Below are 57,671 nucleotides of genomic sequence, written 5' to 3' on the forward strand. Positions count from 1 at the left end.
GTCATTGGGCATCCGTATCCTGATCATTATGCCTTTAGCTTAGCTGAGCTGGCTGAATACAGTGATTATCCGATTGTTGTAACCACGAAAGATGCAGTAAAAATAAGAGCACTATTATTAGAATATACGGCACAGCAAGCGTTAACGGGCGACTATGAAAAGCTTGCAAATAATTTATGGGTATTACCAGTCACTGCTGTATTGTCCAACAACTGTTACTCGCATCTGAATCAACAGTTGAGTCAATTAGGTATCACTACGCAAAACGATCAAGCCAACAGCCATATGAACGAATAAAATAGTACAAAAAACAATGGCTGATATTTCAAACCATACAAACTCTATAGGAATAAACCATGTCATTCGCTGCTGCGCCTGCCAAAACTCACATTGTCATTCCTGCTCGTTTTAAAAGTACAAGGTTGCCTGGTAAGCCACTATTAACCATTCACGGTAAGCCAATGATTCTTTGGGTCGCCGAAAAGGCAAAAGCGGCAGATTTTGCAGATGATATGTGTGTTGCGACTGATGATGAGCGTATCGCTCAGGTGTGTATAGAAGCGGGCTTTGATGTGGTCATGACCAGTAGCGAGCATGTGTCGGGCACAGATCGCCTAGCAGAAGTGGCAGCTATTAAAGGCTGGGCAGATCATGACATTGTGGTCAACATGCAAGGTGATGAGCCTCTTGTGCCGCCGTTGTTGCTGGAGCAAGTAAAGGCACTTTTGGTCGCCGACAACGATAGCGTGATGGCAACCCTATGTGAACCTATAGAGGATTATGAGACTTTTCATCGCCCATCTGTGGTAAAAGTGGTCAGTCAGCAGTCCAATAACAGTCAGCGTGCGCTGTACTTTAGCCGAGCACCGATTCCTTGTGACCGTGATGTGGTTTTGTCTAACACAACCGATCATAAAGCCCCAAAAAACGCCTATCGTCATTTAGGTCTATACGCTTATCGCGTCAGTCTATTGCAGCAGTTTGTACATTGGCCACAAACACCACTTGAGAGCCTTGAAAGCTTAGAGCAGTTACGTATTTTAGAAAACGGTGGGCACATTGCTATTGCATCAGCAGCATGTCAGCTGCCAGCTGGTGTTGATACGCAAGAAGACTTGGCGCGCTTAAATGCGATGAGCTTAGCCGATTTTCAAAACCCTATTGCAAAATAATCATGAATAACCTGATGAAAAACACAGGCATCGTCGATGCCACAGAGAATATTTATTTTGCGCCGTTGTTGCCGTGGCAAGAGGCTTTGTGGTCGCAGTTGACAACGCGAGTGCAATCACAACAGCCTTTGCCTCATGCGCTACTTGCCGCAGGAATGCAAGGCATGGGTAAACGTGCTTTTGTATGGCGACTGATTGCTTGGTTATTGTGCCGCGAACGCGCAACGCACCCAGCAGGAGCCTGTGCAAAATGTGAGAGCTGTCAATGGCTCAGATCAGGCACGCATCCAAGCTTGCAAGTATTACCTATTGTTCGTATGCCAAGTAGTACAGAGTCTACGGATAATACAGAAAAGTCGAATAGCAAAACAAAAGACAAAAAAGCATCCCAATCCAACAGCGCGCTTAAAATTAAAATAGATGACATTCGTGCCTTACAGCCTTTTATTTATCAAGGGGGTCAAGGCATACGTATCTGTGTGTTAGATCAAGCTGAGCAAATGACCATTGCGGCTGCTAACGCATTACTTAAGACGCTGGAGGAACCACAGTCGCAGGTTCATTTGTTTTTGATCAGCGATACGCCCGCGCAGTTACTGCCCACTATCAAAAGCCGTGTCCAGCAGTTACCGTTACAAACAATTGATACTACAGTTGCTGTCGATTACGTTACCCATGCATTGGGTCATACTATCAATCGTGAGGCTGTGAGTACTGCTGCGATTGAACAACTTATCCAACTGGCAAATGGCGCGCCACTCGCAGCAATAGCCATGGCGCAAGCGCCATGGTACAGTAAACGAAGCTTATGGCTAACGACGTGGCAAGCATTGCGTAGCGGTAAGCGCAGTAGTGTGGCGGCGAGTGATTACTGGCAAAATCAGTTAAGTATTGTAGAATTTATGCAATTGTCTGAGATGATGTTACTTGATATACGCCGTGTCCGTCTCGGTCTTCAAGAGCTACAAAAAGACGTCAATCTATCAAACGTTTTAGAGTCGTATCAACCAACGGATAGTGGCTTAGAGGCATTTGCCAGTAGTCTACAACAGACCAAAATTGCACTACAACAAAATGTGCAAGAAAAATTTGCCTATGATAAGCTGATGCAAGAATTGGCGTATTTATAAAATTGCATGGTAGCCACTAGAGACAGTTTGGGCATTTGTTACTATTATGCTGTATGTATCACTAAGTAATATGTCGCTAAGTAGTCATATAAAAAATCTAACTTATAAAGGAAGCTGACGATGGCAATGCCAGGACGCGGCGGGATTTTAACCTGCCATATTGAAAATATTGAAACGTTATATGCCAGCTACTTATCCTTTGTGAGTAACGGGGCATTATTTGTGCCTTCTAATCAACCGCAAAAACTGGGTAATGAAGTATTCATTGCCATCACCCTACCAAACTCAAGTGAGCGATTGCCTATGAATGGCAAAGTGGTTTGGGTAAATGCTAAAACACAAGGTGGGCGTCCAGCAGGTTTTGCCGTACAAATTGGGACAGACATCGCAGGTCAACGAATCAAAAATGAAGTTGAGCGCCTCCTTGCTGGTAAAATAGAAGGCTTGCAATCTACTTATACGATGTAATGTTGAAAGATAACAGAGCGCTGTTTGTTAAATACAGTATTTGTGAAATATATTAAATTTTGAATACGCGTAAAAAAAACAGCCTTACCATTTTATAAGGCTGTTTTTTTATGCATCATAAGATGTTAGTAGCGAGGCGGCACATACATATCATCTGGAATCGGTTCACGATAGTACTCATCATCACGCTTGCGATCAGGTAGCTCAATCTCTTCACGCGGCACTTCCTTATAGGGGATTTGCTCAAGTAAGTGTGCAATACAGTTTAGCCGAGCGCGCTTCTTGTTATTGCCTTCAACCACCCACCATGGTGCCTCAGGGATATGAGTACGCTCAAACATGGTTTCTTTTGCTTTGGTATAATCTTCCCAACGTCGCCGTGATTGCAAGTCCATTGGTGAGAGTTTCCACTGTTTAAGAGGATCATGAATACGGCTCATAAAGCGTGAGTGTTGCTCATCGTCAGTGATTGAAAACCAATACTTGACCAAGCGAATGCCTGATCGTACTAGCATACGTTCAAATTCGGGTACGGACTGAAAAAATTCTTCGTATTGAGCATCGCTACAAAACCCCATGACCCTTTCAACACCGCCGCGGTTGTACCAACTGCGATCAAATAAAACAATCTCACCTGCTGCTGGCAAGTGTGCCACATAACGCTGAAAATACCATTGGGTTTGCTCACGTTCAGTAGGGGCAGGTAGGGCAGCTACTCGGCACACACGAGGGTTTAGGCGCTGGGTAATACGCTTAATCGCGCCACCTTTGCCAGCAGAGTCTCGACCTTCAAATATCACTACGATACGCTCACCGCGATCGACGACCCAATCTTGTAACTTGATAAGTTCTCGCTGTAGCCGTACCAATTCTTGAAAATACGTGCGACGGTTTAGCTTTTCTTTTTCACTCATTTCAATACCATCAAAACGAAAGTCACGTATATAATCATCTATCTCGTTTTCAAGCTCTTCGTCATAATTGTCGATCAAATCTTCATGCATCTTACGACGCAATTCATCGTTAAAGACTTCTTTATCCATGCGCTCAACAAAATTTTCTTGCTCACGCACGCTAAGCTCATTACGTTCTTGCGGTGTTAAAAATTTTGGGTCAATGGCTGAAGGTATATTACCCATCAAAAGCTCCTGATAAATATTGTTATAGTTTTTATTAATTGCGCGTCTTACTTTAGCATATTTAACAATAAAGATTATGACTTGACCCTGCTTTCTCATTGTATTTTCACGGATTTTGTTACTGAGTGTATGACGCTTCTAAAGTAGCATAGATGCAAGGATAATCACCTATAGTTGTACCCGTAGATTTTATGGTAAGGACACTTTTCATTCAAAAGGCAAAAATAATGACAAAAACTGTCTGTCTAAATAGGAACTTTTTATCGCATCCTGAGTCTGGATTGATACATCTAGGCACAAAAAAACATCCTCTAATCAGCAGATTAAAGGATGTCTTAATATTTTGAAAAGCGTGATCGATTAATTAGTAAATGACAGATTTACTTTTCTAAGATGCAAGTCACACCTTGACCGCCAGCTGCACAAATAGAGATAAGCGCGCGGCCAGATCCTTTTTGATCCAGCAATTTTGCCGCAGTGGCTAAAATACGAGCGCCAGTGGCAGCAAATGGATGACCTGCTGCTAATGATGACCCATTTACATTGAGTTTGTTGCGATCGATAGCGCCAAGTGGCGCGTCAAGACCTAAGCGCTCTTCACAGAATTTCTGGTCTTCCCAAGCCGCAAGTGTCGACAATACTTGTGAAGCAAATGCTTCGTGAATCTCATAAAAATCAAAATCTTGCAGTGTCAAGCCAGCGCGCTCAAGCATACGCGGTACTGCATACGCTGGTGCCATGAGTAAGCCTTCAGTAGTACCAGACTTACCAATGAAATCAACGGCGGCTGTTTCTTGGTGTACGATATAAGCGAGTGGTTTTAGATTGTGCTCTTTCGCCCACTCATCAGTACCCAATAAGACACAAGACGCACCATCAGTTAATGGCGTAGAGTTGGCTGCTGTCATTGTCGGGTTGGCATTCTTTTTACCAAATACAGGTTTTAGTTTGCCCAGTTTTTCTAAAGTTGTGTCTGGACGCAAGTTGTTATCACGCGTCAAACCCTTATATGGCGTGATTAAGTCATCAAAAAAGCCTTCATCATAAGCGCGGGCAAGGTTTTTGTGACTGTTAAAAGCGAGCTCATCTTGTGCTTCGCGGCTGATATTCCATTCAAGTGTGGTGATGGCTTGATGCTCACCCATTGACAGTCCTGTGCGCGGCTCACCATTTTGTGGCGAATCAATCAAGTCTTTTGGGTTTAAACCCATCAAGGCTTTTAGACGTTGTTTATTGTCTTTTGCCGCTCCTAACTTAATGAGGACTTTACGTAAACCATCGCCAATGGCAATAGGTGCGTCGGAGGTCGTATCAACGCCGCCTGTGATGGCTGAGTCAATCAGACCCAAGGCAATCTTATTGGCAGACGCGAAAGTCGCTTGTAAGCCCGTACCGCAAGCTTGTGAAATGTCGTAAGTTGGGGTATGCGGACTGAGCGCTGTATTCAATGTGGCTTCACGAGTAAGATTGATATCGCGGCTCAACTTCATGACAGCGCCAGACACCACTTCACCCAATACTTCATCTTGTAGATTATAGCGCTCGATCAAACCGTCTAAAGCAGCCGTTAGCATGTCTGTATTGCTCACATCAGCGTATGAACCGTTTGAGCGTGCAAATGGGATACGATTACCACCTAAAATAGCCACTCGATTCTGACCTGAGGCCATTCCAGATTTGCGGCTTTTGGTCGCTACTGGCTTTGATTTTTTGTCATCACTTGCTTTTACAACAGTGCTTTCTACCACAGGACTATCAGGGTGATTGTTTTTATTACTCATTGCATTATCCTTAAAAGAGAAAATTTATTTAAAATAAAATACGGTTTAATCAGCAAAATAACAATAAGCAACTATTATTATTTATTACATGATACAGCTGTTTATGATAAGGCGTTTTTATCGCCTTACTGTATATCTTTGGCAAACAAAACTAAGCGGTGGCAAATTTGGTTGGTGCTTAAGACAAACATCTCTTAGACTGATGAGTATATATCGCCAGCATTGCATCACAGCGTCTTTGATAATATATTGTTATTTGTTTTTTAATTATACATAACTTATAGACCTGATTTTAGCATGATGTCATATCTTTGATGCTAGGAAAAGTAGCGTACTTGTATACTAGCTTGTTTACAGATTGTTGTAGACAGTCGCGATTTTTGGACTTGTCTATGATGAGAGTGTATAGTTAAGACGATTTAAGAGCCATTTATTCAATATCGATAATTATAAAAGCAGAGCGCCTACAGCATTAGGTAATTTGTATTTTTCATTCATTATTCTTTAACCACTACTTATAGGATTATATTATGTCAGACCGTTACGGTGATTTTGTTCAGTCTTCTATTGGCAAAAAAGTTGCAAAGAACTTGGGCTTGCCTTTACCAGTCACACTTGACCGTTTTGAGAGTGGTGAGCGTTTGGTTCGCGGTAGTGTTCTGGTGGGCCGCGCCAATGGTGACGACAAAAGTGTCAGTGAATCCGTTGCACGCATCTTGTCGGATGTGCATGCTGAAGTGTTCGTCAATAGTCATGACGATATCAAAGACGCGTTGGCAGATGCGAGCATAGAGGCGAAAGCCAATACAGGCGGTGAAGATAAATTTAAAGTATTGTTGTTTGATGCCAGTAATATTCGCAATTCTGACGACCTCAAGCAAGTGTATGAGTTCTTTCATACCGTTGCACGCCGCGTAGAGACGTCAGGCCGAGTAATTGTGATCGGTCGTCCACCTGAGCAAATTACAGATATTGACGCGGCTTTGGCTCAGCGTGCGCTAGAAGGTTTTGTCAAATCGGTTGGTAAAGAGTTCAAACGTGGCGTAACCGCACAGCTTATTTATGTAGAAGAAGGCGCTGAAAAGAATCTGGATTCAACGCTACGCTTCTTTACTTCAGCACGCTCATCTTATGTGTCAGGTCAAGTAGTGCGTGTTGGCAAGGGTGATTCGGTTGAGGTTGATTGGACCCAGCCACTGGGCGGAAAAACCATGTTAGTGACTGGTGCCAGTCGCGGTATTGGTGAAGCGATTGCTCGTGTGTTGGCACGTGAAGGCGCTCATGTTATTTGCCTAGATGTACCGCAGCAACAAGGTGACTTGCAAAAAGTGGCAAGTGAAATCAGTGGTTCTATTCTAACCGTTGATATCACCAGTGAAGATGCAGGCGCACAAATCGCAGACGCCGCACAGAAACGTGGGGGCTTGGATTCAATCATTCATAATGCTGGTGTGACTCGTGATAAGACGCTTGCAAAAATGGATGAGAAAAAATGGGATATGGTCATCGATATCAATTTAGGTAGTGTGGCCAAGCTCAATCGTTACCTATTAGACAACGATGTCTTAAAAGAAAACGCACGTATTGTTTGCGTGTCATCAATCTCAGGTATTGCTGGCAATATGGGTCAGACCAACTATGCGACTTCTAAAGCGGGTGTTATTGGTTTGGTTGATGCGACTGCCAAGCAGTTGGAAAACAATGCAAAAGGCATGACCATCAATGCAGTGGCGCCAGGATTTATCGAAACACAAATGACAGAAGCCATTCCATTTGCCATTCGAGAAGCAGGTCGCCGCATGAACTCAATGAGTCAAGGTGGTCTACCAGTAGATGTTGCTGAGACCATTGCATGGTTGGCATCACCTGCTTCTGGTGGCCTAAATGGCAACACGGTACGCGTCTGTGGGCAGAGTCTACTTGGGGCATAGCGCCAGTTTTTATGCAAAGGTAAATGTTATAAATAGATAGGTAAATATCTGATATCACCTATTATTTTTCATTTACCTCACATATGCTTACGAAAAATTGCTAATAAAGCTGCCCAAGGGTGGCTTTTTTATGATAAAAACACAGGAACCATACGCCAGATCGTTTTTTGCTGCAATAGTCGCTTGTACGTTTGACTAAACATAGGACTCTCTACCTGATTATTGATAAGTTTTAGTCAACGTATTCATAGTATCTTTACATGCACACAGAAAATTTGTTCAAGCCCCACTTAGGATTTATTTATGTCAGACAAACATTATGATGCGTTGCCAAAAGCGCATACTACCTACGCCAATATTGTAAAAAGTTTACTGCCTATGGGTAATAGCGGCAAAATTAGTAAAGACCAGCTGCCGCAAGCGACCTATCATGTCGATGATCTGCATATTGATCAAGAAAACTTAAACGATTATCGAAAGATTTGCGGTTTTGCTAACAACGGCAAAGTACCTATTACGTATTTTTCTGTACTGTCTCAAGCATTACAGATGAATATGATGGTCAAAGAACCGTTTCCGTTTGCTATGTTAGGCTTAGTACACGTTGACAATAGCGTCACCCAGTACCGTCCTATCGGCGAGCGCGAAACCGTTGCGCTGTCAGTGGCTTTTGATAACTTACGCGACCATGCTCAAGGTCAACAATTTGACTTTGTGACCACAGTCAAATCAGAAGACGAGGTGATTTGGGAAGGAACGTCGACTTATCTATCACGTAGCAAAAAACCCAGCAGTAGTAAAGATAGAAAGAGTGCACCACGTTCAGCAACGGTTAAGCCAGTAGTTAAAGAGCAGGGCGTACATAGTATCTTCGAAGTACCAGAAGATATTGGTCGTCGCTATGCATTTGTTTCAGGTGACTTTAACCTTATCCATTTACATCCACTGTCAGCTCGTGCTTTTGGTTTTCCAAAAGCGATTGCGCATGGTATGTGGTCAAAGGCCAAATGTCTTGCTATGATGGATGAGTTGCCTGATGCTTGTACCGTTGATGTGTCATTTAAACTGCCGATTTTTTTGCCAGCTGAAGTTGAGCTGATTGCTGATCCCGTCTCACAACTTGAGAATGCAGAAGACACTTGCCAGTTTGGATTGTACAGCTCAAAGAATGACAAGCCGCATTTGGCGGGCATTGTTACTTTAAAAAGTGGTAGCAAATAGCGTACGAAAGCGCTTATCTCATATAGCCATATTTAACGAACCAATTTATAACTATGACTTCACAAAACCCCAGTTCACAAGACTTAAGCTCACAAGGCAGCAGTTTACAAGGCAATGCGACAAGTAAAGAGCAGACAGACGGCTTAGTAGCGGTTGATACAGCGGTTAACCACAACGAGGCTGATGACAGATCTTTGAGTGACCATTCGGGTAGCGACAGTTTGATTAATGACGATTCTGTTCATGACGCGCCTGACAATGGTGTCAATCTTGCTGCTGTTATTGAACCGTATTTCCGTCCTGATGCAAACACTATCGTATGCGGCGCGCTTGATGAAGAAAAAGTAGCAACGCTAGCGAAAGCAGGTATTGATGTGGTGATTAACTTGCAACCGGATGCAGAGCTGAGCTTCGATGAAGCTGCCGCAGTTGAGCGCGCAGGCATGGGTTACGAGCATTTACCCATAAGTGGTGCTGCCGATTTAAAACAGCTCAAAATACTGGCGTTTGATAATATTTTGCGACAACACCATGGCAAAAAAATAGCCGTACACTGCGGGTCTGGCAATCGAGTAGGGGCAGCGATTGCTTTGCGTGCAGGCTGGTTACGTGGTCGTAAGATGGATACAGCGATGGAACGTGGTCGTAGTCATGGTTTGACAAAACTTGAAGATGAGGTGTTTAAGCGCTTGCTCGTACCACGCTAAGCCAATACTTTGTTCAGGCATCATCGTTTAATAACAAAAGGCGACCACTAGGTGGCCTTTTTTATGGGTAAATGTTTGATTTGCGTTTATCATAGAGTTCCTCAATCTCCGATAATCAGATATTGTGTTTTATTTCTTTATTTTATAAAAATGGAGCAAAGCCACCATGACGGGCTATCTCAAAGAGAACAATCAAAACGTGGATCGACAGATTAATACAGAATTTCAGCAGCGCTTGCAGCAATTATTGACTGATTTGCAGTTAGAGGACGGGCCAGCAGGCGGCGCTTTGGTGGTGTATCAGGCAGGAAAGTGTGTTGCCAAAGCAAGCACGGGAATGGCGCGCTCAGATATGCTATGGCAGCCTGATACGTTGGCGATCAACTTTTCTACTGGTAAAGGGGTGCTGGCAACGCTGGTACATGTGTTGGTTTCAAAACAATTATTGAACTATGATGCACCCATTGCTAGCTACTGGCCAGCATTTGCCGCTAATGGTAAAAAAAGCATTACTTTGCGTAGCGTACTGTCTCATCAAGCAAATCTGTTTTCTATTCAAAGCATTGATGCCGATAGTGAAACAATGCTTGATTGGGCGGTCATGTTAGAAAAAGTGGCAGCCATGCCAGTCACATCACCGACGAATGCAGACGCCTACGATAGCGCTTATAGTGCCTTAATCTACGGCTGGGTATTGGGCGGTATGATAGAGGCTGTGACCAATATGTCGTTAGCCAAAGCGTTGAGGCATTATTTAACAGAGCCTTTGGGTATTGCAGACAGCTGCTATTTTGGTGTGCCTGATGATAAAGTAGAGCAGGTAGCAACGTTGGTTCAAGATTTTGACGCGTCAGAGGATGAGGACGCATTATTACGGCATAAACGCCACAATCGTAAGCCTGTGCTAAAACCTGACTCTCAAAGTACCTTACAAACTTATCAAAATCTACCCAGCTATTTGTGTTGGCAGCAGCAGACTGTAAACAATAAAAAGGCCGTAGATAATCAAAACGTTGTAAGCTCTGATAAGCATAATGAGTTGCCAAAACTAGACACAGCGCGTATCACCCGTTTGTACTTTGATACCAGTCATCTCAATTTAAGAAACTACAAGGCAGCACTCATACCTGCCAGCAAACAACCGATTGACTATCATAAGCGTGAGACAATACAAGCAGTTATTCCAGCCGCCAATGGTGTGGCCTCAGCAGATGCACTAGCAACTATTTATACCATGTTAGCAAATGGCGGTGAGTGGCAAGGAAAAACGCTTATTGATCATAATACTTTTCAGCAGCTCTCTACACCGCAAGTGACAGGCTTAGATGCTGTTATGCCAGCTCCAATGCAATGGCGCTTGGGCTATCATAGAGTGTTTAGCTTATGCGCCCGTGAGCAAAGCGTTAATGAGGTAATCGAACCTCAGTTAGCAGGATTTGGCCATATGGGTTACAACGGCTCAGTTGCTTGGTGCGACCCTTCACGTCAATTGTCGTTTGCTTTTATTCATAACTTCGATACCACTATGTTGAATGATATTCGTCAGTTCGCATTAACAGAAGCAGTATTGCTCTTGATTGATGAGGCGCACCCAGCAAGCTAACATAAGCTGTTAACATCTATTCATCGGGCTTTATTTGGTACCATTTTGAGCAGTCTATTGGCACTAAGACCATGCATGAATATCGAAATCAAAATAACGATTGAACAGACAACCCACAGTTTAAGCGCATCTTCCTCACCGAAAAAGCCTTGATTGAGTGCATAAGCCAAATAGTATAGGGTACCAATACCGCGGATACCCAATGCTGAGATTGCATATTTTTCGGTACGAGGAAGATTCAACCCCGAAAGAGCAATAAAACCGCCAATCGGGCGTATGAATAATAAGAAAGCAAAGCTGACAATATATACGCGCCACGTTAGCTCAACCCCAGATTGCAATCCTTGACCCAAAAATATCCCGAAGGTGACCAATACTAATGTCATCAGCAAACCTTCTGATTGCTCTGCAAAGTCGTGTAGCTTTTCATGATATTCGTGTTTGTGTTCTGAACGTCGGAAAGCAAACGCGGCGATAAACACGGCAATAAAACCATAACTATGCACGAATTCTGCTAATCCGTAAGCGACTAAAGTGAGCGCAATGACGACATAACCTTGTGAGATGGTTGTGTCTTTGGTATGTTTTGAGAACACCATTTTGGCCATGACCTTACCAACGATGATACCCGTCACCAAGCCTGCACCAATTTTCCATAGCACGTCGTGAGTGAACCATTCCCAAAGCAGTTCACTGGTAATACCATGGCCCTCGCTAAATGCTTCTGCTATTTTTATTGCCAAATACACAAAAGGAAAGGCCAAGCCATCATTCAACCCCGCTTCTGAGGTTAGCGCGAAGCGCGGTGTGTCTTCACCACCTGTATTGGGTGGACCCACTTGGATACTAGAAGCCAAAACGGGATCAGTAGGTGCCAATACTGCGCCGAGTAAGAGGGCAGCTCCTAAAGTAAGACCAAAGGCATAATAGCCCAATACTGCCATCGAAAAGATACCAATCGGCATGGTGATGAGCAGAAGGCGTGTCGTGGGACGCCACAATCGCCAGCTTAAAGGGGTGTCAATTTTAATACCAGCGCTGACTAACGAAACGATGACCACAAACTCAGTGAGCTTTTCGATAATCACGCCATTATCAATCGGATCTAAAAACGTAAGTGTGATCCAAAAATAGCCTACTATCACGCCTAATGTGACTTGTAGCATGGGCAATGAAATAGGGGTCTTTTTAAAAATAACAGGAAACAGGGCGCCGAATAAAAAGGCGACACCGCAGATTAATAAGAATAAGTTATAGTTTTCTATCATAAGGGTTTTATGCACCGATATAGGGTTTTTAAGACTTGCAAACGTACAAAATGAGCAACTGATATTGATTGGTTGTTAGACGTAACGTGGATACATTTAGATAATGGAGGTATCTGCCATAAGAATATAGAAGACCTGCTTATCATGACGATAAACTGACTTCAATGTCGCAAAAAATCGTTATCAAAACGACGGCTGTGTTGTTTTTTGGTGAAAAAAAAGCCTGCATGGCGCAGGCTTCATATGTTTCTATAAGCGTTTTCTAATAATTCATAAGACAGATTGTAAGACAGAATTGATAAATAGCTGCTGGGCTTAACGCTCTACTTGGCTAACATCACGTATGGCACCAGTATCAGCACTGGTCGTCATGGCAGCATAAGCGCGAAGAGCAGGCGTCACATAACGCTCACGACTGACAGGCTTCCATGCATCGCGACCACGAGCTTCCATCACGTCACGACGAGCTGCTATCTCGGCATCACTTACTTGCATATTGATGGTGCGATTTGGGATATCGATATGAATGGTATCGCCTTCTTCAACCAGACCGATAGCACCGCCTTCAGCGGCTTCAGGGCTGGCATGGCCAATCGATAGGCCTGAGGTACCACCAGAGAAACGACCATCTGTCAGTAGCGCACACTGCTTTCCTAACCCTTTTGATTTGAGGTAAGTTGTTGGATAGAGCATCTCTTGCATACCAGGACCGCCTTTTGGCCCCTCAAAGCGAATAATGACCACATCACCGGCAACGATTTTGTCGTCTAAAACGGCAGCGACTGCATCGTCTTGAGATTCAAAAATACGCGCACGACCGGTGAAGGTTAAGATACTCTCGTCGACGCCAGCAGTTTTGACCACGCAGCCACGCTCAGCAATGTTGCCATACAGTACCGCAAGACCACCGTCTTTTGAATAAGCATGTGCTGCGCTACGGATACAGCCAGACTCACGATTCACATCCAGATTTGACCACTCTTTTGATTGTGAAAAGGCTTCAGTGGTTCGTACACCGCCTGGTGCTGCCAGAAAACGTGCGCGCGCCTCGGTATTATCAGGGTTCATGATGTCCCATTTATCAATCGCTTCTTTCATAGTATTGCTATGGATGGTTGGCACATCAGTCTTCAGTAATCCAGCACGATTAAGCTCGGCCAGTAGTGCAAAGACGCCGCCTGCACGGTGCACATCTTCCATATGATATTTTTGTGAAGCAGGGGCAACTTTTGCTAGGCAAGGCACACCGCGGCTTAAACGGTCGATATCAGCCATTTTAAAATCGATTTCAGCTTCATTGGCAGCCGCAAGTAGATGCAATATCGTATTGGTTGAACCACCCATGGCAATGTCCAAACTCATGGCATTTTCAAAAGCCGCTTTGGTTGCAATCGAGCGTGGCAATACAGAGTCATCATCTTGCTCATAGCGACGCTTGGCCAGTGAGACAATGGTACGACCGGCTTCTAAAAACAGCTCACGGCGCAGTGAATGGGTAGCAAGTAGCGAGCCGTTACCTGGTAAGGCCAGTCCTAACGCTTCCGTCAAGCAGTTCATTGAGTTGGCTGTAAACATACCAGAGCATGAACCACAAGTTGGGCAGGCTGAAGCTTCGATAGCCGCCACATCTTCATCACTGATGCTATCATCAGCCGCATCCATCATGGCATCGACAAGGTCAAGCTTACGGATGGCGCTACTGTCGTTGCTATCGGTATTGTGACTCTTACCAACAGTACTGGCCAAAATTTTGCCTGCCTCCATTGGGCCACCTGAGATAAATACCACTGGAATATTAAGGCGCATCGCAGCCATCAGCATACCAGGCGTGATTTTATCGCAGTTCGAGATACAAACCAGCGCATCAGCACAGTGAGCATTGACCATATACTCTACTGAATCAGCAATCAAGTCACGACTTGGCAATGAATACAACATGCCACTATGACCCATGGCAATACCATCATCGACAGCAATGGTATTGAACTCTTTTGCCACACCGCCTGCCTTTTCAATCTCGCGCGCGACCATTTGACCAAGATCTTTTAAATGTACATGACCTGGTACAAACTGGGTGAATGAGTTAGCAATGGCAATAATTGGTTTGCCAAAGTCGCCATCAGTCATACCAGTCGCACGCCATAGTGCACGAGCACCAGCCATATTACGACCACCAGTAGAGGTTTTTGAGCGATAATCCATGTGATATTCCTTACAAATAGGCGAGGTTTGTTAAAAATGCTTCCTCAAACGTGATGAGGATAGTTTGCTTTTTATAGAGAGTGAGGACTAGTGAATAATACTAAGTCAATACCATACCATTAGCTATGAATAATTCAAAATAGCTCAGTAATGGTAATGATTTAGAGATAATCAAAAATATGTTCAATCCGCTATTCAAGGCGCGCTAAAATAGCCTTGTCAAACCAAGGTAATTCAGCCTTGTCTGCTTCTAGCTTTACGATAGCCGCAAGCGCATGAGTAGCTGGTAACTGTTGATAGTCGCTACTTGGATCAATCGTCAATAGTGATTCGGCAGGTAATGCTTGAGTACTGAGGTTTTGCTCATCAATACTGATTAACGTCTGCTTACTATTTTTATAAAGGACGTCTATACGACCAAAGAACTGCCAGTCTTCAAAGGCGGCAAGAATAGCGTCGGCGGCATCCTTAGTGTATATCTGCTGGGTCTCTTTGCCTGTATTGGTCCAATGCAGACGAACGGCTAACTGCAATGCTTCACTAAACACAACCAATGAGCCAATCACTTTTACATGCCAAGGAGTGGTCAATAATGCTTCATCAATACCAATCAATTTAGCTGCTTCACGAGCTGACATAGTCGTATTGAATTGGGTAAGTAGCTGAGGTGTAAGGGGATGCGTCTGCTTGATAGTATCGTCTAGGCTATCGTAGTGATATAGAAAAGGCAGTGGCAAGTCTTGCGTGACAGTCTTTTTGATAATTTTACAATTGTGTATCTGCCAGCTGATGACTTTGTCGCTCAAAGCTTCTGCTAAGATGATAGCATTGGGGTCAATAGTTTGAGTACTATCTTCATTGTCAGGACTATGATGTTCACTATCGTGTACAGAATCGATATGTGCAGAATGTGTCGGTATAGAGGTTTCTGACAAAGTTTTGGGTGCCGAATTCTCAGCGTTTGTAGATGTCTCAGTTATATTTGACTGAACGGGCACAGTAGACGAATCCATAAGCATTATGTTTTTAAAGTAGGGTAGTAATATAACATTTAAAGCACTTAGCTCGCCAATAAATTAGCGAACAACGATGAGAATAGACTTTATCGCTTCTTTAAAGCACATTATCATACCTTGTACGGGCATAACGTTTAGTCCACTATATTCAAGACTGCCTAATAATTCGAAAAATCTACTGAATCATTCAACCTCAAACCAATAAAGGAATACATATGAGCCAAAATAATAAGCAAGTGACTTATGATGACAATAATATTTTTGCCAAAATGCTTAGTGGTGATATTCCCTATCACAAAGTCTATGAAGATGACAAAACGCTTGCCTTTATGGATATCATGCCACAAGCAGAAGGTCATGTACTGGTAATACCTAAGCAAAAAGCCGTTGATTTGGCAGATCTTGAGCCAGAATATGCCGCCGCTGTCTTAATGACTTGCAAAAAAGTGATGCAAGCACAGCGCCAGGTATTTGAGCGTGAAGGCATCATTCAGATGCAATTAAATGGCGCACAAGCAGGGCAGACCGTTTTTCACTATCATGTACATCTCATACCATCCAGTATTCATGAATTAGGTCGTCATGCTGTGACACAAGTAGAGAATAATCAACTGGCTGACATGGCCAAAAAGCTTACTTCGGCTATCGAAAGTTAGTTTTATTCAGGCATATTATTAGCCTGACAATCAGTACTTCTTATAATGAATCGAAAGGCAGCTGAATAGCTGTCTTTTTTATTATTTGGTAATCATGATGTAATATTCCTTAAAATATTGTTACAAAAGCAGTGATAATCTGGGGTTTTGGGACATACTGTGATAAAAACTGTGCCAACTATATAAACTTTGCTCCATATTTAACATGACTTATTAGTGCTCACTTGAAGAAGGAGTTGCTACTTTTATTATTCATTTTCTGAGGGAATCATTTTTTCATGAATAAATTACCTCGCTCCACCATTTTGCTGCCGGTCTTTGTACCCGCAGCTGCCATTATGCTTTTGCTAGTGATTGGCACCGCTATTAATCCAGAAGCTGCTGGCGAGTTATTTAGTACAGTACTGGCGTTTACCACCGATACTTTCGGTTGGTTTTATATGCTGGCAGTTGCTATCTTTTTATTATTTATTATCGCCTTAGCGTTTTCGCCTTATGGCAGTATTAAGCTTGGCCCTGACCATGCTGAAGCCGAATACAAGTTTCTTGAATGGTTTGCTATGTTGTTTTCTGCAGGATACGGCATCGCCTTACTATTTTACGGGGTGGCAGAGCCTGTATTACATTTTGCCAATCCACCAATGTCTACACCGCAGACCATTGAAGCTGCAAAAGAAGCCATGCAAATTGCCTATTTTCACTGGGGCTTTCATATTTGGGCTATTTATGGCGTCGTAGGTTTGTCGCTGGCATATTTCTCTTTTCGTCATGGACTACCGCTGTCCGTACGTTCAACCCTATATCCGCTCATTGGTGATAAAATTCATGGCCCTATCGGTCACACGGTAGATGTGTTTGCGATTTTGGGTACGATGTTCGGTATCGCTACCAGTCTAGGGCTGTCAGTTGCACAAATTAATGCGGGTCTGAATTACTTATTGCCAAATTTGGTGCCAGTGAGTACGACGGTGCAGGTTATCATTATTGCAGGTGTGACAGCAGCAGCTTTAGTATCTGTGTTAGCAGGTATGGATAAGGGCGTAAAACGCTTGTCTATCTTAAACATGCTTTTAGCGACAGCATTGATGATCTTCGTATTTATCGTTGGCCCATCGATATTTATTTTAAACGCGTTCATGGAAAATACGGGCAGCTATTTGGGCAATATTGTTGAGCGTACTTTTAGCTTACAAGCCTATCAATCAAGCGATTGGATCGGTAGTTGGACATTGTTTATCTTTGCATGGACCATTGCATGGGCACCCTTTGTCGGTCTATTTATTGCCAAAATCAGCCGTGGCCGTACTATTCGTGAGTTTGTACTTGGTGTGATGCTGGTACCAACGTTCTTCACGTTCTTCTGGTTTGCCGTCTTTGGTGATACTGCTCTACATATGATCATGGTCGATGGCTATACATCATTAATTGATGAAGTGCAAAATAACCAAGCCATCGCTCTGTTCAAATTATTAGAGAACTTGCCATTCACGCAGATCGTTTCTTCGTTAACCGTTCTTTTGATTATTACCTTTTTTGTCACATCGTCAGATTCAGGCTCATTGGTCATTGATTCGCTGGCAGCAGGTGGACGTAGTGATACACCATGGTGGCAGCGTTCGTTTTGGGTGTTAACTGAAGGTGCAGTTGCTGCGGTTTTACTGATAGCAGGTGGTTTAAGCGCTCTACAGACAGCAGCGATTGTCAGCGCATTACCATTTGCCGTTATCATATTGATCTCAACATTTGGTATGTGGCGCGCGCTACGGATTGAAGGACATCGCAATCAAAGTTTGGCCAATGACAATCATCTGCCGCCTCATCTACTCAAACTCGACGCATGGCGTGATCGTATCGATTACATGACCAATCAACCAACGCGCGAGAAGGTGCTAAATTATATCAAAGGCACAGTTTTGACATCGATGAATGAAGTGGCAGAGAAGTTTGCAGAAACAGGCTGGCTACCTGATGTCAATTATGATGAAATTAATAATCGTGCTGTACTAGAATTGAGACGCGGCGATAATGTTGAATTCTGGTATGAGGTTCGTTTGTCTGAGTATGATGTGCCCAATTACTATATAGATGATAAGGCAGGTGGTGTGCCACAAGAGCATCATTATCGTGCTGAGGTTTATCTACGCCGAGGCGGTCAAACTTATGATTTGTATGGTTATCAACCAGAGTCTATTATCAACGACATCATTGATCAGTTCGAAAAATATCTTCACTTCTTAAACATGGCACCTGACAGTCTGCCGTGGCGTATGCAGGAGCATGATGAAGATATCACGTTAGAGCAGGGTAGTGTGTTTGATAAGTAAAGATTTATTATTAAAAGTTAGTGTCCATCAATGCAAGTTATTCACGTGAATAGCTTGCATTCTATGTATGATTGCTTAGAATAACGGCTTGTCCCTCTCGTGATACAAGCCGTTTTTTATGTCTAATAACTCTTCTGTTGTATCTCCGTCTTTATCTGCTACTGACCATCCATTATTACAGCCATTAAATATCGGTGGTTTGACGATTGAAAATCGTCTGATGGTTGCGCCCATGGCAGGTGTCACCGACAACCCTTTTCGCCGATTGTGTAAATCATTTGGCGCAGGTCATGCGGTCAGCGAAATGATTATCGCTGATACAGCGCTTTATGCACGCAAAAAATCTTTATATCGCGCCAATTTTGACAATGAGATAGCACCCATTTCTGCACAGATAGCAGGCGCCGAGCCAGATAAACTGGCTGAGGCTGCCCGTTATCAGATTGATAATGGCGCACAAATTATTGATATTAATATGGGCTGTCCTGCCAAAAAAGTCTGCCGTAGACTGGCAGGCTCAGCGCTCCTACAAGATGAAGATTTGGTTGCCCGTTTGTTAGATGCGGCAGTGAATGCAGTTGATGCTCCCGTGACATTAAAAACCCGATTGGGTTTTGAGAATGGACGTGAAAATATTTTACGAGTGGCTAAGCGCGCAGAGCAGGCAGGAATTGCGGCGATTGCGATTCATGGACGTACGCGTGAAGACATGTACACGGGAGAGGCGCGTTATGAGCTGATTCGTGATGTCAAAGAAAGCATTGGCATTCCTGTGATTGCCAATGGAGACATTGATAGCGCACAAAAAGCGCAGCGAGTTTATGAGCTGACAGGCTGTGATGCTGTGATGATTGGACGTGCGGCACAAGGACAGCCATGGTTATTTCGGGATATTGGGCACTTTTTGCAGACAGGTGAAAAGCTGGATGCGCCTAGTGTTAGCGACATCAAAGAAATTGTACTGGCGCATTTACAAGAGCTTTATGATTTTTACGGTGAATATTCCGGTTGCCGGATAGCACGTAAGCATATCGCTTGGTATACAACCGGTATTCCAAATTCTAATGCCTTTAGGCAGGCAATGTATGGCGAAGAAAGTACCGCGGGTCAGTTTCAGGTGGTTGAAGCTTTTTTGCACGCGCACGAGTAATCAAACGTTGGTGGAGAAATTAAGGGCGGTCAGGTTTGATCGCATGATCTGCCTCTGAGTTGCTCTCGGGTACGGTTTTTTCTTTTTGCCACGGAAAACGACCTTCGAGCTCGACTTGTAAAGACAGACTCAAAAACGTTCGAATGAGGACGATAAAACCCAATACAAGAATACTGCGCAAAGTCGGCTCTGTGACAACAGTGGCCATAATATCAGCGGCAATCAGCACCTCTAATCCTAACAGAATTGACTTACCAACCGTTTGCCTAACTTCGATGTAAGTATCATGGTTGAATCCACGAGTTGAAAAAATACCTCGATAAAAAGCCAGAAATAGGCCAAAAAACATAATCAAGACGCCGATAACCTCGACAATTTTGGCCACCAGATCAATATAGTAGGTAAGATATTCAAGCAAAACATACACTCCTCATCAATAGTAAACAAAAACCGAATACGCAAAAAACGCTCATATAGCTTTATGAGCGCCTAAAATAGTCAAATTAACCGTTTGAGCTGGTTGTTTTATTCACTTTATCATATACTTTTTTGCTATGCTGTAACTGAATATACATAGGCACAGGACAACAAAAAGGACTTTTTATGGCTAATCCCTCAAAGAAAAAAATTACCAAAACCGTCAAAGGTAAAAATATAATTATTACAGGTGCCTCAAGTGGTATCGGCGAGCGTACTGCCTTTTTGCTTAGTGAATGCGGTGCTCATGTGATTTTGCTGGCTCGAACTGAAGACAAACTAAAAACGGTCAAAGAAAATATCGAAACACTTGGTGGCAAGGCCAGCTATTATCCATGCGATCTCACTGACATGGACGATATCGAAAGAACCAGTAAAAAGATTCTTGAAGACTTTAAGCATGTTGATGTATTGGTGAACAACGCTGGACGCTCTATTCGTCGCTCAGTTCACGAATCTGTCAATCGCTTTCATGATTTTGAGCGAACCATGGATATTAATTATTTTGGTGCTGTCAAAATTATTCTTGGTTTTTTGCCCACTATGATTGGTCGCCAAACGGGTCAAATTGTCAACATCTCATCCATTGGTGTACTGGCAAACAGTCCTCGTTTTGCAGCATACGTTGCATCGAAGTCAGCACTAGATGCATTTAGTCGCTGTTTGGCCGCCGAAGTCAAAGGCGATAATATCAAAGTGACCAATATCTTTATGCCATTGGTACGTACACCAATGATTGCACCAACCAAATTGTATCGTTATATGCCAGCGTTGATGCCTGATGAAGCGGCAATGATGGTCGCAAAAGCCATTGTGCATAAGCCCAACAGTATTGCTAGTAATATGGGTAAGTTTGCTTCAGCCAGCTACTCTTTGATGCCAGCATTTAACGTCGGTGTGCAGTCAATTGGCTATCGTATCTTTCCAAGCTCGACAGCGGCGCAGACAACTGACAGCAAGCCAAACTTTGCTCAGCGTGCGTTTGCCAGAATCCTTCCTGGTGAGCATCATTAAAATAATATTGTTATTAGCCCTGAAATCAAAAAGGATACGACGGTATCCTTTTTATGTCCCGCCCATTTATAGCAATGTTCGTATAATATAAACGGGTAGGGCATTAACAGCATTACGTAAGGCAAACCAGAATGATCTATTTTCATATGACTTTTTTCTGGTTCTATTAAAGTAAGTTTTATGAGAAGTTAAATATAAAAAAAAGTAAATCTTTCACTATCCTATTTGATACCAGTTGCCACCCACAAATACCCTCCGATATCATAACGCCCGACGCTTTTTGCACACTGAATGGCTGAGGTATTGTCAAAATGAATCGTTCCAAACAACATATCAGTTTTGGGTCTTTCTAATTGTCTACCTTGACCATTAGCCAAGTGATATATCATAGTCTGTTGCATCCATTTCCCCAAACCCTGTCCTCTATATTCAGAAAATATAATATTCTCAATAATATAAAAGCCTGTCATTCCTAAGCTATTATCAGGCTCTACTATGATGACTCCTGCTAATTTATCGTTAACATATAATAGATGAACAAAGCCTTGATCCACCCAAATTCTCATATCCTCTATCGGCTTTAGCTCCATCATCAAAGCATGTTGCGGGAATTCATCGAGCAATTTGTTATATGCCATGACATACTGGTTATAAAATTTAAGAGAGTTTGTAGATAAGAGCTCATATTTTTTATCAGCACAATAGGCCATATCTTGTTCTGCGTTTTCATTTAGCACATCCAAAGAATTTGCTAGTATACGATTGTCCCAGTGGGCTGAAGAAAAGTTTGCAGGCTCTATATCTAAATAGCTTGGCACATAGAATTGTATATATTGAGGCTTGAAGCCCTCAAATGACTTTGAGATATTATCTACCAATACATTCATACTAGTTATACTGAGTGGCTTTAGCGTAGCCGTTACAGTGACAAATGGCTGAGAGATATCCATACCACGAAAGCGAATACCACATAATGCAATATTGCCATTATCGCAGTTAATTAAACGGGTTTTGTATTCTGAGGGGTGCCGACCAGTAATGGACGCGTATTGCGCAAATAATAATGCCAAGCGATCACTTTCCAGTCTTTCTATATCTTCTTGAAGTTCATGAGCACATTGCTTATACAGATCTGTTTTAGTATATATCCTTTTCAATAGTGACGGTGCTTGATCAGCTTTTGCTTGTATTAACGATTCAATTATTTTTGTCATGTTTGGCCTAATTTATAAAAAGTATGTAGCGTATAGATACGATTTTAACAGCACAACTCAAAACCAGTTAGCTACTTTCACTGGTTTTGAGCTATTTAAATAGTTGCAGTGTGCTTCACAATATACTTTCTAGGCAGTTTAAAGTTGCTTGCGTAAGACTGTATCTACAATAAAGTACTTATTATCAAAACTCTCTGAGAAACAGCCTAAATGAATACGGGTAATTTTTATGAATAAACTTAATCAGCCCAAAGAAACTTTTTCTTGTACTGAAAATCTTACTTCAGACATTATTCCAGCATCATTTAATCTTGTATTGCGAAAGTTATTTGAGCCAGCAGGATATGCAGTAGAAAATGTTGAGCCTGAAATAGAAAGTATAGAGTATGGAGCACTTAAATTTACACTGAATGGCCAGAGGATAATTTATCGACAAGCGAAAACTACACCAAAAAAAATTGGTCAATTTGTGACAATATGGAAGCGTGAACATCCTAACAGTGAGATTTCGCCAATTGACCTGAAGGATGGGGTGGACTGGGTAATTATAGCTGCTAATGAGGGTACTAATTTTGGAGTTTTCGTTTTTAGTGCACAACTTCTAGCTAAAAAAGGCGTATTTTCAGAAGAAGCAAAGGCTGGTAAAAGAGCGATGAGAGTATATGCTCCTTGGACAAATCCAACCGCTGCTCAAGCCAAACGAACAAAAAATTGGCAGACGAAGTGCTTTTTTGACTTTGAGAGTAGCGATGCAGATTTAAAGTCTTTTACTAAAAAACTGGGATGATAATAACAAAGTACTCCAATTCCTTGATCTTTCGAAATGTAATCAATTCCCAATACTTGGCTATTGATACTTTTGAGATGTACATCAGCTGAGCTAAAAGCCTAGTCTATGTTTACTTGATAAATCATTACGTGTTTATTATATTTTTCAGGAACTCGCCCTTACTTTCTAATATTTCTTTATACAAGTAATAGGTATTCGTATTTATAAAATCCACGTACCTATAATTATTTTCTGTTATTTGAATAAGGTCAATATCGGGCATCAGCATGATAACTGGAGAATGAGTAGCAATGATAAACTGCGCCCCTTTCTTTGCTAACTGTATAATTCTCTCGACAAAATCAATCTGGCTTGCAATTGATAATGATGCTTCGGGCTCATCGAGTATATAAAGTCCTCCCCCTCTAAAACGATTAAAGAATAATGCTCTCATGGACTCTCCATGTGAGATGGTATGTAGATCCCTACCTCCATAGTAGCTATTTATTTTAGGATCAAAACTTAATTCTGAGTCCAGATTTCTCATTTCAGTGAGAAGGTTATAATAAGTTTCAGATCTATAAAAGAAAATATCTTCTATTTTTTTACCGCTTTTTGAGATTCTCAGATGTTTAGTGTAATCCAGATGCGTATTCTCAGTTTCGTAATGAAAATTTATAGAACCACCTTCGGCAGGGCACCCCAGTTTGACTGCTAAAGCCTCTAGAATAGTTGATTTGCCAGCTCCGTTTTCGCCAGTAATTACAGTGATATTTTTTGTAAAACATAAGGGATATAGATGCATAAACGGAAAATCATGAGGGATAGTGTTTAATAAGTCTATTCTTTTCAACATAGGTGCATTTTCATACATAAAGCTAATCCTTAAGAAAATTAGCGAAAATATTTATTTCTAAAGATAATGGACTAGGCTAGTCTATAAAGAAATAGATTTTAGAAAAACAGAATTAGCAGACGGTGTGCATTATTTTCTATCATAAATACTTGTCCATTCTTTATAAGTATCCTTTGTGAGTTTACCCAAAATCGAATGAAATCCGCCTGCTATGTTTTAGAACATTTAGAATTTCTAGTTCTAACTGCTCATTTGTACTGCTACTAAACTTCAAATAATAGCAAACTGAGTATACTATCCTTGATTCTATTTTTTGGATATGAGCGTATGAACGAGACGATAGCCTGAGTCACCTGCGGTAGAAACATACTCCAATTTTTCTCGTGCAACTAAGTGTATATCGTAGTAATTGGCGTAGTATTGTTCGAGTTGAGTTTGTGTTATTAAAAAAGGTGGTAAATCATTATATTTGTCATCACGTTGCTTTTTTCCATCATAAGCAAACGATAACAGTAGTTGATTTGCTGTATTATTCAACTCCATAACTTTCTGCGTGTAAAGTGTACGTAGATTTTCTGGCTCAGTATCTGGCAAAGCAACTAGGGCGCCGCGATCATAAATAGCATCTATTTGTCCAACGTGAATAGAACTCAAATCAAAAATATTACCTACCCATATTTTGAGACTCTGGCCTTTGTGCTTAGTTTGATAGCAGATCAGGTTGGGTGTAATTGAGTATGGCGGTATTGTCGCCTGCAAGCCATTTTCAGCGAAAAATTGGGTGACTGCTATTTCTGACAACTCAACACCGACAACCTCAAAACCTTCACTTAAAAACCATAGTATATCTATGCTTTTACCACATAGAGGTACAAAAACACGCCCACCTTTAGGTACATTTAAAACTTTAAAGTGCTCTATTAGCATTGGATTGGTTCTTTTTTGGGTAAAGCCAGTCTGGCTATTTTTCCATGCATTTTGCCAAAACTCAGTGTTCATAACATTGATCTTTATTTTTAAAAATTAACTTTAGATAATAGAGGTAGACTTAGATATGATTAGCGGTATATAGGTGTCTAATAGTATCAATTTATTCAAAAAATAATAGTCAGTTTGGTATTCGATATGTTCTCTGATAGAGCTTCTATCAAACTGCGCAGGGTCTTGATAGATTCCAAATTTTCGTATTAATGGAAAAGAGGTAGAAGATATGGACTTTCTTAAAATTCTGCGTTCATTAGATGAATTGCTGTATGAAGTTATCACATGGCTGTTCTTTTATCCACGTACTTTATGGCGTGTGCTGAGACATCCGCTCAAAATGGTGGATTATACCAAGCAGGAGCTGGCTAAACAGGATGCACAGTTTAAGGATGCCATTAGTCCCCCTTTATTTCTTATATTGACACTCATCATCTTATACGGGTTCGCGCTTGCCAACCATAATCAGGCATTCTTAAATAATAATACGCAGACTGGAGATATTGGTCATATTGTCTTTGGGAGTATCCAAAACACGCTCATGTTTCGTTCACTAAACTATAGCGTTTGGTCGCTCATTTTCTCTTTAGGGTTGTTGAATATGCAACGAATCAGCATAGACAGAGAAACTTTGCGTGCACCGTTTTTTATACAATGTTTTTTGATTGCCCCTTACGCATTAGGTGTAACGCTTGGTTTCATCTATACGGCTTCTCATACGCTAGCTTTACAGATATTAGGATTGGGCTTGCTATTCGTCAGCTTACTTTGGTACATAATCGTTCAGGTTAAATACATTGTAATGGTTGTCCACATCAGTTATTTGCGCGCCGTTCTACACACCCTTCTTTATTTTGTATTTGGATGTATGATTTCTTACCTAATCGCTTATATGATGCTCAAACATTTAGCGTAGTATATTTTACCCAAACACCCGCCATAATATCCAAAACATACCTAGCATAATCACTACAATGACCAGTACTCTTTTTAGCCAATAGGGTATGAGTGGCTTTTTGTAGCCCAAATCCTTGAGCCGAGTGTCAACGCCTGTCTGCAATGTTTGAAAATCTTGATGTGACTTGGTGGTTTTGACACGATTCTTTACCAATGGGTCTGCATCCTCATTAGGCTCTTGTTCTCTATCAAAGCTAATAGCATGATTAGAGATGCCTTGTTTATTGGCAATGGTATTGAGTTTTTGCTGCTGCTGTACCTTTAGCTGGGTTTCGTAGGCATCAATTCGTACCTTGGCCTCATCCATACTGATTTTTTCATCGGCTGCCAATGTCTTGATGGCCATGACTAGGTTGTTTTTTTCGATCATCATGATGACCGCTTTTGGCAGTTTTTTACTGGCTGATTTCGAGCTGGGGTCAGGATTGAACATGATTTTCCTTATAGCAGCGTAGGGGTAAAGAGAATGTTTTATTATAACCATTTTATATTAGTCACGTTCAAGCAAAAAAATACCGCAGTCACGATAGTGACGGCGGTATTTGAATCGTATTTATCTGTACGAGCATAAATATCAAGCTTGGGTAGATTATAGATCTTTCCAGCGCTGGATAGATTCTTTAATCACTTCTTTGGCTTCTGCAACATCACCCCAAGATTCAACCACAGTGGTACCTGCTTTTTTCAAATCTTTATAGTGGCTAAAATGGAATTCTAGTTGGTTGATTAGTTGTTTTGGCAGATCAGCTAGGCTGTTGTACGCATTGCCAGTATCACGGTCGTCAGCTGGTACGACAACGATTTTATCATCCACTTCGCCATCATCAACGAACTTCATCACGCCAATGACTTTGGCTTTTAGGAAGATGCCAGTTGGTAGTGGCTGTTCAGTCAAAATCAATGCGTCAAGCTCATCACCATCTTCGTCAAGCGTTTGTGGGATAAAACCATAGTTGCAAGGCTTAGCAAAAATCTGTGGGTCAATACGATCAAGCTCAAATACCGCCAATTCGCGATTCCACTCAATTTTATGGCTGCTACCAGTTGGGATTTCTACTACGACGTTGATGATGCCGCCATCTACATCGCCTGCGTCTAAAATTTTATTAAAATCTGCCATGGAATACTCCAATTTTCTTTTGTTTAGAATGTTTGAATAATAAGTAATGGTTAAAGGGTTCATCTGCGAGCACTATAATACTGTCTATACAATATGGTCGCTGCCCCTTATTTTTGTTCCGGTTGCGATTATAACAAGTTTGGTTCAATTTTTCTCATAATGCTTAAGTCCAAGCGCGCACGATATTATGCAAAAATGGACTCAAAGAGTTACTTTGGTGCGATCGCTCTCAACTCAATCAGCCCAGCATGACGCTTAGCAATATTATCAATGAGCTTTTGTGTGACTTGCTCGTAGCTCAATGAAGCGCGCTTTTGGTCATTAATTTGGCTGTCGCTTCCATGGTCATGAGCATCGCGATGCATCGACACAAAGTCCGACAGACGCAGCATTTGCATACCCGCGTATCCGCAAGGATTGATCGCATTGAATGCTGATAAGTCACAATCTAAATTGATCGCAATCCCATGATAACTAAAGCCATGTTTAATTTTAAAGCCTAATGATGCCATTTTTCCCAGCATAATTTTATCATCGGGAGAGAATGTCGTAGACGCATCACTATCACTAGTCACCTGATTGGCTGTATCAGCATATAAGTAAACACCAGGCGCATCACGGCGAGAATGCGCACTGATGTGAGTACTGTCATCATTGATACTGTTCGAAGATGACGACGCCAAACATTCATTGATGACGTCTTCGATGGCTTGTTCAGCGTGAGAAACCAGATTACGCACACTCCAGTTCAAACTGTCCAAATCAAACAACCAGTAAATAACCAGCTGCCCATGACCATGCCAAGTTACCTGTCCACCGCGATCGGTCTTGATAATTGGCGTATCAGTACGCTGCAAGATATGCTCTTCTTTACCTGCTTGTCCAAGCGTATACACGTCATTATGGTCCACAACCCATAATTCATCAGGCGTACGTGTCCCTTGCTGTTTTTTTAAATCGATACGTGCGAGCGTACGTGCTAGCATGGCATCGAGCGTTGGCACATAGTCAGCTGCTAAGATGGATCTACTGATTAGTGTGTCATTGAGGTGCTGTATTGGGTTTTGCATGAGAATAAAGGTCTTATTATTGTCAGATTTAGAAGTATGATTTACCGATATTTAGTGTAGCAGTTTTAAAGAGCAACGCCCAAATATATCTCTTAGCAGATTATTTTTGATATCGTCAATACGTATAGAGCAATTGCGACAAAAGAGTGTCGTATCATTAGTTTATATGTTGAATGAAGACTTGTTTGTCACAAACGCAGCAGTCAGTTTAATGTGCTGTTCATTGAGTATTCAATACGCTACATTGAAGTATAATGAAGGAAATCTCGGTAATATTGATAGGTTTAGAAGTTATTAGTCATAGGATATTTTAACTGAGAAAGTCCCTAGAGATACGGCATCTTTCACCCAATATAACGTATCAATGCCAATATATAATATAACAAGGAAGATAAATGATTAGTACCGACCACACTATCCATGATCAGACGTCGACCAATACTGATCTGATGCAGTACCAAGTACCTGAAGTGCCGAGTATCGCCAAGACAATTGATGAGATGCACGCGCAATTTTCGTACTTAAAAACGTTGAGTCGTACGCAGCCGATCAACGATTGGGCCACTCGTGAGACCCAACTGGACAATTTAGAAATCATGCTGAGCGACAATCAAACAAGTTTTGCGAAAGCAATCAGCGCTGATTTTGGCTACCGTAGTGAATCAGAGACCCAGTTTGCTGAGTTATTTCCGAGCTTTACTGGAATCAGCCATGCCAAAAAACACGGCAAAAAATGGATGAAAGCGCAACGTGCGCCTATTTCAGCGTTATACAGACCCGCTCATAATGAGATTCAGCCGCAGCCGCTGGGCGTGGTTGGTATCATAGTGCCATGGAACTATCCATTATTTTTGGCAATAGGACCCATGATTGATGCGATCACCGCAGGCAATCGTATCATGATTAAAATGAGTGAGGCAGCGCCGCAATTTGCACAAACATTCGCGAATACGATTTCGCGTTATTTTTCACCAGACATGATCTGTGTGGTACTGGGTGAGGTTAATATCGCTGCGGCGTTTAGTGAGCTGCCTTTTGACCATCTGCTTTATACAGGCTCTACCGCGGTCGGCAAAAAGGTGATGGCGGCAGCAGCGCCCAATCTAACGCCAGTGACCCTTGAGCTTGGTGGTAAATCACCTGTAATCGTCTTTGAGGATGCCAATTTGGAGGCGGTCGTCAATCGCGTCATGATGGGCAAAACCTTGAATGCTGGTCAAACCTGTATTGCACCCGATTATGTGTTGGTTCCGCGTCAGTATCACGAAGCATTTATCGGCTTGGCAAAAGAATGGATGGCAAAACACTATCCTAACATTGAACACAACCCAGATTATTCTCGTATCATCAACGGTGCGCAATTTAAGCGCGTCAAAGGCTATCTCGATGCGTTACCGAGTACTGAAATACATCCGCTGACATCGGTTGAGGCAAACATTGAAACGCGCCTGATGCCGCCCGTCATTGTGAGCGAACCTGCGTCCGATAGTGATGTGATGCAAGAAGAGATTTTTGCACCCATTTTGCCGCTCGTTCATTACGAAACGCTAGATGATGCCATTCAGTTTGTCAATTCACGCCCCCGCCCTTTGGCCCTATATGTTTTTGGTGAGAACCATAACGACATAGAAAAAGTACGTAATAATACGGTGTCTGGTGGTTTATGTATTAATGAGGTGATTATGCATGTGGCGCAGCATGACTTGCCGTTTGGCGGGGTTGGAGATTCTGGTACAGGTTCTTATCATGGAAAAGCTGGGTTTGAGCGTCTAAGCCATATGAAGCCTATCTTTGTACAAACCAAGCTCAATGGTCTGAATCTGCTGTTGCCGCCTTATGGTGGGTTATTCAAAAAAGCCATGGCGCTGTTTTTAAAATAACTATTTTTAAAGTCACTGCTTCTCAAGTAACTATCAAAAGGATGATGGTAAAATAGCCGTATCAAATCCATGGTTCCATAAGCAATAGCATCTACGCAAGTCGATGCTATTTTTTTGCCAAAAATTCTATATTTACGAGCCCCAAGAGGTGGTGATGAATGTTCTATAAGTGTTACAGATTAAAATATGACCTTAACAACCAGTAAATAAGTATTTATTATCAACCTTATAAATCGCTACATTTTATTGATATATTTAAACAGTATAGAAAAACACCTACATAAATAAGCAATAAGGATTATGAGTCATAGTGACAGCAGGTGAAGTACAACCAAAATACTGTGACGTTAATAACTATTTTGCTACTGATATGAATAATAATAAATAGGACAGAGCATGCGTCAATGGATTGCGTTAAATATACTGTGGATGAGCATGCTGTTATTGCCCATATCAGCATCTGCTGCTTGTGACTCGCCAATCAAATTTGGCGCACTTACGTGGGAGAGCGGTCAATTTATCTCTGGTGTACTCAAATATATCGCTGAAGATGGATATGACTGTACGATTGAAGAAGTGCCAGGCGCAGGCCCTGCACTTGAGACGGCATTGTCACAAGATGACATTCAAATTATTGGTGAACAGTGGGTCGGGCGTTCTCCAATCATGGAAAAAGCCATCGAAGAGAACAAAGTTGCGGTCATTGGTGATACGCTCAAAGGCGGTGCCACTCAAGGCTGGTATGTTCCTAAGTATGTCCTAGAAGAAAACCCTGGTTTGCGCACCTATCAAGATCTGCCCAAATATGCTGAGTTGTTTAAAGACCCTGAAAACCCAAATAAATCTCGCTTTATGAATTGTCCTTCTGGTTGGACGTGTGAGATTTTTAATACCCGCCTGCTCAAAAACACGGGCTTAGACAATACATTCAACAACGCCCATCCTGGCACAGGTGCTGCACTCGATGCCGAAATTGCCTCAGCGTTTGAGCAGCATAAACCCTTACTATTCTACTATTGGCAGCCGACGGGGCTGATGGCTAAGTATGATTTTGCGCCATTAGCATTTCCTGCTCACAATGATGCTTGCTGGCAAGATTTATTGCGAGCAGATGGTACCGCTGATTGCGTCTCTGGCTTTCCTGTATCACCTCTCGGCATCGCTGTCTCTACACCATTTCTCGATAGCAATCCTGAATTGGCAGAGGTTTTTAAACAAGTACAGTTTACCTCAGATGAGCTTAATGGCGCTATTTTGGAGATGAGTGAGAATAAGCGTAGTGGCGAAGAGCAAGCGTTAGTGTTTTTACGTGAAAATCCAAACGTTTGGCAACAGTGGGTATCTGAAGAGGCCGCGACCAATCTTGCTGATAAGTTAGGCACTAATTTGACTGGAGCTGCTAGCGTTGACAATACAGCAACCAATAGCAACCTGTTGGGTTTGTCCTCAAGCTTTCCTTCGTGGTCTCTTGAGACACCGCTGAACAATACACTAGCAAATGTCGTCCAAAACTACGGTGATGTGTTTCGTACGATTAGTCACATAGCATTGACATATTTATTGCTACCTATCGAGCGGTTACTTACCGTCATTCCGCCATGGTTAATTATTGGACTGGTGACTGTACTCGCATGGTTTGGCGTCCGTAAAATTTGGTTTGCGCTTGCGTGCGGGGCAGGACTGTTTTTGATTGGTGCATTCGGATTATGGGGCGCATTGATTGATACCTTGGCGCTTCTGATTGTTTCTGTATTGGTCACAGTGGTTATTGGTATTCCTATCGGTATTGCCATGTCGGGCAGTCAGTTACTACGTAGGATTGTAACACCCATACTGGATGTGATGCAGACCATGCCAAGCTTTGTTTATTTGATACCAGTATTGATGTTATTTGGTATTGGTAAAGTGCCTGCGTTGTTTGCCACCATTATCTATGCACTGCCGCCACTCATTCGTTTGACCATGCTCGGTATCACGCAAGTGAACCATGAAATGGTGGAAGCGGGGCGCTCATTTGGCAGTACGCATTTACAATTACTCATTTGGATCAAATTGCCACAAGCGTTACCGAGTATTATGGCGGGCATTAACCAAGCTGTCATGATGTCTCTTGCTATGGTTGTATTGGCTTCTATGATTGGAGCACCAGGTCTTGGCGAAGATGTCTTGCAATCAATACAAACGCTCAATATTGGTCAAGGTTTACAAGCAGGTACTGCCATTGTCATCGTAGCAATTATCATTGACCGTATCACTCAGGCATTTGGTCAAGGCAAACGTGCGCGCCAAAAGACCATCGAAGCTGGCAGACGGCCAGTGGGTTAGGTATTTGATCAGTGATAAAGACATTTTAGGTTAATAATTTAAGTCACATTTACAAAAACAACGCTCATAAAATAATACCAATAGTGAGAACCACAATGAACCATATCCAGCTCGAAAATATCAGTAAGATATATAACGCTACTAGCTCACAAGCACAGTCTGCATTGGCGTTACTGGCAGAGGGTATGGACAGCATCAAGGTAAAAGAGCAAACAGGCTACTCAGTGGGACTTTATGATATCAATCTTGCGGTCAAAGCAGGCGAGCTACATTGCATCATGGGGCTATCCGGTTCGGGTAAATCGACCTTGATACGCCATATCAATCGCTTGATTGATCCAACCAGTGGCAAGATATGGGTAGATACTTCTATTAATGCTCATCATTTTGATAAAGAGCTTGTTTCTACTGCGCCAAACGTAGCAGAAACTGAACATGCAACCTCTGCTGTCAACGTACTAGAGTTTAATGACAAGGAGTTGCAACATTATCGCCAGCAAACCACCAGCATGGTTTTTCAGCATTTTGGCTTGGTACCGCATATGACGGTTATCCAAAACGTTGCTTACGGCTTACGAGTGCGCAAAATGAGTATTAAAGATCGTCATGACGTGGCTCGGCACTGGCTTAATGAGGTTGGGCTGTCTAACTTAGAGCGCAGCTATCCTGATGAGCTATCGGGAGGTATGCAGCAGCGTGTTGGTCTAGCCCGTGCTCTAGCAACGGACAATCCGATTTTGCTGATGGACGAAGCGTTCTCAGCGCTTGATCCGCTCATTCGTGCTCAGCTACAAGACCAGCTTTTGGAGCTGCAAGATCGCTTAAATAAGACGATTGTGTTTATCACTCATGATATTGATGAAGCAATCAAAGTCGGTCAACGTATCAGCATTTTAAATGGTGGTCGCTTGATACAGACGGGTACGCCACAAGAGCTGCGTCTCAATCCAGCCGATGACTATGTTGCACAGTTCATGCACGCCAAAAACTAACCGCCCTCATTTCATCTTTATCATTTGATACTATTAAAATATTTGCGTCAAATTTGAATGATACTTATGGTTATCGAGCATCGATTATAAAAAACCTTGTCTTTTCCTCAATTTATCTCCATATAGACATATACAAACAACAAGTATGCTTGCTATAGAGCAGTAAGATTTCTATATCGCCACTATTACTAGGTTGTTAAAAAAGTGTAGTGGGCCATAAATTATTATTAAAGTAAATTCCATTGCCGATGTATACTGTTAAGGTAAGCTAATGCGAACCAGCAGGCAGCTCTTGTCCAGTAATGGTATATGAGCTTTCTACCAAGTGAGCGTGTTACTCTCATATTTTCATTCGTAGATGGCTTATATTTATATATATGGCATCCATTCTTTGTAAAAGATTGACTCTGGTTTTTTGCGAACCTTATAAAAACACCATGAGTTATCATTCATTTCAGCCTATGGACGTCAGACTTCGTAGAAGGGACATATTATGCCAAATAAACATATTCCAAATAATGACCATGAGAATGCCGATAAATTGGCTTCTGGCTCACCGCGCACTTCGTCCCGTTGGTTTAAAAATGCTAGTACGTTTGGCATAACGACCGTATTGAGTGCAGGAATATTGGTTGCTTGTGGTCAAATGAGCAATGCGGACAATAAGACGAGCAGCACTGCTGGCAAGCAAACCAGTGAGGCTAAAACCTCTCGTGATATGTTGCCCTCTGACATGCTTAAACAAATACAAGCCTTGCCGCAGCTGACCAAAGGTCTGGGTGATACAGGCGCTGATGTGATAGATCCTAACAAACCGACCTTAGTGAAGTTTTGGGCAAGTTGGTGTCCACTTTGTTTAGGGACGTTGGCAGAAACGGAAGAGTGGCGTACGGATCCTAAGTTCGCTGATCTAAATGTGATTACTGTAGCAAGTCCGGGTCATCTGAATGAAAAAGAGGACACTGACTTTAGTACTTGGTATGCAGGCGTTCAAGCGGATTATCCAAAACTGCCTGTATTGTCTGACCCTTCAGGAGATTTGATTGGCAAACTTGGCGTGCAGGTATATCCAAGTTGGGCCATACTTGATAAAAAAGGTAACTTGGTTCATTTGGTTAAAGGCAATCTAACCACAGAGCAAGCCTATGCGTTGGCTGAAAATGCTAATAACGATTTTGCTGAGCTCAAAGCAGGTACTGCAAAACCTGCCAACGTACAAGCATTGGACAACAACAGCAAGATTGAAACCATCAAGCAAAAAGATGGGGTTTACTACAATGATAAAGGCAAGGCGATTAATACGCGCTCAATTTATTTGGCGGGTGGTTGCTTCTGGGGTATAGAAGCTTATATGGAGCGGGTTGATGGTGTTGTAGACGCTGTGTCAGGTTACGCAAATGGTGACACTGCCAATCCAAGCTATGAGCAAGTGATTCGTGGCTCAGGACATGCCGAAACTGTCAAAGTGACTTATGATGCGGATAAAATCGATTTAGATACAGTCTTAAAATATTACTTCCGTGTTATTGATCCAACCAGCGTCAATAAGCAAGGCAATGATCGCGGCGTACAGTATCGCTCTGGCGTTTATTACACCGATAAAGCAGATAAAGCAGTCATCGATGCGGCTCTCAAACGAGTGCAGAGTCAATACAAACAAAAAGTCGTGGTCGAAAATGAAGCATTAGACAATTTTTATTTGGCGGAAGCGTATCATCAGGACTATTTGGCAAAAAATCCCAATGGCTATTGTCACGTTGACTTGAGTTTGGCAGATGACAAACCTGTAGGTACAGCCTCTACCAAACTTGCTCCTGCCAATACCGTAGCTGAAGTATTGGATCCTAAGCGTTACGCTGGGTTCGACAAAGGCGCTCTCAAGAACACATTGACGAAAGCGCAGTATAATATTACTCAGGATGCAGGCACCGAACGGGCATTTAGTCATGAATATGATGAGTTATTTGCGCCTGGAATTTATGTTGATGTTGTAAGCGGTGAGCCGCTGTTCTTGTCCACTGATAAGTACCAATCTGGTTGTGGCTGGCCAAGTTTTACTAAACCGATTGACATGCAAGTCATCACTCAGCATGAAGACAAAGCCTTCAACATGGTGCGTACTGAGGTTCGCTCTCGAGTCGCGGATTCGCATCTTGGCCATGTATTCCCTGATGGCCCAAAAGATCGTGGTGGCCTACGTTATTGCATCAATGGCGGTGCCTTACAGTTTATTCCTGTCAATGTGATGCCTCAGTCAGGTTACGGACCATTGGTGAAGCTTGTGAAATCGTAATAGGGTTGCAACAGTAGTATTTATAAAAGACGCTAAGAGTACCCTTAGCGTCTTTTTTGTGCTCAATGTTTGATCGTATGTTGACCACCCACGTATAGTCAGTGAAAAATAATGTCGATATATCAACAATACCGTAGCGCTTTTAAGATATGTTGATTGTAGCTATCGTAGTAATTTTGCTGCGATTAATCGTGAACTCTGAAATAAGCGACAAACTTCGTTATACTTAACAGTTTATTGAGTGCTGATGATTCACATGCGCTCTTTTTTGTTGTTTATGTATTGTGTCGCTTTAAGTATCAGGTGACGTTTATTTATTATTCTCGCTTTTATTTTTTAAGGCCATAGTATGACCGTTACCCATACACCTATTATTACCTCGTTACTTGATAACGATTTGTATAAATTTACTATGCTACAAGCCATGCTACATCAATTCCCGCAAACGCATGGTGTGTACCGTTTTCGCTGCCGCAATAATAAAGAAGCGCTTTATCCTTTGGCTAATATTAAAGAGCAGCTTGAAAAACAGCTAGACAGTTTATGTGAGTTGCGTTTTTTAGAAGATGAGCTGGAGTATCTGCGCAGTCTGCGTTTTATGCGCTCAGACTTTGTGGACTATCTTGAATTATTCAAACTCAAACGTCGTTTTATCACGGTCAGCACAGATAACGAAGGTCGTTTGTTTATCGATATTGAAGGGCCGATGATTCAGGCAATGTTCTTTGAAGTCTTTGTACTGGCGATTGTCAACGAGCTTTATTTTAGCGCTTTATCAAGTGAGCAAGTGATTGAGGAAGGTCAGCGTAGGCTTGATGAAAAAGTTGCCTTACTGCATCATTATGCAGCAGAACAAGCCAAAGGTGATCGCAGCAGACCACCCTTTATTGTTGCTGATTTTGGTACTCGCAGACGCTTTAGTAAAGCATGGCAAGCGCATGTGGTTGAGACAATACACAAAGCTGAGCCGAAGATAGTTGGCGGTACGTCTAATGTCTATTTGGCAAAACAGCTCGGTATGACACCAATCGGTACGATGGCGCATGAGTTTATGCAAGCGTTTCAGGCATTAGATGTGCGTTTGCGCGATTCACAAAAAGCGGCGCTTGAAGCGTGGGTACATGAATATCGTGGTGATTTGGGCATTGCATTGACGGATGTCGTTGGAATGGATGCATTTTTACGAGATTTTGATTTGTATTTTGCCAAACTGTTTGATGGACTGCGTCATGATAGTGGCGATCCCTATGTGTGGGGTGATAAAGCCATTGCTCATTACGAAAAACTCAAGATTGATCCCAAAACCAAGATTCTCACCTTTAGTGATGGTCTCAATCTTGAAAAAGCATGGGAGCTGCATCAATATTTCCAAGGTCGTATCAAGACCAGCTTTGGTATTGGCACCAATCTAACCAATGATATGGGCATTACGCCGATTAATATCGTTCTTAAGCTGGTTGAGTGCAATGGACAGCCAGTTGCCAAGCTGTCTGATAGCCCTGGCAAGACCATGATCAATAATGACACGTATCTTGCCTACTTGCGCCAAGTTTTTGAGGTTGATGAACTAGAATAGCGTGCTTAACGGTCGCTATTTTCTGTCTTGTTCTCTTCAGCGAACGCAGCGTCCAAGGCTTGCTGCACGGCATTGATACGCGTCTCACAAACGCGATAAGCGGCAATAGATTCTTCGACAGTGGTCATCAGATTGTCAATATCAGGCTCATCTTGTTGCTGTAGCTCAGTGGCATTGGTTTTTAAGATATCGTAAGCCGCCTTAAAAGTTTTTGGGGCGGCTTTTTTGCGTTTGCGAGTAGGGGTAGTCATAATCTGTCCTGATGATCAAAATTAAGGTTAAGTCATTAAGGTTAAGTCATTAAGGTTAAGTAAAAAACTGACTCTAAATATCATATGCTCATTATTTTTTGACGGTATTTAGCAGTTAAGTTTTTATGTGGCTTTTACATCTATTATCTGCGCTTTGGCTTTGCCATCTTTTAAGACAATATGCACCATTTGCTCATTGTGAAGCTGGGTACGACTGGTGAGTGTCTGTTTGTCTTTTTCATCTGTCAGTAAGGCATAACCTTGCTTGAGTATACGAGAAGGCCTGTGTAGTAACACAATATCCCGCAGATGCTCGCTGTCTCGCTGTGCTTGTGTCAGCTGCTGCTGAGTACGGTGCATAATGGCTTTTCGATGATTGTTGCTATAAGTAGACGCAATGGATAACTGCTGATAAGACGCCGCTTGAATCTGAGTATTTAGTTCTGCGGTTTGTCTTGCTGCTTGCTTTACTTGGCGCTGAGCGCTTTGCTGAATACTGAGCCATGCATGGTTACTGTCTTTTTGTAGAGCAGTTAGTTGCCCTGTTGTTTGCGCTTGTATTTGGCTTAATTGACGCTCTGCTCGTTGTTCCGCCATATTGAGTTGACGCTGCGCGGCTTGTTTGATTTGCGACTGATATTGCAGCGTCTGAGTGACCAATTGCGCTAAGTGGAGACGAATGGCAGCAATGACTTTTGATGGGGTATCAAAGCTTGTATGAGCCACTTCGTCCAAGATGACTTTGTCACGCTCATGACCAATGCCCACCCAGACAGGAACTGGCTGCTCAGCCACCAAAGCGGCAAGCTCGTAATCATTTAAATATGCCAAGTCACCAACCGCACCGCCGCCACGAATAATGACTAACAAATCAGGCAAGCGTCCGTACGTATCGTGAAATTGCTGCTGAGCATTGACAATGGCTTCGCGTATTTCAGCGGGTGCATGATTGCCTTGAAAGGTTGCGTGATGGTAGTGAAAATGGCAAGCACCTGCCTCGGCTAATCGATCAGCATCAGCTTGAAAATCTCCCAATCCAGCGGCCTTTTCAGGAGCAATAACCAGTACATGCTCAATATCGAAGGGTGTAGGGAGCTGCTGATTGAGGGTCAGTAGCCCTTCACCCGTCAAGCGATCAACCATCTGAGCATATTGGCGTGCCAAATCGCCTAACGTGTAGCTCGGATCAATGTCTTCAATCGTGAGTGAGAAGCCATATTGGGCATGAAAACCAGCTGAGACTTTAAGCAAAACCGTTAAGTCGCGATCAAGCGGCATACCTGTCGCCCGTTCAAACTTAGCCAAAACGCGCGCAGCTTTAAAGCGCCACAGATTGCCACGGCAGCTGGCCACGACTTTGCCATCATCATCTTTTTCTGCTAATTCAAAATAGTAGTGACCGCCTTTGCTCGATAGATTGCGAATCTCTGCTTTTACCCAGACACGGTGGTCAAAGGTTTGTTTGATAACCATATCAACGGCTGTCAAATAGTCACTCAAGCGCAGTACTGTGTTTTCTAAATGGTCTTCTTGCTCTGCCAACTCAGCCTCCAAGGTCGCCAAGTCTTTGGCAGGGGTTAATACTTGAGCCTGTTTTACGTTTGAAAGTTTGGGTTTGCGCATAATAGTAGACCAAAATCAATAAAGCTTGAAGTTAGGATATAAGCAATCCTAGAGACGGTAGTTTACCTTAAAAGCAAACGCACAAAAAGTAGAGCCGACAAGTAGCGAGAAGATTTCACGCAAACATGTCGGCTACACACGGGCTAATAATAGTTTGGCTAATCGGTATCAATAGAAAAAACTACACAAAATTTACCGTAACGGTTACTAGCTCACTATTTATTGATATTACTTATTGATATCACTGGCAACGAAAATTAATCGTGTATTCATAGTCATCTTTACGTGACAAGTCTGGTGAGCCAGTACCAAAAATGGACCCGACAACCGCGCCAACTTGACCGACCATACGACCAGTGCGCTCATCTAAAATACCGTTATATTTGACAGTATCATTGACGATAATGACTTGTTTGCTTCGGCAGGTTTTTTGCGCACTATCGATCGCATTTTGTTGTGCTTTGACCTTAGTATCTGCGATGCCAGTGGTTTCATAAACTGAGTTGGCACGCTGGATAACAGGAGATGACGGCGTACTTTGACAAGCACTCAAGGCAAGTGCAGCCGCTAGAGTGGCCGTTACTGTGACGGTTTTATTCAGAGTATTCATAAATATTTCCCAATTTTTTTCAGTTGACTATCAAAGTTAAGCAGGTGCGATGTATTGCCCTATATAGATGATGAATCTAACTCATTCTTATCTTGGATGTCTAGACTGTTATTGTGCTGCGTGTTGCTATTATACGTAGTGGACTCAATGTAGCAGTGAGACAAAGCGACTGGCATGGATGCTAGGCAGGCTTTGTATCTACAGCAATGAGGAGAAAGTTATACCAGTCTCACGTGTCTCTTAACGTATTGATTTTATTCTGATCCGCCCATACTTTATCTTTTGTATTGTGACCAGATTCGAATTAAAAGATATGTAAAAGGTGCTGATATTGCCAGCATTGATAGATTTTTTTGTTGTTATCGCTTGAAAGTTGACATAAGTGGCACGCTTACACAGCAAATCACTTGAAATATAAACCATATCTAGGATAATTGGTCTATTCATTCTTAACGAGTAAGCAATTTTATGCAATTGATTCCTGCGCCTGCTGGCGTGCTCGAAGTCGACGCACTATGGCAACAAAACAATCCTAATGACCCAAATACAGATACTGTGGCATTACTTTGCCATCCTAACCCATTATTTGATGGAACGATGACCAATAAAGTGGTGACGACTATGTATCGTTTTGCCCGTGATAGTGGGATGCATGTGGTACGTTTCAACTTTCGGGGCGTGGGTCAATCAACGGGCGAGCACGATTATGCGGAAGGTGAAGTGGTAGATGCGATGACCGTGCTACAATGGATCGCCGAACAAACCAATGCGCGTAAGTTATGGCTTGGCGGGTTTTCTTTTGGTGGCTATGTGACAGCGCGTGTGGCTGAGCAAGTAATTGAGGCCTCTCACATCTGGGACGTCAGCGATTTTGACATTGTTAATATTGCTCTGATTGCCCCCTCTATCGAAAAAAATGAGAGTAGCGATCTGCGTTTACCAGTCGATAAGACCTTTGAGATTTATGGTGATGCAGATGAAGTCATTGATCCCAAAAACATGCAGGCATTCGCTGACCATTTAGGTATTGAGGTCAGCGTTGTGAATGGCGCAGGCCACTTCTTCCATGGTCGCCTATCAGAGCTTAAAGGTTTGTTAGAAAAACACAGCTTTGGTAGTGAGAAATAGTTTTTTTGATCCGTCTTAGCGTATAGTCGTTTTGTTTTAGAAAGTTTTTGATGACTTTATCTTGATGTGATAAAGCCGCAACACATTAGTATTTTCATATTCATTTTATCCAACGATGAGTCGTATTATGAGTTTATCTCCATTGCAACGTTACGAGCAAGCCGTCAGTACGGACGATTTTACTCAAGATGAACAGCAATTTAAGGCCATGAGCTACCTTGATGAGATTTATCATCAGCTCATCAATACTGCGCCGCAAAAAAAGGGCTTTTTTAGCTTTCTAAAGTCCAAGCCGACCGCACCGAAGGGTCTGTATATGTGGGGCGGTGTGGGCCGTGGTAAAACATGGATGATGGACATGTTTTACGATTCTTTGACTATTGATCGTAAGATGCGCCTACATTTTCATCATTTTATGAAACGCGTGCATCAAGAGCTGCATAAGCTGCAAGGTGAGAGCGATCCGTTAGAAAAAGTTGCAGATATAATCCATGCAGAAGCCGTCATCATTTGTTTTGATGAATTCTTTGTATCCAACGTTTCTGACGCGATGATTTTGGGCGATCTATTTACCATGCTATTCAATCGTGGTATCACCTTGGTCGCCACTTCAAACATTGAGCCGTCAGGGCTTTATAAAGATGGTTTGCATCGTGATCGTTTTTTGCCTGCCATTGCTGAAGTTGAGCGTCATACGACAGTGATGAATATCGACTCTGGTATTGACTATCGCTTACGTGTGCTGCAACAAGCAGAACTCTATGAGTCGCCTTTAACCAAAGCCAACCATCACTGGCTTGCCAACCGTTTTGCCAGTTTGTCTAACAATCAAAAAATCAGTCATGCTCCGATTACGATTAATGGCCGTGAAATTAAGATTAACGCGCGTACTGAAGACATCTTATTTTGCGATTTTCGCCATCTATGTATGGAGCCGCGTTCTGCCTCTGATTTTATTGAAATCGCTAAGCAGTTCAACACCGTTTTAGTCAATTCAGTACCAGCACTCGATGATGATTTGCGGGATCCGACACGTCGATTTATCTACCTTGTGGATGAGTTTTATGATCGCCGCGTCAAGCTCTTGGTTCGAGCAGAGCAGTCGATTTTGAATTTATATCAAGGCGAGAAGTTAGCATTTGAGATTGAGCGTACGCGTTCACGTTTGCTTGAGATGCAGTCAGAAGATTATTTGCGTATGGCGCACCGTGTCGAAGAGGGTGCTTAATAAAAATCCTTGAAACCTTCGTCAAAACTGAATGTCTATCATGCATTCAGTTTTTGGCTTTTTTTGATAAAAAGATATACGCTATGAGCATATAAAAGAATAAATGTATTAACACAAAAAGAAAGAGATAATAATAAATAAGGAATGACAATGACCGAATCTAATACTGATGATAATGCAAAAAATGATAAAAAACTGACCGTCAAGAACGTCACAGCTGCTGATGCACCATTGGCCACTGATATGCTGATTGGTTGGATCAACTCAAGACGCAGTATGGGCAACTTGGATGAGCCAGCACCGACACACGCCCAGATCGAAGCAGCAATTGAGTGTGCTGCCACTGCGCCAGACCACAAAAAGTTAAACCCATGGCGTTTTATCGTGACGCAAGGCGAAGCTCGTCACCAGTTAGGGCAAGCATTGCTTAAAGCTGCTCAAGAAAAAGCAGCGAGCGAGGATGAAGTGCTGTCTGAGAAAGACATTAAAAAAACCCAAAGTATGCCACTGCGAGCACCGCTTATTATTACTGTGGTCACTAAAATACAAGCCCATAAAAAAGTTCCTCCTTTTGAGCAGATGTTAAGTGCTGGGGCTGCTGTCCAAAACCTTATCTTGGCCCTAAAAGCACAAGGTTTTAGTACTGTATGGCGTACTGGACTGCTATGTAACGAGCCTGCTGTAAAAGCATATTTTGATGTTGGGCCAGATGATTATGTGACGGCTTTTGTTTATACTGGTACCAGCCCAAAAAATGAACCCATACGTAAACCCATTGATATCGAGCCATTGGTACGATTTGAGTCATAATATAGCTGAGCGCTGTCTATTAAATAAAACGATCTTCTAATAAGACAATCAGTCGTAGTAGCCAAACTCAGTAGGCAAATAATGATACATTTTATGAATAATCAGTCAGTCAATATGGATAAAAGAACATGACCAGCCCAAATAACAGCAATAAAAACATTGGCAACGATGACAGTGATACAGAAAAAAGCACACCTGATAAGCAAAACAGTCTGCTATCAGGTATCATCGAACGTGCGACCAAATCTGGGCTTGGCCGTAAAAAACTGAACCCTAGTGCGGTCGAATCAGCAGTGGCAAAAAACATGGCAGAGATTCATAGTAATCCTACTAAGCTGCGATTGGCCTTTTTAGGGGGCGGCAGTTTTGGTACGGCAATGGCAAACTTGGCCGCACGAAACGGCTGTGATACCACACTGTGGGTACGCAATAAACGTACCGTAAAAGCAATGATAAAAACCCAGACCAACAAAAAATACTTGCCAGGTTATAAGTTAGATGACCGTTTAAAATACAGTCATGATTTGGCAGCAACAGTAAAAGATAAGGACATTGTTTTTATCGCTGTACCAGGTTTGGCTTTTAGAGAAACCTTAAAAAATATTGCGCCATTTATCAGTGGTCAGTCTATCGTCTCACTGACGAAAGGTATGGAGAAAGACACGTTTGCCTTAATGAGCGATATCATCAAAGATGAGCTACCAGAAGTAAATTTTGGCGTGATGTCAGGGCCAAATTTGGCCATAGAAATCATGAAAAATATGCCTTCTGCGACGGTCATTGCTAGTGAGTCTGAACCGCTGCGTCATGCGGTACAAGCAGCGCTGCACAGTGCATTTTTTAGAGTATTTGCCAGCGATGATGTCAAAGGTGTTGAGCTGGGCGGCGCGCTCAAAAATATTTATGCGATTGCGATGGGGATGGCAGCTGCCTACGATGTTGGCGAAAACACCAAAGCGATGATACTGACACGCGCTTTGGCTGAAATGAGTCGTTTCGGTGTGGAAGCAGGGGCAAATCCGCTCACTTTTTTAGGGTTGTCAGGAGTGGGCGATTTATATGCCACTTGTAGCTCAGAATTGAGTCGCAACTATCGTATTGGTACCATGCTCGGTCGAGGCATGAATATAGACGCTGCTGTCAAGAAACTTGGTCAGACAGCTGAGGGTGTTAATACTATTCAGCAGGTGCACGAAAAAGCGACCAAAGAAGGCATCTATATGCCTATTACTCATGCTCTTTATGCGGTTATTTATGAAGATAAAGCGGCTTTAGGAGTTGCTCTACATTTGATGGAGGCGGGTTTCCGTAGCGATGTTGAATTCGTTATGGCACACGATCATAGTAATGCCGCCCTGACGGCCCATATGAAAACATCGAGTAGCACTGAAAAAGACAAGGACGACGCCGACCACAAGTAAAGCCATTTTGATTAATGCTGCCTCTGGTTTCATCATGCAGCAATAAAATCAGATTAAGCTATGCTTTGTATTCAAAAATATTTAACAAGGATCGTCATGAAAATTATACTAGTTCGTCATGGTCAAGCAGAAGATGAAACGCGTCCTGACAGCGCCCGTCAGCTGACTGACTTTGGACACAAGCAAGCCGCCCAAACTGCAGAATATGTGACCACTCATTATCATCCTGATCGTTTTGTTGTGAGCCCTTATGATAGAGCACAGCAAACACTCGCTGAATTCCAAGCAAAAGCGCCAAAAGTGCCGTCAACGATACAGAGTAATATCACGCCCTCTGACGATGCAGGCAAGGCTTTAATCGACATCGGTCATATCGAAGCGGAATGTCTTGTGGTGGTCTGTCATATGTCTATCGTTGCCTACCTTGCTGGATTGCTGACAGGAGATTATCCTGAGTCATTTTCTCTGGCAGAAGCGCGCGTGTTTGAAATGGACTTTGTCATGAGCGGTATGGCAAAAGAGATCGATCGCTTTGTTCCCAATCAGCCGTATTGATAACAGCCCTTTATCATCGTTTCAATAATTAAGGACACGCTTAGTGTTACATGTTTGGTTACGAGCGCAGCATAGCCCACTAGCTGTCTGGCATGAAGATACACAACAATGGCAAACAGTCGATGGCTGGCAACAGTTACAAGCAATCTATGGCAGTCATAAAAACAATGCTCACAAAGCATTGTGCTTATATTTCCCTTCAAGCCATCTATTACAAGTCGACACGGAGTTTACGGCGACTCAGCTTAAACAACTGGGTGTGAGCGGTAAGCAATATCTGTTTGAAGAGATGTCATTGACCCCCGTTGAACAACTGGCAATTCGACAAATCAGTCATGCCGATCGTCATCAGCTCTATGCATTGTCACAAAATGATATTGAGTCGTGGCAGCAAAGTACCAAGCTTGCTGGTATGACCATCACAGCGTTACTACCTGATTTTTTATTGTTGCCCACACCAGAAGAGGGGGCAGGACAGCAGGTGACACTCTATCAAGACACCCAAACCATGCTGCTGCGTCAATCTTTACGCCAAGGCATGGCAGTTAGTTACCTGCCATTGATTTTCGAGCGTTTCCCGCACCTTAGTGAAGTCAACGTACTGTCACCCGTAGCCACTTTTGAAGACACATCAACGCTCTCCAATAGTAACCCTATTGATACGTTTGGTGATTCTATGGCGTCTCATGACATTGGATTGCAAAAGTCATCAACGCCAACATCGTCCACGTCAACGGATTTTATGGCACCAACCTTAGCGATGATTACTGAGCATCAATTATTATTGACCACACTGACAACGACACCAAAACCCATTGAAAACCCTGATCGTCATGCGCTAAATTTCTATATCAAGCCAACAGATTCACAGTTGTCGCCTTATTTGCGTGTGGCTATGATGGTTGCATTGAGCGCATTGGTGTTGCAGATGGCGACAGATGGTGTGCAGTGGTATCAATATAATAATGCAGCCATCGCAACCAAGAGTGAAATTGCCAAGCAGTACCAATCGTGGTTTGCTGATGAGCCTTTAAGCACTCGTACGAAGCTACAAGTACAACTGCAACCGAAACTGCGTAGTGATAGTCAAGCACCTGATTCGCACATGGCTGTATTGGCTCGCATATCACCTCTTATCAAACAGTCTTCCTTACATGCACAATCACTGGTTATGCAGCCATCATCACTTAGTTTTACTTTGATAGCGCCTGATCGCACTAGCTTGGATACATTCACAAGCACACTGGCAGCACAAGGGTTGAGCGCGAAGCTTGCGCAAGTGAGCGGCAATGAGCAAGGGCAGTTTAGCGGTCAAATCACGGTGAATGTGGTAGAAAATAACGATACGCAAGCAAATACGGCGGCATCATAATCTCTATTAGCCATATCAGTCATAGTCATGGTAAACATAGTCATGGCAAACAAGGTCAAACAATGAAAAGATTACTACGCCGTAGCAAACGCAATAATGTCAATCCTTCATTCGATAGAAGTATGGAAACGCATGCATTATCAAAGCGCATGAATAATTTTCAAAGTGTTTTGTCATCGCGCTGGCAGGCATTGTCTGGACGTGACCAGTTGGCATTGCTCATATTGTCTACCTTTTTATTATTGTTTGTTGGTGGCTATGGCGGTTATAGCATTCATCAAGCGGCAAATGATAGTAAGAGTGACTATCAAGAAGAGGTGGCTGATTATTTTTGGCTGCGCGCACAAGCAGGCAATATTGATAGCAATGCAATGCAGACCAGTACATCTGACGGTGAATTGCCGCCTGCTAATAATGTCAGTACCGTGTTAAATAGTGCAGGTATCACAAATGCTCAAGTAGTGGCAGCTGGCGATGCTGTTCAATTGAGCTTTACTCATGGCAGTCAAGCGGTGGTTGGTACAGCGCTTGGTAAACTTGAGCAGCAAGGTTGGCAGTTCACTCAATTATCCATGCAGCAAGATCCAATCAATAAGTCCATTCAGGTACAAGCGACTGTTGCTCTATAAACGGCCACTTCATAGCTGGCGACTTTCTAAAATAAGATCCTAAAATAGTACCCTATCGCGAGGCAATCACTGTACATCATCGATGTTCAGAATTTACTATTCATATAAGTGTGCATAGCCATATGTAGCTGCTGATATTGAAAAATCACTGCTTTGACACAATCAAATAATGACTAGTCACTGTCAGATAGAGATCATTATAATGAATCGTCCTTTTAAGCATGAACCTGATGAGCCTGTGCGTCAAAAGACTCATACGGCTGACCATCACTACCCTGATTCTATGGATACAATGTCTGATTACGAGCTTGCCCAAAGAGGAAAACACCGCATGATGAGCGACAATAAGCGCCGTTCTTTAATCACTTTTAATCACATTACTTATTTTCTGTATGTCATCAGCTATTTTACGGCAGGCTTGCTTTGGATTGTGCCAATTGTCATGAACTACATGAAGCGTCATGATGCAGAGGGCTCTTGGCTTGCCACGCATTTTGACTGGCAAATCAAAACCTTTTGGTACAGTATCGTCTGGTTTTGCTTGGGTATCATTATTATTGTGTTTGCCTTGGGCGGTGTGGGTGTGAGCGTGTTAGCAGACAGTGGAAACATTGCTATTGGTTCTGTGCTGTTGGCTGCCGTTGGTCTTCTCATCATGACCTTTACCTTTATCTGGCATCTTTATCGCGTCATTCGAGGATGGATCGCATTGACGGATAACCGTCCTGTGCCTTAGATATCATCTATAACTTATTGAATATATCACTCATCGACTAGTAATGATTGACACTGATTTATGGATTGCTAAAAAGTAAATCTAAAAATTAGCGCATGAAACTTTGCTCTTATTTCTGTTAAGCTGATATAATCGCAGCGCTTGATTTTATCAGCACTTTTCATCCACTATGTCTTTCGAGCAGGGTCTGTCATTACTATGTCTTATGCCTTACTTCGCCCTTTTTTGTTTAATATGGATCCAGAACATGCCCATGAGATGACTTTGTCTTTATTAGACAAGGCTCACAAAGCCCGTGTCTTAGGACTGGTATATGGTCAATCAATGCAACCAACTGATTGTATGGGGTTGCAGTTTTCAAATCCAGTTGGCTTGGCGGCAGGACTGGACAAAAATGGTGACTATATTGATGCTCTTGCCGAAATGGGTTTTGGCTTTATAGAAGTCGGTACCGTCACGCCGCGTCCGCAAGTAGGGAATGACAAGCCAAGATTGTTTAGAATAAAACAAGCTGATGCCATTATTAATCGTATGGGCTTTAATAACCAAGGCATTGATTATCTGGTTGAAAATGTCAAACGCTGTAAATATAAAGGCAATATTGGTATTAATATTGGCAAAAATGCCGATACACCAGTAGAGCAAGCTGCCGATGATTATGTTTATTGTTTAGAACGCGCTTATCCGCATGCTTCTTATATCACAGTAAACATCTCTTCTCCCAACACTAAAAATCTGCGTGATTTGCAAAGTGGAGATGCCTTAACTCAGCTGTTAGATACAATTAAAAATCGTCATAGCCAGCTGGCAACTGAATACGGCTTTTATGTGCCTTTGGTACTCAAAGTTGCGCCAGATTTAGAGCCACTACAGGTCGACTACATATCACAACAGCTGATTGATTTTGAAATAGACGGTTTGATTGCAACCAATACGACGTTGAGCCGTGTAGGTGTGGAAGATTTAAAAGATGGCGATCAAATGGGCGGATTATCAGGTCGGCCAGTGAGCCACATTAGTACCCAGATTTTACAACAGTTCTCTGATCAGTTGGGTGATAAAGTCACTTTGATTGGTGTTGGCGGTATTGATAGTGGTGCCAAAGCTGTCAAAAAAATAGAGGCAGGGGCAGATATGGTACAGCTTTATACAGGGCTTATTTATCGTGGTCCTGGGCTGGTACAATCCTGTATTCAGGCAATCGGCGGTTATTACGACGCGATGGAAGGTTAGGGCGGTATTAAAGCCTTGTGATGGACTTAAAATACTGGCTCTTGAATACACTCTTAACCATTTGTGATGCTATAGAACCTGAATAAACCCCAATAAATATGAATAAAGTGTGAGGCGTAACACATGAGTGGTCTAGATATCGTGATTGCTGTTGTTGTCTTGATTGGCTTATGGCGCGGCTTTCAAGTAGGACTGATCAAAACAGCCGTTGGCTTGGCAGGCTGGTTTATCGCCTTTATTGCTGCGACGCGTTTGGCAGGCGTTGTATCGCCTCAATTGTCAGGGGTTGTGCAAAACCCTGTATTACAGTTGGCGCTGGCATTTTTACTCGTGGTAATTATTATATTGGCTATCATGCATTTGGTCGCGTTTGTGTTTTCAGGTGTGCTCAAAACCTTGCGCTTGGGCATCTTTGATAAAATGGCCGGTGGTGTATTGGGTGCTGCCAAAAACGTGCTGATGGTATTGGTCATCCTTAGCGTCAGTGCACCCTTATTGGTACAGATGCCGCAATGGCAAACTTCAGTCCTTGCTCCTGAATTACTGCCTTATGCACCGATGGGCAGGGAGCTGGTGTCAAATGTGTTTGGTATGGCTTGGGATCAAATCAACCAATCATGAGTTTTTATACTTCAAATTTTCGTCATTATGAGTCTCAATACTTTTACCTTATGGTTTCTTGCTGCTATAGCCTTTATAGCAGCGATACTGTCTTTGTAACCTATCCTTGATAAAAAATTATTCGATAGCATTTAGGCTACATAGATGACGATAGATAAAGTATCGATAGCTCATTTTCTGATAATCAAAGATATACATACTTTTTAAACGTTCAACATCATCAGGTCAACGGTGAGTGACAGCTCAAATATTTACTAGCGTGTTGTCAAAAAATTGCCGTTATTGTAATACTAATGTATGGGTCAAAATAGGATATAACTATGTGTGGAGTCATTGGGGTTGCAGCTCATGAGCCAGTCAATCAGATTCTTTATGATGGTTTAACGATGCTACAGCATCGCGGGCAAGATGCAGCAGGCATCGTTACTTTACAAGATGGAAGACTGTATCTGCGTAAAGAAAACGGCATGGTTCGTGATGTCTTTATGGATCATCATATGATGAAATTGGTCGGTAAATTCGGTATTGGTCATGTGCGTTATCCAACAGCGGGTACGTCTAGTAGTGCTGAAGCTCAGCCATTTTATGTCAACTCGCCTTATGGCATTACGCTTGCTCACAATGGCAACTTGACCAATGCTGAGAGCTTGGCAAAATCATTGTACATTGAAGATCGTCGCCATCTCAATACTGACTCAGATTCTGAAGTATTGCTAAATGTGCTGGCTCATGAAATGCAAAGTCTTAACAAAACCAATCCAACGGCTGATGATATTTTTAGCGCGGTTACCGCTGTTTATAGCCGAGTTGAAGGCGCTTATGGCGTAGTAGCGTTGATTACTGGTCATGGATTACTAGCGTTCCGCGATCCAAACGGAATCCGTCCGCTTATCTTTGGTAAGCGTATGGCAGAGAATGGTGGCACCGAATACATGGTTGCCTCAGAATCAGTCGCACTGACAGGCTCAGGTTTTACCATCATTCGTGATGTGAAGCCAGGGGAAGCCATTTTTATCGATTTGGACCATAAACTGCACACGCATCAGTGCGTAGAGCCAAAAGAATACACGCCTTGTATCTTTGAATATGTTTATTTTGCTCGTCCAGATTCAATCATGGACAATATCTCCGTTTATAAGTCACGCTTACGTATGGGTGAGAAACTGGCAGATAAAATTCTGGCTGAATGGGGTGAAGATCATGACATCGATGTTGTTATTCCTATTCCAGATACGTCGCGTACTTCTGCGATGGAGCTAGCGCTGAAGATGAATGTTAAATACCGTGAAGGGTTTATGAAAAACCGCTATATCGGTCGTACGTTCATCATGCCAGGGCAGCAGCAGCGCAAAAAGTCTGTTCGTCAAAAGCTAAGTGCGGTGCCGTTAGAGTTTAAAGGTAAAAACGTGTTGTTGGTTGATGATTCTATCGTTCGTGGTACGACGTGTCATGAGATCATTCAAATGGCGCGTGATGCAGGTGCGAATAAAGTATTCTTTGCAAGTGCCGCGCCACCAGTGAAATTTCCAAACGTGTACGGCATTGATATGCCTGTGCGTAGTGAGCTGATTGCATCAGGTCATACCACAGAAGAGGTACGAGACATTATCGGCGCTGATCGTCTGATTTTCCAAGACTTGGACGATTTGATTGATGCTGTAAAAGACACCAAGCATAGCAGAGTTGAAGGATTTGATTGTGCGGTCTTTAATGGCTGTTATATCACGGGTCAAATCAATGAAGCCTATCTTGATCATCTACAAAAACAGCGTAGTGACACTGCCAAAACAGGTAAAAAAGGCGTACAAATAGTTGCTGATACACCAGTCGATATGACAGGTGTCGAAGAAATGTAAACTGCTTTAAAGAAAAATAGCTGCAAAAATAAAAGGCTGTATTCTGATTAGAATGCAGCTTTTTTTTTGTGATTTAAAATAGAAGGGCTTTAACCTAAGAAATGAGTAAACGTCCATAATAAGCTATTGATTGCTGCAATACCAACAACCATGCTGACCAGCAGCTGACGACTAACATGATAAACGAGCAAGACCAAAAGGAGCGCGCCAATTTGTGCCATCAATAAGTGTAGCTCTGAACTATTGATACCAGTAGTAGCAGATAAGTCTTGATAAGAGAGACTGGTCAAAATAAGTAGTACCATGACGGACAATGGCAGACTTTCATTCAACCGATGTAGCCAAGGCGTATCTAGTAGCGGTTTGGGTATCAAAGCAGGCAGCGCACGGGTAACAAAAGTAACTGCTGCCATCGCAAAAGTAGCAAAAATAAGATAACTACTACTCATGATCTCCCCCTGTCACATTGTGCTGTGTCCAAATACCACGTACTAAAATCATTATCATACAGATGGTAATAGCCACCAGTAATAACCAGTTGCTTGTAAAGCAAGAGGCAATGGCTAGAGACACGACCGCAATAACGATAGGAAAATAGCGTTTGATGCTTTGAAACTGCTCATAAGCCAAAATAGCAAACAAACAAACCAACGCGAAATCTAAATGTGGCACCAAGTCACCAAGCGCGCCTCCAATTATCACGCCAATCATGCTTGCCAACACCCACCAACTTTGATTAAACAAACTGATAGGCAACATCAACGCCTGTTTTGACTCGTTAGGCAAACTGGTCATGACTGAGAAAGTCTCATCAGTCAATGCAAATAGACAATAGGTTTTAGCAAGCTTCTGCTTAGGTAAGTAGTTCAATAATGGCATACCGTAAAACACATGTCGCAAATTAATAGCCGCAATATTGGTGGCGATGTTACCAATTGGCAAACCAGCGCTTAGCATCGGTAGGCAAGCGTATTGGGCTGCACCAGCATACAAAACGACGCTAAGCATCATGACTGCCCATATAGGGATACCAGCAACCTGTGCCAATACACCAAAAGCGATGCCTGCGGGTAAATACCCCATTGCAACTGGCAGACTTTTTTTAAAGCCTTCCGCCCAGTTGTGACTGGTTTCAAACGGTTTGTTTAATTCATTTGAGCGAGTTGTCACGTAATATCCTAGTTTGTGCTGTAAATCTTTGGTTGTTAAATTGGTTGATTAAAAATTAAGCATGATCAAAAATACGGAATCAAAAAACTCATTTAGACAATGTCATGCTTATTCAGCACATATCAAACAGTGGGCTGTAGCTTTTCATAGCTCCCTGTTTGGTGAGCACGATATAAAAACACACCTAAAATAAAGAGTCTTAGTAAAAGCAGACACCATACACTGAGCCAAATACCTGTCATGTCCCATTGCTGATATAGCAGCCAGCTTAATGGAAAAAAGACAGCAGCAAGTATTAGAGCAGCGTTTCGAATCACACTACCAGCCGTTAAGCCAAAAAATATACCGTCTAGCCAATAGGCTCCCACACCAATGAGCGGTAGCAGGACAGCGTACAGACGATAGTCTTTAGCAAGCGCAAAAACGGTGTCAATATTGGTCATTAATTGTAAGTAAGTCGGCATCAAAAACCACCAAATGGTACTCAGAATGATAGCAAGTCCATAGCTAACAATTCCTGTTCGCTTAACAATAAGACGAAAACGTGGCCAATCTCGCCGTCCTGCTGCTTGTCCACTCAAGGTTTCAGCAGATACTGCTACGCCATCAAGGGCGAAAGCTGAGATGCTAAGTACTTGCAACAAGATAGCATTGGCTGCCAGTATGACATCGCCACTTTGTGCGGAGAGGCGAGTGATCCAAGCAAAACTCAGAGTCAAGATAAGTGTGCGAATAAAAATATCTTTATTCAACGAAAATAGCCTAAGTATCTTCTCTTTAGTAAAATGCTTTGGATCAGCTTTAAATAAAGCTACCCAAGAGATTTCTAAATGTTGACGGCTTAACCATAACGCTAGTAGAACACCTGACCAAAACGCAATAGTAGTACCCAAAGCCACACCAACCAAGCCCATTTGTAGACCAAACACAAAAAATAAGGTTAACACAATATTTAGTACGGCGATGAACCCTTGTTGGTACAGCATATAACGTGTTTTGCCTTGGCCTGCAAACCAACCAATAAAAGCAAAGTTCATCAATTCAGCGATGACCCCCCAAAACCTGACATCTAAATAGATTTTTGCAGCGCGACCACTTTCAGGGTTTGCTGATAATGCTTGTAAACCAAAGTCTATGAGCCAAGGTTTTGCCAATAGTAAAATAGCGCCAATGGCAAATGCGAGTAGTAAGGCACGCTGCAAAATGGACAAGAGTGGTGATGGTTCTGGGTTCGATGACAACGTTTTGTCATTGATAGAGTGGTCAGTAGCGTGCGCCAACTGTCCTAATGCCTGAGCTGACAGTCCAGAAGAGGCATACTGTAAAAAGTTAAAGCTAACCAGCAATAAGGACAGTAATTGTATCGCAAGACCCATACCAGCAAGTTTGGCAGTGTCATTCATATTGCCGACGATTGCCGTATCAATCACACTTTGCAGTGGCATGGCTAAGTTGGCCAACAATACGGGCAAAGCAATGGCGATGATGCGTGCGTATCTGGTATCAATCGGTGGCATCTTACTAGAGGAGGGTGTGGTGAGGGACATTTGCGGCTCGTTTATATTTAGGTAATAAAGAGAGTGCGGTGGATTAGTTATGGTTGTTGGTTAATGAAATAACTGGGTTGCCATGGCATGCTTGAGAGTCAAGAAAAACAGCTATAAAGACAAAAGCACCTAGACTCATTACTTATGAGTCAGGTGCTTTGCTTTAACAGTCATTGTATTGCAATCAAAGATAAATATTAAGATTACTACATTTTTTCTTGTTCAAACATTTTTGGATCATTAAAAGTAACAATTTCTTCTTCGAACTCTGGTTTCACTTTGACAATGAAGTCATCGCGCGACAGACCCATACGTAATGGGATTGAGCTGGCGATATAGGTTGAAGAGTAAGTACCTGCCAACAGGCCAATAAACAACGCTACTGAGAACCAGAACAAGCCATCGCCACCTAGGAACAACATCGCTAAAACAACCAATAATACGGTAGAGATTGTCATAATGGTACGACGTAGTGTCTCTGTTAATGATAAATCAATAGTTTGACGCGGTGTAATACCGCGGACACGGCGGAAATTCTCACGGATACGATCATACACAACAATCGTATCGTTGATAGAGTAACCCACCAAGGCCAAAACAGCTGCCAAAACGGTTAAATCAAAAGGAAAACCAAATAAGGCAAAGACACCAATGGTCACAATAGCATCATGAAACAGCGATAGTACCGCACCAAGCGCGAGTTTGAACTGGAAGCGTAAAGCAACATACCCCAACATACATACCAGGGCTAACACTAGTGACATAACTGAGTTTAGATAAATCTCGTTACCAACTTGGCTACCGATAATATTAACGTTACTGATTTCGACATCATTATTAGGTAGAGACAGGGCTTCGTTAAGGCTCGCATTCAACCCATCAACACTATCCGATTGGGGAGGAAGACGAATCAATAGTTCTTCTCGAGTCCCAAGATACTGCACTACTGCGTCGTCGAAACCATTATCAGCTAAGGACTGTACCACCTCAACCTGCTCGACAGGCTGCTCATAACGCACATCTGCTGAGACACCACCAGTAAAATCAAGACCCAGGTTCAAACCATTTACTGCAATCGCAATGATACTGCCTATCACAAGAAATAAAGATAGAAGTGCCATTGGCTTTTCTATTTTCATAAATGGAATGATACGCTGATCGCCTACCGCTTTAATACCACCTTCGGCAGCTGCAGCGGCGTCATCAGCCGCATCACTCGATAATAAGCTTGGGTCAGTTGCCTGAGTTGCCAATGCGTGACTGTCTTTTTCGCCACCTTTGCCACTGCGACGAGCCTTACTTACCATTGGCTCAGTATTATTGGTTTGGGTATTACTGCCCTTACCATTACGACGTGGTTTTTTGCGGCGGCGTGTACTGGCATCAACATTTGAGTTGCTTGAACCATCTCGGTCTGGATTATTTTGTTGCTCTAAAGGATTGTTCTTATCAATCGTCATAATGTTCTCCTAACCGATGCTCAAACGTTTGATAGATTTACGCTTACCATAAGCAATTTGTACCAGCGCACGCGTTACCATAATAGCGGTAAATAGTGAGCTGACAATACCAATAGCCAATGTAACCGCAAAGCCTTTAATCGGACCTGTACCAATGGCAAATAGAATAAATGCAATCAATAGGGTAGTGATGTTGGCATCGAAAATACTACTAAAGGCTCGATCAAAACCTGCCACAATGGCGGATTTTGGCCGCACGCCATTTGCAATCTCTTCCCGTATTCGCTCAAAAATCAGTACGTTGGCATCAACTGCCATACCAATGGTTAAGACGATACCAGCGATACCAGGGAGTGTCAGTGATGAGCCTAAGATCGACATAATGGCAATGATGATAATAACGTTGACGGCAAGTGCCACGTTAGCAATCACACCAAACAGACGATAGAAAATAATCATAAACGCAAAGACGAGTAGGTAACCAACCTGAGTAGAAAACAGACCTTTATCGATATTTTCTTGACCCAATGAAGGACCAATAGTGCGCTCTTCTACAAAGTACATTGGTGCAGCAAGTGCGCCTGAGCGTAATAAAAGGGCAAGTTCTGCTGCTTCAGCCGTACTGTCCAAACCAGTGATTCGGAAAGAAGAGCCAAGTACCGCTTGAATATTGGCGCGGTTAATGACTTTGGTTTCGGCATAAGGCGTTCTTACTTCGACAGTTTCTCCAGTCGCTGGATCTTCTTCATAAGTAATTCTTTGCTTATTTTCGATAAACAATACTGCCATTTGCTTGCCGACCGCAGTTCGCGTGGCATTTTGCATCAGCTTTCCGCCCGCGCTATCTAGCGTAATACTAACCTCAGGAGAGCCATTTTCGTCAACGCCTGTTTGAGCGTTGGTGACTTTATCACCAGTGACAATTGCCTGACGCTGTAGCAGTACAGGCGGGCCATCTAGGGTTTCAAACGGGAAAGCTTCAGTACCTGCTGGTGGGATACCGCCAGTATAGTTTTCACTGTTTTCAGCCACCATACGGAACTCAAGGTTTGCAGTACGGCCGAGAACACGCTTCGCTTCAGCAGTATCTTGTACACCTGGTAGCTCGACTACAATACGGCTGGCACCTTGTGACTGTACCAAGGCTTCAGTAACGCCAAGCTCAGCAATACGGTTGCGTAGTGTCGTCAAGTTTTGATTGACTGCGTAGCTATTGATCTCATCAAGCGTGGCTTCATTATAGGCCAAGATTAAAGCAGGGCCTTGAGCATCAATAGAGGATTGTAGACTAAACGTACTGCCCATGGAGCCTTGTAGAACGTTCTGTGCACGATTACGTGTATCTGTATCAGCGAAATGCAATACTATGCTTTGACGTTCAGTCTTAATACCTTTAATCGCAACTTTCTCAGCACGTAGGTCACGACGCACATCACGACTGGCACTATTTAGACGCTGTTCAAGCGCTTTGTCCATATCGACTTCTAGTACAAAACGTACACCGCCACGTAAGTCAAGCCCAAGCTTCATTGGTCTTGCACCAATATCACGTAGCCATTGCGGGGTAGTTTGTGCCAAATTCAATGCGACTACGTAGTCTTCGCCCAATTTTTGACGCAGTACTTCTTGAGCTTTCAGCTGATCGACTGGGTTGTTGAGACGCACCAGCGCACTGTTGTCCTCAAATGTGCCATTATGGTTTTCAAGACCGGCCTCTTCAAGTAAGCTTTGAGACTGGGTCAAAATACCTTCAGACAACTGTGTACCTGCTGCGGCACTTGTAATCTGCACGGCAGGTTCGTCAGGATATAGGTTAGGAGCAGCATATAGACCGGCAATGATTAGCACGACGACAATAAGTAAGTATTTCCAAGCGGGATATTGCATAATCACTTCTTTAAGTTGATAAACAACTGGCGACAGGAGCCACAAGTTAGCAGATGGGAAGTTAGCGATAACAATGGTCAGATGCTATGTTGAGCATTATTTATGAAACACCATTGTAATCATCCGCGATAATAATAAAACGTAAAACAGAAAGGCAAATGATACAGACGTATCCTTATATAGTCATTAAAAATATAACAGATACGATCTACAAAACAGTCACTCAACAGCGTACAGATGGA

General features: G+C 42.6%; 50 protein-coding genes (1 of these 50 only partly in view). 30 read left to right on the plus strand and 20 right to left on the minus strand.

Features of this window, described 5'->3' with window-relative positions; translation table 11 throughout:
• The 4 genes from lpxK to CZ794_RS09475 form a co-directional block, all read left to right on the plus strand.
• Positions 1-297 carry the end of a tetraacyldisaccharide 4'-kinase gene (lpxK, locus tag CZ794_RS09460; RefSeq protein ID WP_087041347.1) on the plus strand. The gene continues 831 nt to the left of window position 1, outside the view, so the window shows 297 of its 1,128 coding nt (coding positions 832-1,128); its start codon lies off the left edge, out of view; its stop codon occupies positions 295-297.
• 59 nt (positions 298-356) lie between these two features.
• The gene (gene kdsB, locus CZ794_RS09465; protein WP_087041348.1) at positions 357-1,172 is read left to right on the plus strand and encodes a 3-deoxy-manno-octulosonate cytidylyltransferase; all 816 of its coding nucleotides are present in this window, start codon (positions 357-359) and stop codon (positions 1,170-1,172) included.
• 2 nt (positions 1,173-1,174) lie between these two features.
• On the plus strand, positions 1,175-2,302 hold the full coding sequence (locus CZ794_RS09470; RefSeq protein ID WP_087041349.1) for a DNA polymerase III subunit delta': 1,128 nt from the start codon (positions 1,175-1,177) through the stop codon (positions 2,300-2,302).
• Between the two features lie 120 nt (positions 2,303-2,422).
• On the plus strand, positions 2,423-2,770 hold the full coding sequence (locus CZ794_RS09475; RefSeq protein ID WP_087041350.1) for a PilZ domain-containing protein: 348 nt from the start codon (positions 2,423-2,425) through the stop codon (positions 2,768-2,770).
• Between the two features lie 125 nt (positions 2,771-2,895).
• On the opposite strand, the gene ppk2 is transcribed toward CZ794_RS09475, so the two are convergent.
• Together ppk2 and CZ794_RS09485 are read right to left on the minus strand one after the other, a co-directional pair.
• Positions 2,896-3,909 carry a polyphosphate kinase 2 gene (ppk2, locus tag CZ794_RS09480; RefSeq protein WP_256958933.1) on the minus strand — a complete coding sequence of 338 codons (1,014 nt, stop codon included), beginning with the start codon at positions 3,907-3,909 and terminating at the stop codon, positions 2,896-2,898.
• A 380-nt stretch (positions 3,910-4,289) separates the two neighbouring features.
• Complete coding sequence (locus tag CZ794_RS09485; protein WP_201512090.1) at positions 4,290-5,579, minus strand: acetyl-CoA C-acetyltransferase; 1,290 nt, start codon at positions 5,577-5,579, stop codon at positions 4,290-4,292.
• A gap of 641 nt (positions 5,580-6,220) precedes the next feature.
• Here CZ794_RS09485 and CZ794_RS09490 point away from each other — a divergent pair.
• From CZ794_RS09490 to CZ794_RS09505, 4 genes are all read left to right on the plus strand, one after another.
• Positions 6,221-7,621 (plus strand): 3-oxoacyl-ACP reductase, encoded by a 1,401-nt coding sequence (locus CZ794_RS09490; protein WP_087041352.1) that lies wholly within the window; start codon positions 6,221-6,223, stop codon positions 7,619-7,621.
• Positions 7,622-7,924: 303 nt separating this feature from the next.
• Positions 7,925-8,842, plus strand: a complete 918-nt coding sequence (locus tag CZ794_RS09495) for a MaoC/PaaZ C-terminal domain-containing protein (RefSeq protein ID WP_087041353.1) — start codon at positions 7,925-7,927, stop codon at positions 8,840-8,842.
• Positions 8,843-8,895: 53 nt separating this feature from the next.
• Complete coding sequence (locus tag CZ794_RS09500; RefSeq protein ID WP_256958934.1) at positions 8,896-9,549, plus strand: beta-lactamase hydrolase domain-containing protein; 654 nt, start codon at positions 8,896-8,898, stop codon at positions 9,547-9,549.
• Positions 9,550-9,715: 166 nt separating this feature from the next.
• Positions 9,716-11,152 carry a serine hydrolase gene (locus CZ794_RS09505; protein ID WP_087041354.1) on the plus strand — a complete coding sequence of 479 codons (1,437 nt, stop codon included), beginning with the start codon at positions 9,716-9,718 and terminating at the stop codon, positions 11,150-11,152.
• A gap of 20 nt (positions 11,153-11,172) precedes the next feature.
• Here CZ794_RS09505 and CZ794_RS09510 read toward each other — a convergent pair whose 3' ends face one another.
• From CZ794_RS09510 to CZ794_RS09520, 3 genes are all read right to left on the minus strand, one after another.
• Entirely contained in the window at positions 11,173-12,420 is a 1,248-nt protein-coding gene (locus CZ794_RS09510; protein WP_087041355.1) for a sodium:proton antiporter, read from the minus strand.
• 315 nt (positions 12,421-12,735) lie between these two features.
• On the minus strand, positions 12,736-14,622 hold the full coding sequence (ilvD, locus tag CZ794_RS09515; RefSeq protein ID WP_087041356.1) for a dihydroxy-acid dehydratase: 1,887 nt from the start codon (positions 14,620-14,622) through the stop codon (positions 12,736-12,738).
• A gap of 191 nt (positions 14,623-14,813) precedes the next feature.
• Positions 14,814-15,635 carry a hypothetical protein gene (locus CZ794_RS09520; RefSeq protein ID WP_179207281.1) on the minus strand — a complete coding sequence of 274 codons (822 nt, stop codon included), beginning with the start codon at positions 15,633-15,635 and terminating at the stop codon, positions 14,814-14,816.
• 218 nt (positions 15,636-15,853) lie between these two features.
• Here CZ794_RS09520 and CZ794_RS09525 point away from each other — a divergent pair, with 218 nt between their 5' ends.
• From CZ794_RS09525 to dusB, 3 genes are all read left to right on the plus strand, one after another.
• Entirely contained in the window at positions 15,854-16,294 is a 441-nt protein-coding gene (locus CZ794_RS09525) for an HIT family protein (protein ID WP_087041358.1), read from the plus strand.
• A 278-nt stretch (positions 16,295-16,572) separates the two neighbouring features.
• Entirely contained in the window at positions 16,573-18,618 is a 2,046-nt protein-coding gene (locus CZ794_RS09530) for a BCCT family transporter (protein ID WP_087041359.1), read from the plus strand.
• Between the two features lie 118 nt (positions 18,619-18,736).
• Positions 18,737-19,768, plus strand: a complete 1,032-nt coding sequence (gene dusB, locus CZ794_RS09535; RefSeq protein ID WP_087041360.1) for a tRNA dihydrouridine synthase DusB — start codon at positions 18,737-18,739, stop codon at positions 19,766-19,768.
• Between the two features lie 19 nt (positions 19,769-19,787).
• On the opposite strand, the gene CZ794_RS09540 is transcribed toward dusB, so the two are convergent.
• Entirely contained in the window at positions 19,788-20,186 is a 399-nt protein-coding gene (locus CZ794_RS09540) for a DUF1622 domain-containing protein (RefSeq protein ID WP_087041361.1), read from the minus strand.
• A 185-nt stretch (positions 20,187-20,371) separates the two neighbouring features.
• Here CZ794_RS09540 and CZ794_RS09545 point away from each other — a divergent pair, with 185 nt between their 5' ends.
• The gene (locus tag CZ794_RS09545) at positions 20,372-21,259 is read left to right on the plus strand and encodes an SDR family NAD(P)-dependent oxidoreductase (RefSeq protein WP_087041362.1); all 888 of its coding nucleotides are present in this window, start codon (positions 20,372-20,374) and stop codon (positions 21,257-21,259) included.
• Between the two features lie 221 nt (positions 21,260-21,480).
• On the opposite strand, the gene CZ794_RS09550 is transcribed toward CZ794_RS09545, so the two are convergent.
• Positions 21,481-22,473, minus strand: coding sequence for a GNAT family N-acetyltransferase (locus CZ794_RS09550; protein ID WP_087041363.1), 993 nt, complete (start codon positions 22,471-22,473; stop codon positions 21,481-21,483).
• 229 nt (positions 22,474-22,702) lie between these two features.
• Between CZ794_RS09550 and CZ794_RS09555 the strand changes: the two genes are divergently transcribed.
• Entirely contained in the window at positions 22,703-23,260 is a 558-nt protein-coding gene (locus CZ794_RS09555) for a MepB family protein (RefSeq protein WP_087041364.1), read from the plus strand.
• 127 nt (positions 23,261-23,387) lie between these two features.
• Here the strand turns inward: CZ794_RS09555 and CZ794_RS09560 are convergent, their stop codons facing one another.
• Both CZ794_RS09560 and CZ794_RS09565 read right to left on the minus strand, forming a co-directional pair.
• Positions 23,388-24,116 (minus strand): AAA family ATPase, encoded by a 729-nt coding sequence (locus CZ794_RS09560; RefSeq protein WP_087041365.1) that lies wholly within the window; start codon positions 24,114-24,116, stop codon positions 23,388-23,390.
• A gap of 288 nt (positions 24,117-24,404) precedes the next feature.
• Positions 24,405-25,097 carry a thiopurine S-methyltransferase gene (locus CZ794_RS09565; protein ID WP_087041366.1) on the minus strand — a complete coding sequence of 231 codons (693 nt, stop codon included), beginning with the start codon at positions 25,095-25,097 and terminating at the stop codon, positions 24,405-24,407.
• Between the two features lie 211 nt (positions 25,098-25,308).
• On the opposite strand from CZ794_RS09565, the gene CZ794_RS09570 reads away from it, so the two are divergent.
• Positions 25,309-25,995 carry a hypothetical protein gene (locus CZ794_RS09570; protein WP_087041367.1) on the plus strand — a complete coding sequence of 229 codons (687 nt, stop codon included), beginning with the start codon at positions 25,309-25,311 and terminating at the stop codon, positions 25,993-25,995.
• Between the two features lie 6 nt (positions 25,996-26,001).
• Here the strand turns inward: CZ794_RS09570 and CZ794_RS09575 are convergent, their stop codons facing one another.
• The 3 genes from CZ794_RS09575 to lipB all read right to left on the minus strand — a co-directional run bounded on the left by CZ794_RS09575 (position 26,002) and on the right by lipB (position 28,226).
• On the minus strand, positions 26,002-26,469 hold the full coding sequence (locus CZ794_RS09575) for a hypothetical protein (protein WP_087041368.1): 468 nt from the start codon (positions 26,467-26,469) through the stop codon (positions 26,002-26,004).
• A 156-nt stretch (positions 26,470-26,625) separates the two neighbouring features.
• The gene (locus CZ794_RS09580; protein ID WP_087041369.1) at positions 26,626-27,156 is read right to left on the minus strand and encodes an inorganic diphosphatase; all 531 of its coding nucleotides are present in this window, start codon (positions 27,154-27,156) and stop codon (positions 26,626-26,628) included.
• Between the two features lie 209 nt (positions 27,157-27,365).
• Entirely contained in the window at positions 27,366-28,226 is an 861-nt protein-coding gene (lipB, locus tag CZ794_RS09585; protein WP_087041370.1) for a lipoyl(octanoyl) transferase LipB, read from the minus strand.
• A gap of 449 nt (positions 28,227-28,675) precedes the next feature.
• Here lipB and CZ794_RS09590 point away from each other — a divergent pair, with 449 nt between their 5' ends.
• The 5 genes from CZ794_RS09590 (at position 28,676) to pncB (ending at position 37,292) form a co-directional block, all read left to right on the plus strand.
• Positions 28,676-30,106 (plus strand): coniferyl aldehyde dehydrogenase, encoded by a 1,431-nt coding sequence (locus tag CZ794_RS09590; protein ID WP_087041665.1) that lies wholly within the window; start codon positions 28,676-28,678, stop codon positions 30,104-30,106.
• 396 nt (positions 30,107-30,502) lie between these two features.
• Positions 30,503-32,431 carry a glycine betaine ABC transporter substrate-binding protein gene (locus CZ794_RS09595; protein ID WP_087041371.1) on the plus strand — a complete coding sequence of 643 codons (1,929 nt, stop codon included), beginning with the start codon at positions 30,503-30,505 and terminating at the stop codon, positions 32,429-32,431.
• Between the two features lie 95 nt (positions 32,432-32,526).
• Entirely contained in the window at positions 32,527-33,423 is an 897-nt protein-coding gene (locus CZ794_RS09600) for an ATP-binding cassette domain-containing protein (protein ID WP_087041372.1), read from the plus strand.
• Positions 33,424-33,916: 493 nt separating this feature from the next.
• Complete coding sequence (msrAB, locus tag CZ794_RS09605; RefSeq protein WP_087041373.1) at positions 33,917-35,716, plus strand: bifunctional peptide-methionine (S)-S-oxide reductase MsrA/peptide-methionine (R)-S-oxide reductase MsrB; 1,800 nt, start codon at positions 33,917-33,919, stop codon at positions 35,714-35,716.
• Between the two features lie 349 nt (positions 35,717-36,065).
• Entirely contained in the window at positions 36,066-37,292 is a 1,227-nt protein-coding gene (pncB, locus tag CZ794_RS09610; protein WP_087041374.1) for a nicotinate phosphoribosyltransferase, read from the plus strand.
• Positions 37,293-37,297: 5 nt separating this feature from the next.
• On the opposite strand, the gene xseB is transcribed toward pncB, so the two are convergent.
• The 3 genes from xseB to CZ794_RS09625 all read right to left on the minus strand — a co-directional run bounded on the left by xseB (position 37,298) and on the right by CZ794_RS09625 (position 39,776).
• Positions 37,298-37,543: an exodeoxyribonuclease VII small subunit gene (gene xseB, locus CZ794_RS09615; protein ID WP_087041375.1), complete on the minus strand. Its 246-nt coding sequence runs from the start codon at positions 37,541-37,543 to the stop codon at positions 37,298-37,300.
• Positions 37,544-37,666: 123 nt separating this feature from the next.
• Entirely contained in the window at positions 37,667-39,166 is a 1,500-nt protein-coding gene (gene xseA / locus CZ794_RS09620; RefSeq protein WP_087041376.1) for an exodeoxyribonuclease VII large subunit, read from the minus strand.
• Positions 39,167-39,407: 241 nt separating this feature from the next.
• Positions 39,408-39,776, minus strand: a complete 369-nt coding sequence (locus CZ794_RS09625; protein ID WP_087041377.1) for a hypothetical protein — start codon at positions 39,774-39,776, stop codon at positions 39,408-39,410.
• 468 nt (positions 39,777-40,244) lie between these two features.
• Here CZ794_RS09625 and CZ794_RS09630 point away from each other — a divergent pair, with 468 nt between their 5' ends.
• The 11 genes from CZ794_RS09630 (at position 40,245) to purF (ending at position 51,365) form a co-directional block, all read left to right on the plus strand.
• Positions 40,245-40,904 carry an alpha/beta hydrolase gene (locus tag CZ794_RS09630; protein WP_087041378.1) on the plus strand — a complete coding sequence of 220 codons (660 nt, stop codon included), beginning with the start codon at positions 40,245-40,247 and terminating at the stop codon, positions 40,902-40,904.
• A 127-nt stretch (positions 40,905-41,031) separates the two neighbouring features.
• On the plus strand, positions 41,032-42,132 hold the full coding sequence (gene zapE / locus CZ794_RS09635) for a cell division protein ZapE (protein ID WP_087041379.1): 1,101 nt from the start codon (positions 41,032-41,034) through the stop codon (positions 42,130-42,132).
• 243 nt (positions 42,133-42,375) lie between these two features.
• The gene (locus CZ794_RS09640; RefSeq protein ID WP_256958951.1) at positions 42,376-42,942 is read left to right on the plus strand and encodes a nitroreductase; all 567 of its coding nucleotides are present in this window, start codon (positions 42,376-42,378) and stop codon (positions 42,940-42,942) included.
• 128 nt (positions 42,943-43,070) lie between these two features.
• The gene (locus CZ794_RS09645) at positions 43,071-44,363 is read left to right on the plus strand and encodes an NAD(P)H-dependent glycerol-3-phosphate dehydrogenase (RefSeq protein ID WP_087041381.1); all 1,293 of its coding nucleotides are present in this window, start codon (positions 43,071-43,073) and stop codon (positions 44,361-44,363) included.
• Between the two features lie 96 nt (positions 44,364-44,459).
• On the plus strand, positions 44,460-44,918 hold the full coding sequence (locus tag CZ794_RS09650; protein WP_087041382.1) for a histidine phosphatase family protein: 459 nt from the start codon (positions 44,460-44,462) through the stop codon (positions 44,916-44,918).
• Between the two features lie 43 nt (positions 44,919-44,961).
• Positions 44,962-46,290 (plus strand): type II secretion system protein GspL, encoded by a 1,329-nt coding sequence (gene gspL, locus CZ794_RS09655; protein WP_087041383.1) that lies wholly within the window; start codon positions 44,962-44,964, stop codon positions 46,288-46,290.
• A gap of 62 nt (positions 46,291-46,352) precedes the next feature.
• Positions 46,353-46,919 (plus strand): type II secretion system protein GspM, encoded by a 567-nt coding sequence (gene gspM / locus CZ794_RS09660; RefSeq protein WP_087041384.1) that lies wholly within the window; start codon positions 46,353-46,355, stop codon positions 46,917-46,919.
• Between the two features lie 202 nt (positions 46,920-47,121).
• Positions 47,122-47,655 carry a hypothetical protein gene (locus CZ794_RS09665; protein WP_256958935.1) on the plus strand — a complete coding sequence of 178 codons (534 nt, stop codon included), beginning with the start codon at positions 47,122-47,124 and terminating at the stop codon, positions 47,653-47,655.
• Between the two features lie 198 nt (positions 47,656-47,853).
• Positions 47,854-48,888: a quinone-dependent dihydroorotate dehydrogenase gene (locus CZ794_RS09670; RefSeq protein ID WP_087041385.1), complete on the plus strand. Its 1,035-nt coding sequence runs from the start codon at positions 47,854-47,856 to the stop codon at positions 48,886-48,888.
• A 123-nt stretch (positions 48,889-49,011) separates the two neighbouring features.
• Positions 49,012-49,509, plus strand: a complete 498-nt coding sequence (locus CZ794_RS09675; RefSeq protein ID WP_087041386.1) for a CvpA family protein — start codon at positions 49,012-49,014, stop codon at positions 49,507-49,509.
• Positions 49,510-49,829: 320 nt separating this feature from the next.
• On the plus strand, positions 49,830-51,365 hold the full coding sequence (gene purF / locus CZ794_RS09680; RefSeq protein WP_087041387.1) for an amidophosphoribosyltransferase: 1,536 nt from the start codon (positions 49,830-49,832) through the stop codon (positions 51,363-51,365).
• An 89-nt stretch (positions 51,366-51,454) separates the two neighbouring features.
• Here the strand turns inward: purF and CZ794_RS09685 are convergent, their stop codons facing one another.
• From CZ794_RS09685 to secD, 5 genes are all read right to left on the minus strand, one after another.
• Entirely contained in the window at positions 51,455-51,814 is a 360-nt protein-coding gene (locus CZ794_RS09685) for an AzlD domain-containing protein (RefSeq protein WP_087041388.1), read from the minus strand.
• Positions 51,807-52,535 (minus strand): AzlC family ABC transporter permease, encoded by a 729-nt coding sequence (locus CZ794_RS09690; RefSeq protein ID WP_087041389.1) that lies wholly within the window; start codon positions 52,533-52,535, stop codon positions 51,807-51,809. Before CZ794_RS09690 ends, CZ794_RS09685 begins: the two co-directional genes overlap by 8 nt.
• A gap of 122 nt (positions 52,536-52,657) precedes the next feature.
• A complete protein-coding gene (locus tag CZ794_RS09695) occupies positions 52,658-54,082 on the minus strand; it encodes an MATE family efflux transporter (protein ID WP_087041390.1) in 1,425 nt (474 codons plus the stop codon).
• 206 nt (positions 54,083-54,288) lie between these two features.
• Complete coding sequence (secF, locus tag CZ794_RS09700) at positions 54,289-55,542, minus strand: protein translocase subunit SecF (protein ID WP_087041391.1); 1,254 nt, start codon at positions 55,540-55,542, stop codon at positions 54,289-54,291.
• A gap of 9 nt (positions 55,543-55,551) precedes the next feature.
• Positions 55,552-57,429 (minus strand): protein translocase subunit SecD, encoded by a 1,878-nt coding sequence (gene secD / locus CZ794_RS09705; RefSeq protein ID WP_087041392.1) that lies wholly within the window; start codon positions 57,427-57,429, stop codon positions 55,552-55,554.
• Between the last annotated feature and the right edge of the window lie 242 nt (positions 57,430-57,671).

Origin of the sequence: Psychrobacter sp. JB385 (assembly GCF_900163785.1) — a bacterium.
Classification (GTDB): Bacteria; Pseudomonadota; Gammaproteobacteria; order Pseudomonadales; family Moraxellaceae; genus Psychrobacter.

What these genes read in the sequence shown, in the direction of transcription:
- CZ794_RS09475 (WP_087041350.1), top strand. Translation starts at nt 2,423, where the DNA reads ATGGCAATGCCAGGACGCGGCGGGATTTTAACCTGCCATATTGAAAAT.
- CZ794_RS09675 (WP_087041386.1), top strand. Translation starts at nt 49,012, where the DNA reads ATGAGTGGTCTAGATATCGTGATTGCTGTTGTTGTCTTGATTGGCTTA.
- CZ794_RS09695 (WP_087041390.1), bottom strand. Translation starts at nt 54,082, where the DNA reads ATGTCCCTCACCACACCCTCCTCTAGTAAGATGCCACCGATTGATACC.
- CZ794_RS09530 (WP_087041359.1), top strand. Translation starts at nt 16,573, where the DNA reads ATGAATAAATTACCTCGCTCCACCATTTTGCTGCCGGTCTTTGTACCC.
- CZ794_RS09630 (WP_087041378.1), top strand. Translation starts at nt 40,245, where the DNA reads ATGCAATTGATTCCTGCGCCTGCTGGCGTGCTCGAAGTCGACGCACTA.
- CZ794_RS09510 (WP_087041355.1), bottom strand. Translation starts at nt 12,420, where the DNA reads ATGATAGAAAACTATAACTTATTCTTATTAATCTGCGGTGTCGCCTTT.
- lipB (WP_087041370.1), bottom strand. Translation starts at nt 28,226, where the DNA reads ATGCAAAACCCAATACAGCACCTCAATGACACACTAATCAGTAGATCC.
- CZ794_RS09500 (WP_256958934.1), top strand. Translation starts at nt 8,896, where the DNA reads ATGACTTCACAAAACCCCAGTTCACAAGACTTAAGCTCACAAGGCAGC.
- CZ794_RS09545 (WP_087041362.1), top strand. Translation starts at nt 20,372, where the DNA reads ATGGCTAATCCCTCAAAGAAAAAAATTACCAAAACCGTCAAAGGTAAA.
- CZ794_RS09600 (WP_087041372.1), top strand. Translation starts at nt 32,527, where the DNA reads ATGAACCATATCCAGCTCGAAAATATCAGTAAGATATATAACGCTACT.
- xseA (WP_087041376.1), bottom strand. Translation starts at nt 39,166, where the DNA reads ATGCGCAAACCCAAACTTTCAAACGTAAAACAGGCTCAAGTATTAACC.
- pncB (WP_087041374.1), top strand. Translation starts at nt 36,066, where the DNA reads ATGACCGTTACCCATACACCTATTATTACCTCGTTACTTGATAACGAT.
- CZ794_RS09650 (WP_087041382.1), top strand. Translation starts at nt 44,460, where the DNA reads ATGAAAATTATACTAGTTCGTCATGGTCAAGCAGAAGATGAAACGCGT.
- xseB (WP_087041375.1), bottom strand. Translation starts at nt 37,543, where the DNA reads ATGACTACCCCTACTCGCAAACGCAAAAAAGCCGCCCCAAAAACTTTT.
- gspM (WP_087041384.1), top strand. Translation starts at nt 46,353, where the DNA reads ATGAAAAGATTACTACGCCGTAGCAAACGCAATAATGTCAATCCTTCA.
- CZ794_RS09520 (WP_179207281.1), bottom strand. Translation starts at nt 15,635, where the DNA reads ATGGATTCGTCTACTGTGCCCGTTCAGTCAAATATAACTGAGACATCT.
- secF (WP_087041391.1), bottom strand. Translation starts at nt 55,542, where the DNA reads ATGACGATTGATAAGAACAATCCTTTAGAGCAACAAAATAATCCAGAC.
- kdsB (WP_087041348.1), top strand. Translation starts at nt 357, where the DNA reads ATGTCATTCGCTGCTGCGCCTGCCAAAACTCACATTGTCATTCCTGCT.
- CZ794_RS09495 (WP_087041353.1), top strand. Translation starts at nt 7,925, where the DNA reads ATGTCAGACAAACATTATGATGCGTTGCCAAAAGCGCATACTACCTAC.
- CZ794_RS09485 (WP_201512090.1), bottom strand. Translation starts at nt 5,579, where the DNA reads ATGGCCTCAGGTCAGAATCGAGTGGCTATTTTAGGTGGTAATCGTATC.
- purF (WP_087041387.1), top strand. Translation starts at nt 49,830, where the DNA reads ATGTGTGGAGTCATTGGGGTTGCAGCTCATGAGCCAGTCAATCAGATT.
- zapE (WP_087041379.1), top strand. Translation starts at nt 41,032, where the DNA reads ATGAGTTTATCTCCATTGCAACGTTACGAGCAAGCCGTCAGTACGGAC.
- CZ794_RS09580 (WP_087041369.1), bottom strand. Translation starts at nt 27,156, where the DNA reads ATGGCAGATTTTAATAAAATTTTAGACGCAGGCGATGTAGATGGCGGC.
- CZ794_RS09590 (WP_087041665.1), top strand. Translation starts at nt 28,676, where the DNA reads ATGCAGTACCAAGTACCTGAAGTGCCGAGTATCGCCAAGACAATTGAT.
- CZ794_RS09525 (WP_087041358.1), top strand. Translation starts at nt 15,854, where the DNA reads ATGAGCCAAAATAATAAGCAAGTGACTTATGATGACAATAATATTTTT.
- CZ794_RS09470 (WP_087041349.1), top strand. Translation starts at nt 1,175, where the DNA reads ATGAATAACCTGATGAAAAACACAGGCATCGTCGATGCCACAGAGAAT.
- CZ794_RS09665 (WP_256958935.1), top strand. Translation starts at nt 47,122, where the DNA reads ATGAATCGTCCTTTTAAGCATGAACCTGATGAGCCTGTGCGTCAAAAG.
- CZ794_RS09490 (WP_087041352.1), top strand. Translation starts at nt 6,221, where the DNA reads ATGTCAGACCGTTACGGTGATTTTGTTCAGTCTTCTATTGGCAAAAAA.
- CZ794_RS09640 (WP_256958951.1), top strand. Translation starts at nt 42,376, where the DNA reads ATGCTGATTGGTTGGATCAACTCAAGACGCAGTATGGGCAACTTGGAT.
- CZ794_RS09570 (WP_087041367.1), top strand. Translation starts at nt 25,309, where the DNA reads ATGGACTTTCTTAAAATTCTGCGTTCATTAGATGAATTGCTGTATGAA.
- CZ794_RS09625 (WP_087041377.1), bottom strand. Translation starts at nt 39,776, where the DNA reads ATGAATACTCTGAATAAAACCGTCACAGTAACGGCCACTCTAGCGGCT.
- CZ794_RS09670 (WP_087041385.1), top strand. Translation starts at nt 47,854, where the DNA reads ATGTCTTATGCCTTACTTCGCCCTTTTTTGTTTAATATGGATCCAGAA.
- CZ794_RS09595 (WP_087041371.1), top strand. Translation starts at nt 30,503, where the DNA reads ATGCGTCAATGGATTGCGTTAAATATACTGTGGATGAGCATGCTGTTA.
- dusB (WP_087041360.1), top strand. Translation starts at nt 18,737, where the DNA reads ATGTCTAATAACTCTTCTGTTGTATCTCCGTCTTTATCTGCTACTGAC.
- CZ794_RS09645 (WP_087041381.1), top strand. Translation starts at nt 43,071, where the DNA reads ATGACCAGCCCAAATAACAGCAATAAAAACATTGGCAACGATGACAGT.
- CZ794_RS09505 (WP_087041354.1), top strand. Translation starts at nt 9,716, where the DNA reads ATGACGGGCTATCTCAAAGAGAACAATCAAAACGTGGATCGACAGATT.
- msrAB (WP_087041373.1), top strand. Translation starts at nt 33,917, where the DNA reads ATGCCAAATAAACATATTCCAAATAATGACCATGAGAATGCCGATAAA.
- CZ794_RS09555 (WP_087041364.1), top strand. Translation starts at nt 22,703, where the DNA reads ATGAATAAACTTAATCAGCCCAAAGAAACTTTTTCTTGTACTGAAAAT.
- CZ794_RS09575 (WP_087041368.1), bottom strand. Translation starts at nt 26,469, where the DNA reads ATGTTCAATCCTGACCCCAGCTCGAAATCAGCCAGTAAAAAACTGCCA.
- CZ794_RS09565 (WP_087041366.1), bottom strand. Translation starts at nt 25,097, where the DNA reads ATGAACACTGAGTTTTGGCAAAATGCATGGAAAAATAGCCAGACTGGC.
- CZ794_RS09560 (WP_087041365.1), bottom strand. Translation starts at nt 24,116, where the DNA reads ATGTATGAAAATGCACCTATGTTGAAAAGAATAGACTTATTAAACACT.
- CZ794_RS09685 (WP_087041388.1), bottom strand. Translation starts at nt 51,814, where the DNA reads ATGAGTAGTAGTTATCTTATTTTTGCTACTTTTGCGATGGCAGCAGTT.
- secD (WP_087041392.1), bottom strand. Translation starts at nt 57,429, where the DNA reads ATGCAATATCCCGCTTGGAAATACTTACTTATTGTCGTCGTGCTAATC.
- CZ794_RS09550 (WP_087041363.1), bottom strand. Translation starts at nt 22,473, where the DNA reads ATGACAAAAATAATTGAATCGTTAATACAAGCAAAAGCTGATCAAGCA.
- ppk2 (WP_256958933.1), bottom strand. Translation starts at nt 3,909, where the DNA reads ATGGGTAATATACCTTCAGCCATTGACCCAAAATTTTTAACACCGCAA.
- ilvD (WP_087041356.1), bottom strand. Translation starts at nt 14,622, where the DNA reads ATGGATTATCGCTCAAAAACCTCTACTGGTGGTCGTAATATGGCTGGT.